The organism is Segatella copri, assembly GCF_026015295.1.
GTDB lineage: Bacteria > Bacteroidota > Bacteroidia > Bacteroidales > Bacteroidaceae > Prevotella > Prevotella copri_C.
The window spans coordinates 3225857-3283527 of record NZ_JAPDUW010000001.1; the positions used below are offsets into that span (position 1 = coordinate 3225857).

A 57671-nucleotide genomic window follows, 5' to 3' on the forward strand; every position below is an offset into this window, starting at 1 on the left:
GAAAGTGACGAAAAGTGGTAAAACTACCACTTTTTGCTAGTAAAGACAGATAACTGGGAGGTCAGGTTTGTTACCTGTCCAATAGCAAGAATGCCCTATAATCTAAGGATAGAGCGGCTAGTGCGCACACCTTTTAAGTATAATAAATCTAAAAATTTTTGGTTAGAACTCTACTTTCGCATATCTTTGCACTTAAAAAAAGTGGCACATGTGCCATAAATTTTAAGTAGAGGCATCTATTCGATCTGTCCTTAGGAAGCAAGTAAGCACTGGGAGGTCAGGTTTGTTACCTGCCCAATAGCAAGAATGCCCTATACAAACAATATATTCATTATCCCATTCCTTGACCTCTGTGTATCGTTTGAGGCATTTTGGAGTACGAAATTGGATATTACTATTGCTATATCTAAATGAAGTCATATCTCCCTGATTGGAGAGTAATGCTTCTGATGAAAGATTCACGTTGTCCATATTCTACCTCCTTATTTTAATGATTCACTTATCCTTCTGTTGCAAAAAAAATCTTTTATTATGCTTGATAATAAATAGTATCTTCTGCATTTGACGGTTTGTACATGCCAGCATCTGCGAATAGTCCTTCAAAGCATAAATCTTCATCTAATTCAGGCCAATGAATACCATATCTGCTCAATACGAAAGCCTTACGCTGGGCAGGTGTGGCGTTAGCAAGACGGCTCCAACGGCTGAACGGATAGTTAGCCTTCCAGCCATTTTGGGTTTCTGCCCAAATATGGGCATCGTCAACCCAAACGCGATTTACTCTATATTGCTCCATAATATCTTATTTTTGATTAAAATACTCTTTCCATCTATCTATAATGACCGCCTCATTCTCAGAAATAATAGATTCTATCAAAGCAATATCATGCTTTTTGAATCCATGGTTATAAATCTGGGTCAGAGGGGATACATTGTATTTTGCTTCATTTCCATCCTTGATAACATGGACATGAATTGGTTCATGATCATTAGAATAAAACATGAATCTGAATCCGAAAAATATAAATATTGTTGGCATCGTTTCTTTTTTCTGCAAAGATACGCTTTTCTTCTGAAAGTTCCAAGGAATTATTGAAAAATGTTTGAGAATGAGGATTATAAAAGGCAAGTCGCTTCCTTGTCTGACCAGTGATGGGGCGGCAAGGATGCAACTTTGACTTTAAAGGTTGGGTTTATCTTTTCCCTAGTATATCAGAATGGAATTATTGATAATACTAGGCGTTTTAACTCCTTTTTAGGGGGCTACGTCTGGTAGCCTTTTGAGATATTCAAAATTGCACCATATAAGGTAATGGATTTTCTTAACTCTGTTAGGTATAACTAGTATCAACACTATACATAACAGCAGCAAAAATCCTTTCAATATACAGATGAATTCAGGATAAGGCATATATGGATATAAGCTTTTGGGCAAAATAAGAAATAATGAAATCGGTATAATCATACTTTGCATAAATGCGACTTGTCCTTCAATAATTGAAACGTCATTATTGTATCCATTCTTGCTTGCGTAATAATAGGCTTCGTAATATAGATTTAAAATTTCGTGATTTTCTTTACTTGGAGCTACCGATGGATCTATTCCCTTAAAACTAAAATATAAGAGAAAGCTAAATGCTGCCAACGAAAGCAATTCCGGAATATAGATGTAAACGTTTTCGACCTTAATGCTGCTAGCTTGTAAAAAGCAAGCAACAACAATAGCTGTTAGCAAATAAATGCAAGGAATGGTAACATGTAACTGCTTCGTGTAAGAATATTCTTTTTGAGGAAGGTATTTATAGTCTTTTATCTCTTTTTTTGTATTCCGTAAAGTCTCAGCTAAAAAGTCATAGCTATTTCTTGTCTTATTCCATATTCGTGATGTTAGTACATGGTTTATAATGCCGATAAGGTAAGCAGCAATAAGCCAAATTGCCCAGATTATAGAATTGTCAACTTCAAAAGTATTTGGCATCCATGACAATTTACACATAGATAATCCCCATAAAAGGATAATGAATTCTGGTACAATCATCGCCAAGATGTCATATAAAGAAAGTTTCGATAGAAAATTCATGGCTTATGGATTTGTAATTATCTAAAAAGGTGTATCTTACATGTCTAGTGATAGACAAGGAAGATACACCTAATTATTGTTTATGTAGTATAACGCTTAGTCTGTTACACCGTCACGAAGCTCTGGATTTTGACCAGGTACAGGTTGAGAACCTTCTGTGTTGTCGATGATACCCAGATTGTTGTCTTTCTCACGAGTAGCAAAACGCATATTCAACCAACCGTCATTGTTCTTGATGTTAAACTTGAATGCATCTGGCACATTAGATTCTTGACCTTCGTGGAAGCGAACGATGTTCTTGCCAAGACGCTTTGCATCTGCAGTGAAGAAACCTTCACCCCAAAGTTCAACACGACGTTGGAACCAAATCTCATCTGCCAAACTGCGACCACCTGCAGTTACACTGTATGATGGGTCACGATATGTCTTGACGAAGTCTTCAAGAACTTTTTTGGCGTCAGCCTCATGGCCACTCTTTGCAAGGCCCTCAGCCTTGATAAGAATCATCTCCTCAACACGCATGAATGGGAAGTCGTTATTGTTCAAAGTGCTACCAACACCAGACTGCTGACCAAACTTGATACTAGTGTAAGCATCGAAAGGAACCTTACCGCCATCGTCTGTAGTCAAATCCGCAATTTCATCACCCTTAGCATCACCCCAAGTCAAGTTTGCCCAGTTTGGTGAGTGCTTGTTGGCATCTAGCCACCAACCCTTACGAACATCGGTAGTAGGGATCTTGTTATAAAGCAAGATGTTGATGCAAGGAACATTCATGGTAGCTGGAGCATAACCATCGCCAGAAAATGCACTGAACCAAGAAGAAGGGTTAGAATAACCAGCATCACCACTTACCATAGCATCGGTCATATCAAATCCCCACATCCAGTTCTTCTCATTGATGTCATCAAATGCAGGCACACTTACGTCAGCAATAGAGGCTGGCGTATAGCCTTGCATAGCCTTGTCTGCATCAGCGGCTGCTTTTGCCCACTCGTCCATTGCAAGGTAAGCACGGGCACGAAGACCATAAGCCACGTTCTGGTCAATCTGAGTCTTGTCTGTGCGCTGGAAACCATCCAACAACTCAATAGCCTTTGTGAGATCGTTGATAATCTGCTCATAAACCTCAGCTACTGTAGCACGTGGGTTGTTAGTAGCATCACCGCTCTTTCCAATAATTGGAACACAAGGTTGATCCTTAGATGTAGCGTAGCCAAACTGGAAGTATGGTGCTAATGCCATATAGTCGAAAGCACGCATAGCATAAGCCTGACCAGCTTGTGCCTTACCCTTTGCATCAGCTGTCTCAAGATTGATTGTAGCGATGATTTGCTCTGCAACACCTATCTGGCGATAAGGCAATGTATAACGAGCGTATGGATTGGCATAGTCAGGATTGCGGCTAGACAACTCGTTGGCTGTAGAGAACCAGTTAAAATTATTGTTTGCCGAGAACATGTCAGCACCCTCCAAGTCTTGGGACAAAGCTGCCGAGATAAGTCCAAAGTCATCTGCACGACCTTGAGTCAAACCAAATACACTACATGGAGTGCCTGCCATGGTGTACATACCATTCAAGTTTGCATCGATACGGCTTGAGATGGCATCTGTCGTTTCTTGAACCTGACCTCCAGTGATGCTACCAGACTCAGGATTCTGTTCGTCTATATCTGAGCATGATGCAAAAGCCATTGCACCAAGCAATAATACTGAAATCTTATTTAGTTTCATATTACTCTTTATTATAAATGTTGTTAGAATGTGAGACTGATACCAGCGGTGATAGAACGCAATGCAGTATAACCACCACTTGCAAGACCAGAGCCACTAGTCATAGAGCCAATACCATAGTTGAAGCGTGGATCGAGACCCTTGCGCTTGGTCAACATAAAGATGTTCTCACCAGCTACATATACACGGAGATTGCTCAACTGAAGTGGGCGAATCAATGACTTAGGGAATGTGTAACCCAATGTCAAGTTGTTCAAGCACAAGTAATCAGAACTTGTCAAGAAACGGTCTTGCGCTGTCTGTGAAGATATACCTGGATCATCAGCGGCAGCTTGACTCAAACGTGGGATATCTGATCCCTTGTTATCTTCGCTCCAAGCATTGAGCAAGTCTTTGTGCATGGCATTTCCCTTGCTGATAGCGTTGTGCATCAAAGCCTGATACTGACCATCATAAATCTTACCACCCAACTGATAAGAGAACTGGGCGCTCAAATCGAAGCCGTAAGCGTTGAAGGTTGTACCGAAACCACCGAAGATGTCAGGGAGGGTAGTACCACAGTCATAAGATGTTGCCTTGGTAATATCCTTGGTCAACTCTTTCGCTGTATGGTCATAACCTTCAGATGTCTTGGAAGCAACTTCCTGACCATCCTTGTTGTAATATACATCACGATACCACTGTGCCTCACCAGTCTCATGGTCTACACCTGCATACTGCTTCATGTATGTCTGATATACAGAACCACCAACCTTCAAAACACGTGAACCAGACTTCAAACCACCTGCATCAATAGAAGGGTCGAGCTTGGTAATCTCATTGTGGTTCATGGTACCATTCCAGTTGATAGACCACTCGATGTCCTTGGTCTTGATAGGTGTACCTTCGAAAGAGAGCTCAACACCACGGTTTACCATCTCACCGATGTTGTCATAGTAAGAAGATACTGCAATACCTGATGACAATGGCAATGTCTTGCTCCACAAGAGATCAATAGTCTTCTGGTTGTAATACTCGATAGTACCTGACAAACGATTCTTGAAGAAAGCGAAGTCAACACCTACGTTCCAATCATTATGAGTCTCCCATGTCAAGTTTTCATTACCCTTCTGGTTCATTGTCAAAGAGAACTGACCTGTTGTTTCATTATAAGATGGAGTATAACGGTCTGCCCAATAGTAATAGTACTCACCAACTTCACTAGCGTATGGAGTGGTATCCAACTGGTCGTTACCTACAGAACCGTAGCTAACTTTCACCTTCAACAAGTCAATCCACTTCACATCCTTCAAGAAAGCCTCCTTGTTCATCTGCCAAGCCAAACCAATGCTGCCAAATGTACCCCAACGGTGACCAGGAGCAAAAGCAGAAGAAGCATCGCGACGAAGAGAAGCGTTTACAAAGTACTTGTCTGCATAGTCATACATGACACGACCAAAGAAACCCTCTGTCATATAGTTGTTAGTGAAAGAGCTAGCGTTCTTCTTGCTTGTACCAAAAGCATTGTCCAACTCGCCAATGAAAGGATTGTAAAGGCGGGTGTTAGAACCATAGAGATACTGATACTTCCACTTATACTGCTCGTAACCAAACAAGATATTGAAATGGTGCTCTGCAATGGTCTTGTCATAGTTGGCTGTATAACGCTGGTTGACTGTGAAGTAACGGTTTGCGCTTACGCTAGCCTGACCATCATCAGCCTGGCCACTAGCAAATGTACTGTACAATTGGTTGCTACGAGTATTGCTAGAGAATGCGTTCAAGTTAGCATCCAAAATTAAGCCATCGATAGGAGTAATCTGTACATCCCACTGACCCTGGAAGAGGTCACGATAGGTATGACTGGTATTGTACTCGTTGTCACGAACAGCATTACCTGTCAAAGCTGGACGTTGGAAGTTTGTTTGGTTACCATCGTAGATAACACGACCATTTTCTGTTTTGATAGTGCCATCTGCATTACGCACATAAAGTGGATAGATGGGACCAACATTGTTGGTGATATAGAACAAGTTACCAGAACTGCCCCAAGTGTTTACATTGAAAGAAGGTGACTGAGAATCTGTGTGAGTAAAACTCAAACCTGTTGACAACTTCAACCACTTCTTAGCCTGATAATCAACTGTTGTACGTGCAGTGTAACGCTTCAACTGAGAGTTGTCAACGATACCACCATCCTGCAAGTAACCACCACTGGCAAAATAGTTCATCTTACCATTAGAGCCTGTTACATTGGCATTGTACTCCTGACGGAATGAGCTGTGAAAAACCTCGTCATACCAGTTGTCTGGAGTATAATAATAAGTACCATCGCTGTAACCCAACTTAGCATTAGGGTTCAACTTGAAGTCCTTACCAATCAATTGCTCGCCCTCTGGAACTGTATATACCTGATATCCCAAACCGCCATTTTTGGCATTGTAAAGGTTGTTGCAAGCGAAAGCATAAGCCTCGTCAGCAGTCTTGCCATGATAGTACTGAGAGTTGTACATCGCCTTGAAGTGAGTCTCGTAGTACTGACCTGGGTCTGTGATAATATCATATTGAGGAACGAAGCGAGAGTTAGAACCCCACTTAGCATCAAAAGAAACACGTGCATCCTGGCCATCACGTGCTTTCTTGGTTGTGATGATGACTACACCATTCGCACCACGAGCACCATAGATGGCACTTGCAGACGCATCTTTCTGTACAGAGATACTCTCTATATCGGCTGGGTTCAAGTTTGAAATACCTGCATCGTAAGGAGCTCCATCCACAATGTAAAGAGGTGAAGAACTTGCACTTACAGAACCGATACCACGAATGCGAATTACTGGAGCTGAACCAGGCTCGCCAGATGTTGAAGTAGCTTGAATACCTGCAACTTTACCTACCAAAGCAGTTGTAGCAGTAGAGCTAACATGGGCAGTAATGTCTTCTGACTTGATTTCTACAGCAGAACCCGTAAAGGCTGATTTTTTAGTCTTACCGTAGGCAATGACCAATACATCATCCAATGCATTGTTGTCTGGGTCAAGAACAATTTTCATGTTCTTGCCAGCCTTTACAGTCTTACCAATCATACCGATGTAAGAAATCTCCAACTTAGCATTTGCAGGAGCATTCAATGAGAAGTTACCATCAACATCGGTAACTGTACCGGTTTGTGTACCTGCAACTTTGATAGAGGCACCAATGACTGGGCTTCCATCCTCTGCAGAGGTAACTTTACCGGAAACTTGAGTTTGCGCCAAAGCCATTCCTAAACTAAGGAAGAGGCAGGCAATAAACGTCATGAGTCTTTTTTCCATAAATCTCTCTCGTTTAATTAATTAATAAATATATAATGTTTTATATTTCCTTCTCGTTTCTCCACCTCTTGCCCCGAGGTGGTGGGGGGATGCTCCGTGTTATACCTTATTATATATTATATATAGGAGCGTCTAAAACTTCGCTAATTTTTAAAAATATTTTTAATCGGCTGCAAAATTAAGCATTATTTTGGATTTCTCCAAACTTTTTTCAAGAAAAATTGCATTTTACCCTACATTTTGTGGAAAATATCCATTTTTTATGCGTTTTCGCTATTAAATGGTAAGAAAAAAGCGGCAGTTATGTTGCAAACTGCCGCTTGGGTATGATTTGTATATTTGCCATCCTCGTTATTCTATAGAAATCGCATTTTCCTAAGAAGTTTTAGACCTAATTCCCACATTTTTCTAAGGAGTTTTCTGTGATTCCTCACATTTTTCGAAGGAGGTTTTGTAGTAACAAATGAAAGTGTTAAAAAACTAACTCATAGTTTTTCGGTCTAGAAAACTATGTTTTCTGGAGGTCTACTCATAGATTTCCTACAATGAAATGATAGCCTCTTACGGGAAATTACGGGAAAAATATATATATGGGACAAATTCAATTTGTCCCATGTTTTATACTTCCGCCACAATTTCCCCTTATAAAGGAAAGAAATGAGGCAAAAGCTTCCTTTATAAAGGAAACTTTTTGCTGATTTTCTTCCTTTATAAAGGAAAAAGTTGTATCTTTGCACCCAGATTGATATAAATAAGGAAGATATGGACAAGAGAATTGCAAAATTGTTGATAGCAGAGAATCAAAGGATGATTCAGGATGTGGAAATGGTGAAAAGAAGTATCGCCTTTGAATCTCATTCTAATTACGTGCTGGTAGGACTGAGAAGAGCAGGTAAGTCTTATCTGCTATATCAGCGTGCACAAGAGTTAATCGCCTCAGGACATAAGCCAGAAGAGATTCTTTACTTCAATTTTGAGGACGACCGACTTGAAAAGCTCCAGCTTTCTGACCTTGACTTGATAAAACAAGCTTACGAAGAAATGTATGAGCACCAGCCTATCTTCATGCTTGATGAAATACAAATCATAGATGGATGGGAGAAGTTTGCTCGTAGATTGGCAGACCAGAAGTATCGTGTCTACATCACTGGTAGCAATGCCAAAATGCTGAGTAGCGAGATTTCTACCACGCTTGGTGGCAGATATATGGTGCAGCCCGTCTTTCCTTTTTCCTTTCAGGAATATTTGACAGCCAAGCATATCTCCCTGCCTCCACAATGGGAATATCTGCAAAACTCAGACATCAAGAGGGCTTTCCTGGAATATTTTCATATTGGCGGTTTGCCAGAATTAGCGATTATAGATAATCAGTTTAAGCGTGAATGGTTGGGGAATTTGTACAACAAAATCTATTTTGGAGATTTGATAACCAGATATTGTATACGAAATCCACTGGCCATGAAAACTTTGATAAGAAAGCTATCCGAGAGTGTTAAGCAGCCACAGTCATATAACAGGCTTGCCAATCTGGTTTCTTCTGTAGCAGGAAAAGTGAAACAAGAGACTATTGTCGATTATCTGGGATATATCAAGGACACTTGTTTGATTTTCTCCTTGGAGAACATTACAGCAAAACTGCAAGACAGAATGTCGAACAAGAAATATTACTTTGTAGATAATGGTTTCTTGAGTCTCTTTCTCTTTGATCCAGAAACATCTCTCTTGGAGAATTTGGTAGCCATCCATCTTCACGAGAAATACGGAGAGGATCTTTTCTATTATTATGGCAATGTAGAAGTAGATTTCTGTCTATTTGAACATCAATATGCTTTCCAGGTATCATATAGTATAAAGGATGCTGCTACCCGAGAGCGAGAATTGGGGGCATTAAAAGCTTACCATAAGAGATATCCGAATAGTAAGCTCTTCGTTATCACAATGGATGAGGAAGAGACTATCATATACGAAGCCGTGGTAATAGAGGTACTGCCAGTATGGAAGTGGTTGCTGATGGAGAAGTAGGATTTTGTTCCTCGCTAGGGCACTTTGGGCCTTAGCGAGAAACTTTTTATACTAACATATTGACAATCTGACAGTTTTTCATTTTTTATTGATGCATATATCACATTTTTCGGGGGAATATTGCTCTTTCCATACACATTTTTCGGGGGAATAGCTTGTTTTTAAATATTTTTATCCATTTCTATAGCCCCAGTTCCGTTATCATCCCCAGATTAGCCTCGGCTAGGTCGGGATCGGCAAGGCTCTTTATATATAATAAGGTGGTGGAAGCCTTGGTATGCCCCAGAGCCTTGCCAATGAGCGAGATGTCGAGGTGGTGCTGATAGGCGATGCTTGCCCAGGAGTGGCGCACCACATAGGAGGAGAGATGGCAGGGATTGGGGAGAAGCTGCTCCAACCGTTGCAAGGAATAGTTGTATTGGCGCAGGCGGCAGCTGTATAGATGATGCTGCCGCCGGGGAGTATCAGCCGTAAGAATCGGAAACACATAGTCTGAATCATTCTCTTGGTATCGCTCGATGATACGGAGCATGCAGGGCAAGAGAGCCACCTGGATGCGCTGTCCCGTCTTATGGCGAGCATAATGGATATAACCATCCTTGAGCTGACCCTTCTTAAGATAAGCTATGTCCACAAAGGGCATGCCCATGGCATAGAAGCTGAAGAGGAAGATGTCTCGCGCCAAGGCTAACTGGGAGCCGTGGGGCAACTCCAGGGCATGGAGCTGCTGGATGTCATCGGGCGAGAGACTGCGCTTTCGGGTCTTCGCTCGCCCTGTAAATACCTGGGCAAAAGGATCATAGTCTGTCTCCATCGCCCGATGATACATCACTCGGAGAGCCCTCATATATGCCGAGATGGTGTTCAGGCAGATGTCTCGTTCAGAGAGCCATCGCTGATAGGCAGTCACTTTATCGACAGTCATCTCGGAGAAAACCCAGTCCTCTCTGCCCAGATATCGAGTCCAGGAGCGGGCAGCCGTCAGGTAATTGCTCGCTGTCTTGTATCTCCCCATCTCTCTTACTCGTTCCACCTCCAGTTTCACCCATTCCCATCCCTTCATCTCATCCGTGTGCAGGGTCTGCTTCTTCTGTTCTTTGCCCCAACTAATTTCTAACTTAAAGTATGCCATAATTGTTTTTTATTAAGAATTAAACCTAAAAATTATACCCAAAGGTATAATACCCTGGGGGATAATTTGTAAACATGAAGCATTTTTCTTAGGAATTTCTTGGTATTTCTCCACCTCGGGGCAAGAGGTGGAGAAACGAGAAGGAAATATAAAACATTATATATTTATTCACTAGTGTCCCGTTAAAACGAGACGATTATTAAATAAGTTATTAATACTCAAAAGTTTACGGACTTTTTATAGTGTATTCGATTTGATTTTGTATCTTTGCACGCATATTTAAAATACGTGTGCGATGAACAAAGGCAAAACTATATTCTCTCAGATTATGTCACTTATACCAGAACGTGATTTCAAAACTTGTGTAGACCGTTATAAGGGAAACTACAGAGCAAGAGACTTCTCTTGCAAAGACCAATTCCTAGTAATGAGCTATGCTCAATTAACAGGTCGTGATAGTCTTCGAGATATAGAAAACTGCCTTACGGCACTCTCCAGCAAACTTTACCATTGTGGTATTAGTTATGCTGTACCACGTAATACTCTAGCAAAAGCTAACGAGAAGCGAGATTGGCATATCTATAAAGATTTTGCAGACGTTCTTTTGAAAAAAGTACGTCCTCTTTATGTCAAAGACAAGTTCAGATTAGACCTAGACAACATGGTATATGCTTTTGATAGCAGTACTATAAGTCTGTGTCTCAAATTATGTCCTTGGGCAAAGTATCACAAAAACAAAGGTGGCATCAAAATGCACACATTAGTCGATTTGCGAGGAAATCTTCCAGTCTCAGTTTATTTGACTTCTGCATCAGTTAATGATGTAAAAGCTCTTGATGATCTCTACATAGAACCTTCTGCTATCTATTTGATGGACAGAGGATATGTAGATTTCAACAGACTCTTCAAGTTGATAACTAAGAAGAATGCATTCTTTGTTACTAGGGCAAAAGATAACATGCTTTTTGAAGTTGTATCAGAAGCCGAAGTTGACAAGAGTACTGGTATCATTTCTGATGAACGTATCAAATTAACAGGACTACATACTGCCAAATGGTATCCTGAAGAACTTAGAATGATAACCTATGAGGACTATGCAACAAGTAAGGTGTATAGGTTTCTCACAAACAACATGGAATATGAAGCGCTTACCATATCTGAATTATATAGGGAAAGATGGAACGTGGAACTTTACTTTAAATGGATTAAGCAACACCTTCACATCAAATCCTTTTATGGAACTTCCGAGAATGCCATATATCTGCAAATCTGGATTGCCATATGCACATACTTGCTTTTAGCTTATGCAAAGAAAGTGATGCACATAGATCAATCGCTACACACTATTTCAAAGAACGTGGGTCTATTCCTTACGGACAAGACTCCTTTAAATGAATTGTTTAACAAAGCTGTTCCAACAGAAGAGACGGAGGATTGGCTATATCCTAGCCTTTTCAGGCCCGATGATTTCTAAACGGGACAGCAGTGATATTTATTAATTAATTAAACGAGAGAGATTTATGGAAAAAAGACTCATGACGTTTATTGCCTGCCTCTTCCTTAGTTTAGGAATGGCGTTGGCGCAAACTCAAGTTTCCGGTAAAGTAACCTCTGCAGAGGATGGTGAGCCAATCATTGGTGCATCTATCAAAGTAGTGGGTACAAAGACCGGTGCGGTTACCGACATTGAAGGTAACTTCTCATTAACCGCTCCAGAAGGAGCAAAACTGGAGATTTCATATATTGGTATGAATTCCCAAACTGTTAAGGCAGGTTCTAACATGAAGATTGTTTTGAATCCTGACAATAAGACTTTGGACGAAGTCGTTGTTGTGGCTTATGGTACTGCAAAGAAGAGTGCCTTTACAGGTTCAGCAGCTGTCATGAAAACAGAAGATATTGCAAAGGTTGCAGACTCAAACCCAGTTCAGGCTTTGACAGGTAAAGTTTCTGGTGTACAGATTAACACGCAAACTGGTCAGCCAGGTGTTGAAAATTTCAAAATCCGTATTCGAGGTATCAGTTCAATCAATGCTGGTAGCACCCCATTGGTTATTGTCGATGGTTCTCCTTGGGATGGAGACATGAATGATATCAACCCTAACGATATTGCTTCTATGACAGTATTGAAGGATGCTGCTTCTGCCGCTCTTTATGGTGCTCGTGGTGCCAATGGTGTAGTCATCATCACAACAAAGACTGGCAAGGAAGGTTCTTCATCAATCACCGTAGATGCAAAGTGGGGTTCAAACTCACGTGCTACACAGGATTACAAATATGTCAAGAGCCCTGCTAAATATTATGAGACTTGGTACAAGGGCCTTTACAATTACGCAAAGGCACAAGGTATGGGCAACGAGTCTGCTGTAGCATGGGCAAACGAGAACCTTTGCTCTGATAACGATTACGGATTGGGTTACAACGTATATACCGTACCAGATGGTCAATATCTGATTGGCTCTAATGGTAGAATCAACCCTAACGCTACACTAGGTCGTGTTTATAACTACCAAGGTCAGGACTTCATGATTACTCCAGATGACTGGACTGATGCCACATATCAGAACAGTTTGCGTCAGGAGTATGCAATCACTGCAACCGGAAGCACAGATAAATCTTCTTTTTATGGTTCTGCCAACTATTTGAGCAATGATGGTATCACAAAAGCTTCTAATTACAAGCGTTTTACTGGTCGTTTGAAGGCAGACTTTCAGTTGCGCCCATGGTTGAAGATGGGTGGTAACTTCAGCTACTCACATGCCAACACCAACTATCTCAGTACAGATGATGATGGAGCAGCAGGTTCATCAGGCAACGTGTTTGCCTTAACAACTGTAGCTCCAATTTATCCTCTGTATGTACGCGATGGCAAAGGTAATATCCTCTACAACTCGGAGGCTAAGCTTAATGTATACGACTATGGAGATGGAGAAGTTAATGGAATGATACGTCCATATATTTCACAGGCAAACCCATTAAGTTCCAACCAACTTGACACTCATAATCAGGAGAGCAACACATTTAATGCTGTAGGTTTCGCAGAGATTCGCTTCTTGAACGATTTCAAGTTCACATCTACAAATAGCGTAATGGACTCTGAGGCTCGTTCAACATTAACAACCAACCCTTATTATGGTCAGTATGCAGCATCAAATGGTCAGGTAACAAAGGCTCATACACGTAGATGGTCTTACAACTATCAGCAGTTGCTGGATTGGCATCATGCATTTGACAAGCATGATGTTGACATCATGTTGGGTCATGAGTATTATCGTACTCGTTATCAGTCTCTCGATGCATACAAAACCAACATGTATTCATTCGATATTCCAGAACTTTCAGCAGCAGTGAATGCCGGTTCTGCAGACTCTTATTCAGATGACTATAATACAGAAGGTTGGTTTGGTCGTGTACAATACAACTATGCAGAAAAGTACTTCGGTTCTGTATCTTACCGTCGTGACGCCTCTTCACGTTTTGCACCAGAGAACCGTTGGGGTAATTTCTGGTCATTCGGTGCAGCATGGTTAATTTCTAAGGAAAAATTCTTCAATGTATCTTGGATAGATGAGTTGAAATTAAAGGCTTCCTATGGTGAGCAGGGTAATGACAACATCCAAGACCCAGACTATGGATGGGATCGCTACCTCTACCAGAATACCTATGATGTTGTGAACTCTAATGGACAGCCATCATTGGTTCCTAAGACTATGGGTAATAGAGATATCACATGGGAAAAGGGTGGCAACTTCAATGCCGGTATCGACTTCAGTTTGTTCAGAAGTCGTTTGACAGGTAGCATTGAGTACTTCTATCGTAAGACTACAGATATGTTATTCTACTTCCCATTACCAACTTCTTTTGGTTATGGTGGTTATTATGCAAACATTGGTGATATGCGCAACTCTGGTTTTGAGTTCACTTTCGATGGAACTATCATCAAGACCAAGGACTTGACATGGGGAATCAACTTGAACCTTACCACTTACGGCAACAAGATTACCCGTTTGCCTGAAGAACGTAAGACTGCAACCGTTGATGGTATTAGAGGTTATGCTTCTGGCAACTATTTTATCGGTGAAGGCAAGGCACTTTACAACTGGTATATGCCAAAGTATGCAGGCGTGGATCCCGAAACAGGTGTAGCTCTTTACTGGAAAGACGTAAAGGATGCTAATGGAAACGTAACAGGCGAAGAAAAAACCGACAAGTACTCTGAAGCTACAGAGCACCTTTGTGGTACTGCCCTTGCTCCAGTATATGGAGGTTTCGGAACAAACTTAACCTGGAAGGGACTTGATGTGTCAGTAAACTTTACCTATCAGATTGGTGGTAAGGTATATGATAGTACATACGCATCAGCTATGAAACTTGACAATGGTCATATTTTCCACGCTGATATGCTGAATGCTTGGAGCGAAGACAATAAAGGCTCTAATATTCCACGTATCCAGTTCAACGACACATACACAGCGTCACAGTCTGATCGTTTCTTGACAAACGCATCATATTTGACACTTCAGGACTTCACTATTGGTTATTCTTTGCCAAAGCAGTTGATTCAGAGTATCGGTCTTACTAAAGTTCGTCTTTACGTACAAGGCAACAATCTCTGGTTGTGGTCAAAGCGTCAGGGTCTTGACCCACGTCAGTCTATCTCAGGTGAAACAACTGCTGCATATTATTCACCAATCCGCACTATCTCTGGTGGTGTATCAGTTTCATTCTAACAAACTAAAAGATAACATAGAATATGAAAAGATTTCATAAATATATATTAGGAGCTAGCCTCTTGTCTATCGCACTTGTAACTACAAGTTGCGAAGACGAGACTGAGCCAACACACTTTGCAACCCAAGATCAAGCAAGTGCGTCAAGTGCTGCCACAAGAGCATTGGTATATGCAATGCCAGCATATTTCAATCATATAGATGAAAGTCTCATAGATGAAAAAAATTGGCATGGAGCATTCGGCTATGGTGCCATGATGATTATCCGTGATTTGCAAACTGGCGACCGTTCTATTGGTACAAAATATAATGGTCACTTTAAAAATTATGCATGCGATCAGTACATGGGCAAGCGTTATATCTACGCAAACTACCCTTGGAGTTATTACTATGGCTTTATCTTGACTACCAACAAGGTTATTGCAGCCATAGACCTTAACAATTGTACAGATGATCAGAAAGGCTACTACGGCATTGCCAGTGCTTTCCGTGCATTCTGTTATCTTGACTTAGCTCGTACTTACGAGTTCCTTGACAACAAGAAAGTTAAGTCGGTAAATGAAAACGGAAAGGATGTTGCTGGTCTTACTGTTCCTATCATAACAGACGCAATTAGCGAGAACGATGCACGCAAAAATCCACGTGCAACACGTGCTGATATGGCAAAGTTCATTGAGGACGATTTGAACAAAGCAGAAGAATACATTAAGTTTTCAACAGAAAAAACAAACATCTTGCCAGACCTCGCGTGTGTTTATGGTTTAAAGGCACGCCTTTATATGTGGCTTGAAGACTATACGAATGCTGCTAAGTATGCAAAACTGGCATTCACTACAACATCTTCAAAGCCAATGACTGAGTCGGACTGTCTTGATGCTCAAAAAGGTTTCAATGACCTATCAAAGTGGATGTGGGGCGCAAAACAGACATCTGAAGATGATGCCGTTAAAACAGGTATCGTAAACTGGACTTCATGGGCATGTAATGAAACAACATTTGGTTATGCCGGTGTTGGTGCATATAACTTAATTGACGCCAATCTCTATAGCCAGATTGATGATAAGGACTTCAGAAAGAAGGAATTTATCGGTCCTAATGGTCCTTCAAAAGACCAGAAGATTTTGACCAAATTGCAACAAGCTTACGCATCAATTAAGTTCCGTCCTAATGAAGGTAATGCAGATTCTTATCAGACTGGTGCAGCATCAGCTTATCCTATCATGCGTATAGAAGAAATGTATTTTATCTGGGCTGAAGCAGAAGCTCATCTTGATGCCGCTAAGGGTAAGGAAGACTTGATTGAAGTTATGACTACCAAATTGAAGCGTAACCCAGATTATGCATTTACCGGAACGACAACAGAAGAAGTTGTAAACGAAATCGTAAAGCAGAAGCGAATCGAGCTATTTGGTGAAGGTCAGACATTCTTCGACATCAAGCGTCTTAACATGTCAGTAGATCGCACATATAATGGAAACAACTGGATTCCATTGGCTCGACTCAAGACAGATGGTCGTCCTGCATGGATGAACTGGGTTATTCCTCAGAATGAGGAGAAGAATAACTCTGCACTGGCAGATTACAATAACCCAGACCCTTCTGATGTATACACAAAGTAATTATAATTCGTAAAACAAGAAATTATGAACAAATTGATGAAATATAGCTGTTTCGCAATCATGGCATTGTCAGCATTGACATTTACTGCTTGTACAGAAGATTATGATTACGATCCATACACTAATGTAGAAAACTCAGGTTTTTACTTTACAGAAGCCAGTGACAGAGCATTGTTCTACCCAGAGGATACCAAGAGTATCACTGTAGAGGTTTGCAGAGCTGAAAGTGAGTCAAAGGAAGCTGCTACAGTTCAGCTTTCAGCGAGTTCAAATCTAGTTACACTTCCTTCTGAAGTATCATTTGCTGCTGGTGAAAGCAAGAAAGAAATAACTATTCCTGTTGCAAACACACCAGGCATACATGACGTAGATATTACCATCGCAAATGAAAAGGACAAGTTTGCATATGGTCCTGTCACATATTCTCAAAGAATCATTGTTTGTGGAGAGAAATTGTCTGGTGTATTTACCTCACAACAATTAAAAACAACAAAAAATGTAGTTGTATACAAACTAGGGAATGACGGATACGACATTAAAGATTGCTATGAGGAAGGTAATGATATCGTTTTCTCTCTAGACAAAGAAAGCAACATTATTGTTGATGAACAGCTAGCTTGGAATCATCAGAAGTATGGACCTGTATACGTAGAAGACTACGAAAGCAGTTTAGGAGTTTATCCAGGCAGTAAAGATTACCAAGGATACAGCGGTTATGACTCTGAGTCTGATACATATTACTTGACTTTGAAACACTATTGTGCTGCTGGTGCTTTCGGTAATTTCAGTGAAACATTGAAAATCTCAAGATAAAAGCATTGTTTCATTAACTATATAATTAAGGTGTATCCTTATTGCTCAACACAATGGGCAAAGGGATACACCTTTTTCTTTTTATTTATCTCCCTCTCTCTCAAACATTTTCAACCATACAGGTCGAATTCTTTCAGTAGCCAAGTCTTGCCAACTTGTCTTGCACCTTCCAGTATGAGTGGCTTCCTTCCGTGACTGTCTTTCCATTTTAACAATTGGGATATAAGTAGTCTTTCCATACGCTAAAAATTATGTTTTGGCAAAGATACTAATAAACAGTGAATTACGCAAGGAAAATCACATTTTCCTAAGGAGTTTTAGGGGTTAAAATCGAGAATTCTGTCGTAATCTCAGAAAAAAAGCAAGATTACGACAACTTTTAAACGAGAAATCTGTCGTAATCTCGATAAAAAAGTGAGATTACGACAGATTTTCATGAATTTTCTTTTTAATTACTTGTCTACGGTAGAAGAAACATTGTTCTTCTCATAGAAAGCTTTGTATTCTTCGCCACCATACTTCAGACCGAGGTCTTCGCCGGCGATACCATCGCAGAAGCCCTTGTAAGCCCACTTGCGCTTGTAGTCCTTGTCGAAGAGGTTTGGCACCTGACCCTTGAGCCAGTATTCGTGTTCAGCCTCGTTGTCTGACAGACTCCAGATGGTGATACCGCTCTGCTGAGCCTCTGGCACATTTGCCTTGTAGCTCTCCATAATCATGCGGTAGGCATCGCTCTGTGCCTTGTACTGGTTGCTGGATGGAGTGCCGGTGCCGAGAGAAAGGTCGAGCTCGGTTACACGAACCAGCTTGCCTGTGGCAGCCATCGTCTGGAACATGGCATCTACCTTTGCCTTCAGCTCCGCAATGCTGGTTGCGTTCTTCTCAGCATCGTCGCTGCAATTGAGGGTGACGTGCATCTGGGTACCGATACCATCTACAATAGGAGAGCCGTTCTTCTCATCTATTTCCTTTGCAAACTTGATGAGCGCTTCGAGCTTCTTAGGAGAGGTCTCCAGGTTGTAGTCGTTGACGAAGAGCTTGGTATCTGCAGGCAGATACTTGCGTGCCAGCTGGAATGCCTTGACAGGGTAATCCTTTACGTAATAGCCCCAATACCAGTGACCTGATTCCCAGTTGAGGCTCAGACCATCTGCTTCTGACTCGGTAGGTTCGCTGTCGCCTTCCATTCCGAATACACCATCATATCCACGGCGACCATAGCTGCCGTCGGCGATAGGTTCGTTGATGACATCGTAGCCGAAAGGCACCACGTTCTTTTCCTTCAAGTGATTAGCTACGCCGCTAACCCATGCATCCATTGCACTTTCGAGGGCAGCCTGCTTCTCGGCAGGAGTCTTCAGTACGTAGTACATCTTGCTGCCGGCACGGGTGGCTTTTCTTGCCTTTCCTTTTCTAGCCAGAACATACTGGATGCCTCTTGTTGCGGTACTCTGATTCTTGGCAAGACCGAACTTGATGTTATCTATATAATAGGTAGCGCCTACCTTGCCGAAGTTGAGGATGATGCGGTTGGCGTCATCGTAAGCCGGGGTAAAGGTGAATTCGCATTTCACCCAATCGGTACCTACGTTGAAGGTATTGTAACCGCCCTGAGAACTGTATGTGGTTCCATTCTGATACTGGAACTGCAATTCACCTGCAGAAGAAGTAGACTTGGCATAGAACTGGATGATATACTTCTTGCCTTCCTGCAGCGCATCGTCGAAGGTATAGGCACACTGGGCTTCCCAGGCATTGCCGTCGCCCTTGTTCTTCAAGGCAAGAGCCTTGCTGTTGTTATAGCCTACGCCTTCTTCTACTTCGGCACTTTCCTTGTTGCTACCCCAAGAGCCCCAATTGCCTGTGGTTCCACCTTCGAAGTCTGATGCATCACCTGCAAGTACATTGTTCATCGGGTCTTCCTGCTTTAAACCAAACTGGATATCGTCGATGGTATAGGTAGCGCCTACCTTACCGAAGTTGAGGATGATGCGGTTCACATCATCATATTTGTCAATGGTGAACTCATACTGGAAGGTTTGCCAGTCGGTACCTACGTTGAAAGTATTATATCCGCCCTGAGAACTGTATGTGGTTCCATTCTGATACTGGAATTGCAATTCACCGGCAGGAGAAGTAGACTTCGCCTTGAACTTGATGACGTATGTCTTGTTCATCTCCAGATAATCATTGAATGTATAGGCACACTGGGCTTCCCATGCGTTGCCGTCGCCCTTGTTTTCAAGGACGAGTGCTGCCGTGCCATCCTGTCCGGCTCCGGCTACCGCTCCTGCTTCATTCTTGTTGCTGCCCCAAGCACTCCAACCGCCAGTGGTACCGCCATTAAAATCGGCAGCATCGCCTGAGAGAACGTTGGCAATATCTCCATCACTTTCTACCACCAGGGTAGGGGCGATGAGCGATTTCAGATAAGTCTGGTTCTGCTGGGTGTGCCAGAAGAAGTTATGACCGTAGAGTTGCATGTTGCCATCTAATGCTGCAAGGAGCTTGTCTACGGTAGCGAAGTTCAGAGAACCGCTGTTGCCCATAATGGCATCATTCTTCATCGCATTGCCCGGTGTAAATACCTGATAGTTGGCATTTGCCAGATCGCCTTCGCCATTCTCGTTGTTCGCATATAAGTCAGCACCCATACCGATACCTATCTTCATGTTCGGTGTGTACTGCTGGGCATAGTCCTTGATATTATCGTAGTTGGCGATGACTTCCTTTACGGCGATAGGAATCTCTGCCTTGGTAACGTCAGCATGATTGGCTGGCTTACCCCACTGCATGATCTGGTCGTCGCAACCAGTGAGTAGCATCGCTGATGCTACTATTGGTATCATTATCTTATTGATTTTCATCATGATTTTCATTTAAGGGTTATTATTCTGTTGCTGTTTCGTCATCATTGAAGTCCTTTACCGTGATAGACTTGGTGCTGACAACGCGGAAGTTGTCTACATAAATCTTCAGGTTGAAGGTACTTGCCTTGTACTTGATGTCGTCAGAGAATTCCAGGTCGCTGTTGGCGAGGAACAGGACGAAGTTCCTGTATGAACCTCCGTTTCTGTCTTCTACAATCTTCTGGAAGGTTACGTCTGGAGCCTTCTCCGGGTCGTAATTGCCAAAAGCAGTCATCGGAATGGTGATGGTCTGCCAGCGTTCGCCTGTGCTCCAGGCTGTATGAGAACCATCCTCTGTGTTCAGCCAAGGAACCCATACGGTAGCTGTGTTGGTGTACTCTGCGCTGTACTTTGTAGGAGCTGATCCCCAACCATAGCCGTTCAGGTTGTTCTGCAGAGAGATTTCGAGCTGACCTGTGAGATCCCATGGCTCCGGACAATAGATGTCGAACTGGATAGCCAGGTCGGAAGCACTTGTCTCGGCAGGGATGGTGGTGTACATGCGGCTCCAGTCGTCGTTTGCATTATCGTTGCCTGCTGTTGCCCAGTATTTGCCGTTACCGCCTGCATCCAGACCACCTGCATCGAGCAGAGACTGTGGAGCGAGCAATGCTACCTTGCCACGACCGGTGTTGAGAGGATCGTCTACGAGATCGTCTGTACCGTAAGTTGCGCTCCATGAACCCAGTTCGCCATTTCCATCGAAATCGGTAATGAAGTTGCCGAAGTCGTTGAAATAGGTTGGTGACTTGGCTGTACCATTGGCACCTTCGCTGGTGATGGAACCCGACTTGGTGAGGTCGGCAGAACTTGGAACGGTAAAGCTGTACCATTTGCCGTCGGCATCATTGCGGATGCCATCAGTAATTTCTGTACCATCAGGAAGTGTAATCTTGGTAGTTTCCTGCAGGTTGGCTCCATAAACGGTTACCGTTTCGCCAGCCTTAGGCAAGGTGTTGTCTACACTTGTAACAGCAGGTGCAGCTGCACGAATGGTAAATTCGTAAACCAGCTTGTTGTTATCGTTCTTGTAGAATACGATGGTATTGCGAACGTCAGCATCTGCCTTGTCTATCGGAGTAGCGGCATTCAGCGTAACCCATACATTATTATCGGTCATCAGGGCGTTGTTGAAGTAAGTTTCGTAACCGTTGACATAGATTTTCTTCAAGCCGCTGAAGCCGGAACCTTCAATTCGGAGCAACTGTCCCAGACGGGCAAACTCCACCGGACGATCCTGATTTACCTCGTCGTCCACATTCTCCAGGTATATCTGGTTAATCTGCATTGCAGCCGAGCTTCCGCCGTTGTCGTCATCGCTGCATGCTGTAAGGGTGAATGCAGCCAATGCGAGGCACAATGTCCAGAGATATTTAATTGTTTTCATAATTCTTTATTTATTAAAGATGAATGATACAGGTTGTGCCTGTTATTTAAACAAATCGGTGTCTTCTACCTCGCGGTTGCCAAACTGGTAAGCTACGGTAGCTATGTTGCCGTTACCATCTGGCTTGAGGAGAGGATTCTTGGTCTGGTCGGTATCAGCGATAGGCAAAGTCAGATTCTTGGCTGTTGCTGTGGCTACGCTAGGACCTGGTGCAGTATAATCCTCGCTCAGAACATATTCGTGAGTAGATGACTTGAAGTAGCTGGCATTGCGGTACTGGTTGTTGATATAGTTCACCATTTCCTGCTGCTGATAGTAGCCGCGGCGGACGATGAAGTACCAGTACAAGCCTTCGAATGCTGTTTCCAGACGGAATTCGTGACGGATGTCTTCGAAGGAAAGACTGTTCTTGGTAGGAACACCTGCACGGGTGCGTAGCTTGTTGAAATACTTGAGTGCCGTAGCATCGGTAGTCGTTGCGTTATTACCCAATACTGCTTCGGCATAGTTGAGGTAAACCTCAGCCAGACGCATCATGTAAGTATTGATACCCGAGTTGTTGTTCATCGCAAATCCGTTTACAGCATTGGTACCGATGACATACTTCTTGATGTTGGCACCCTGTTCGCCTGGCTTCTCGGTTTCACCATATATATATGGCTTCTCCGGATTGGCAGAAAGTTCAGGATAAGTTTCGCCATAAGAAGCCACGCAGTTGTGACGGCGGATGGCATCATCTACCTTTGTGCCGAGGGTAGGGTCTTCATACTCCTTGAACTCTTCCCAGAGATCGTAAGAGCAGAATGTAGAGCCACCCCAAGAGTTGCCCTGGTTAACCTGTGTGCTCCATGCCAGGAAGCGGGTCATTGATTGGGCAAGACCTCCTTCTGCACCTGCCTGGAACTGCAACTGGAAGATGCTCTCACTATTATTATTAAAGGTAGAGGCAGCAAACAGTTCTGCATAGGTATCAGCCAGCTGGTAAGGTCCCTGCTCAATAACAATGGCGGCAGCCTTCTTGGCAGCATCGAGATAATATTCGTTGCGGGTTCCGCGGTTCTTATCTGTAGCCGCATTGGTTCCGTCGTAACGGCCGCTGGTGGTTAAACCTGCCATTGAGAGATAGAAGCGGCTCAGCATGGCATAAGCTGCATACTTGTTGATGCGGCCTGTAGCAGGAGAGGCTGCTGGCAGATGAACGGCTGCGTACTCCATATCGCGGATGGCATATTCAATGCCGTCTATTCCTGGGTTTGGACTAACTACGTAATTGTTAACCAGACTCTGGGTGTCGTTGTAGATGACAGCGCATCCCCAGAGTGAACTGATATACCAGTAGGCGAGACCACGCATAAAACGGGCTTCAGCAATACCCTGCAGTTTAGCCGTCTCGCTTACGTTGGAAGACGAGTGATTGGCTATGTTGTTGATGGTATTGTTTGCCTGAGCTACAACCGAATAGAGTGACCCCCAAGCTTCGGTAAGACCAATGGAAAGACCAGTCTCAGTGAAGTTTGTATATGGGTAAAGGTAGTCTGAGTATTGAGCTGTGATGTTGTTGGCACGACCATCGCCCATTCCATAATAGAACTTATCATTGAAGTCGTACCAAACATAGCTATATAGCGGCATGACTGCCTGTGATACGGCTTCATCGTTGTCGAAGAAGTTATCCTGCGAAATCTGGTAGGTATTCTTCTGCTCCAGGAAGTCGTTGGCACAGCCCGTGAATGAGAGCATTCCCGCCAGCGCCAATGTATATTTTAATATGTTTGTTTTCATGTTCTTGTTACTTTAAGAAGTTGATGATTTAGAACTGCACATTTACACCGAAAGTATAGATGCGTGGTGATGGATAGCGGCTGTAGTCTACACCGTTGAGGAGAGCATTACCGCGCATCGAACCAACTTCTGGGTCGAAGCCATCATACTTGGTGATAGTGAATACATTCTGAATGTTGCAGTAGAGCTTGACGTTGTTCAGGAATGTGTGGCTGAGCCACTTGCGAGGCAAAGTGTAGCTGAGTGCTATGTTCTGGAGACGGATGTATGAACCATCTTCTACATAAGCATCGCTTACACGGTTGTTCTTGTTTACACCACTTTCTGTTGACAGACGAGGCATGATGGAACCGGTGTTAACAACGTAGTAGTTGCGGTAGTCGTCCGGACCGTTTTCATCATACTTAGCCAGACGTGCATAGTCCATCACCTCAGTCAACTGGTTGCTTGTAGAACCGGTGATGTTGAGGAAACGCTTGCCATAGTTCATAATCTTGTTGCCGTAAGAGCCGCTGAACTGGAAGCTCAGGTCGAAGCCCTTATAAGAGAAGGTATTGCCGAAACCGAAGGTGAACTTAGGCTCTGGGTTGCCGATGAAGGTCTGGTCGTTGTTGTCGATGACACCATCGCCATTGATATCCTCATAGATGTAGTCGCCGATGAATACACCACCACTTGTAGGGCTTGTAGCAATCTTGGCACCTTCTGGCAGAGCAACCTGCTTCACGTTGCCGTTGGCATCCTTATACCAGAAATCTTCTGGCTTGTCGAAACGGCCGATAACCTTGTAACCCCAGAACTGACCGATAGGCTGACCTACCCTGGTGTTGGTAACGGTAGCGGTTTCAGAACCGATCTGTACGGTTTGAGGAAGACTACCTGTCTCTGAATCAAGAGATACCACCTTATTACGGTTCAGTGAGAATACGAAGTTAGAGTGCCATGAGAAGTTCTTGTTCTCGATATTGGCGGTGTTGATGGTGAACTCGATACCCTTGTTCTCCAGACTACCTACGTTACCCCAAGGGTTGGAGGCAGTACCATACTTGGAACCTGTACCAGAACCGATGAAGGCTGGCAGGTCGAGCATCATCAGTAGGTCGTTGGTCTTCTTGTAGTACCAGTCGAACACGATGTCGATGCGGCTGTTAAAGAGAGATAAGTCGAAACCTACGTTGGTAGAGTAGGTGGTCTCCCACTTCAGTTCCGGGTTGGCATTGTTGGCATTCATGACGCCCACACCCCATGAAGTGGTATAGTTCTTGAGCATGGCTGCATAGGCCCACTGCTGTACGTTCTGGTTACCGGTAGCACCCCAGCCCAAGCGCAACTTGAGGTTGTTGATGACCTTGTTGTCCTTCAGGAAGTTCTCCTGGCTGGCGCGCCATGCGAAGGCTGCTGATGGGAACCAACCCCAGCGGTGACCCTCGGCAAACTTGTTGGAGCCATCGCAACGGAGTGTTGCTGTTAGGAGATAGCGGTCAGCATAATTATAGAGTGCACGACCGAAGTAAGAGTAGAGCTTGTAGCCGTCCTGGTTACCTTGGGTCAGGTTGATGTTGGCACCTGTTGTTGCACCGGCAATGAGGTCGGTTACTGAGTTTGAAAGATAACCGGAGTTGCTGGCAGCAAAGTTCTCCCAATAGCTCTGGCTCATTTCCTGACCAGCCATTACATTAATATTATGCTTCTCGGCTATTGTACCGTTGTAGGTCAGGATGTTGCGCCAAGACCAGTACTTGGTATCATTCTTGTACCAGGCACCATCGCGCTGTGAACTCTCGCGCACGCCAAACTTATAGTCAGGCTGGTATGTCTTTGTCTTGTTGAGATTATAATCTGTAGAAAGCTCAGTCTTCAAGGTAAGTCCCTTCAGGAGAGTTGCTTCCAGATAAGTATTGATACGGAAGTTGAGTCGCTTGGCATAGTTGGTCTTGATTTCTGCCAAAGCTACTGCGTTGTCTGGCATCCACTGGTCGTCTGGTCCGTCATAACCACCATTTGGATTGCGCACGGCAACAGAAGGCTGAGACTTCAATGCGGTCATGATGATGTCCCAGTTTTTCTCCATTTCCTGCTTTGAATCAGAGAGTGAGAAAGAAATACCGCCCTTGAGCCATTTCTTGAGTTCGGTATCAATGTTACCACGCAAGGTCTGGCGCTTGAAGCCTGTCTTCAGACCGATACCAGCCTGGTTGAGGTAGCCGACAGAAATAGCGTAGGTAGTGCGGCCGTTACCACCAGAAAGAGAAAGACTGTGGTTGGTCATGAAGGCTGTACTGAACAGTTCGTCCTGCCAGTCAGTACCATCGCCGAGAAGTTCAGGGCGCAGCCAGGTGCTGGATGCTGGTTTGATCTTGGCATCAGAGATAGCATTGTAGTGCTCAGCATACTGTTTCAGGTTCATCACGTCAAGTTTCTTAGGCATAGCCTGCCAACCCACATAACCATCGTAGGTTATCTGAGCCTCACCATTCTGACCACGCTTGGTGGTAATCATGATGACACCATTAGATGCGCGTGAACCATAGATAGCGGTAGCCGAAGCATCCTTCAGAATATCCATAGTCAGGATATCGCTAGGGTTGATGCCTGCCAATGGGTTGGAATTTCCATTGTCAGAACCATCTGAGTCGATGATGACACCATCGATAACGAAGATAGGTTGGGAGGTGGCATTCAGAGAGTTCGTACCGCGGATGCGGATGGTACTACTACCACCAGGAGTACCTGTGTTGGCTTGAATCTGCACACCGGCAGCACGACCCTGGAGAACCTGGTCGATACTCGTTGTGACTGATTTCTCAAAAGCTTTGTTGTCTACCTGGGTAACCGCACCGGTCAAATCGGCCTTGCGCATGGTACCATAACCTACTACCACCACCTCGCTAAGAGCCTGGGCGTCGGTTACCAGAGTTACATCAATAGGACCATTGCCAACTTTCACCTCCTTATCTTTATAGCCAAGATAAGAGATCTGTAAAGTTGCACCTTTTGGGGCTTTCAGGGTGAAGTTACCGTCCAGGTCGGTAACGGTTGCCATATTTGGCTGCCCCTTCACACGAACTGTCGCGCCAATGATTGGACCATCGTCTGCGACCACTGTACCTTTTACATTACCGTTTTGAGCCACTGCATTCTGGTATGGGAATGCAACGAACATAAACAATAATGACAGGTACTTTAAAGCATTACCTGCATGTCTCATGATTAATTGGTTTTTGTGATTTAATTGGTTTAAAACTTGTTCGTTGGTTTATATACGAATTTCGTTTTTATTGATTTTCTGCTGCAAAGATATGTCCTTTTTCGTAAAGTACAGTTAAAATTTGTATCTTGCGTGTTTTAAAATGTTTCATGAGCAATAAAATAGACATATTAGAGCAGAAAAAAGGGGATATGCAGCTGCAAATCCCCTTTATACCTTATTATATATAGACGTTTTAGTATTCGTATAGCTTGATGTGGAGTATTTTATTGTCTCCACATGAGATGCGGGCATGGCGCCCCTGGTGGTCCTGATCGCCATTATCACGACGGATAAACTGTAATTTGCCGTTTTTGTCTACTTCAACCTGGTCTACATATCCGATACCGATACGCTTGCCTTTGAAAGTAGCGGTTTGTTTCTTTGTTTCGGTTCCACCGTTGTCTACAAATCCGTCCTCACCAAGTTTCTTTTCTTCAGCTTGCGCTTTTTCTGTCTTGCTTTGGAAGACTACGACGATTCCATTACCAGCTATGATGTATTCGTTCTTGGCTAGTTTCACAATCAAGCCACCGCCTTCAGGCCATTTACTTCCATCTGTAGCACGAGGATCCCATGGTAGCGTGAAGAAATGACGGCAGGTCATGGTAATATCTCCATCTTCAATGATGCGCTCTTTATCTTCCTGGTCGAAGAGCAATCCCCAGTTTTTGCCCTTTCCCTGATGCTGAAGCAGGATAGGAGAGAGTTGGTCGATAACCTTATATGAACGTCTGAGACTGTTCTTCACCTTGTAGTTAGCTTCATCGAGAGCAAACGGACTGAAACTGATAGCATCTGTTTCACCAAAGGTATAGTAAGCCTTTACGCCACTGTTGGCATCGCACTTCACTTCTGGAGTGAAGAAAGGATTGTCGGCACGCTTGTATTTCTCTACCCATCCCTTGTAACCGGTATCATAGATATCTGGTGCAAAGATGTCGATACTTGGTGCACCGCATTTCCAGATATCAATCAGATGGGCAAGTGGTCCGGCAGATGGATATTCGCCTGGTTTTCTGCCACGACTGTTCATTGCTGCATTTACATACATCGGAATATTGTAGATGGCTTTGCCTGCTGAGGCTAGTTGCTCTACATACTTGGCATAGTAATATGCTTGGAATTTCTCGTCAGCATAACGGTCTGTTCCGAAAACTTCTGCCCATGTACCTTTCTTCTTGAGCTTGAGTGCCTTGAGCAATGGAGCAGGAACGGGTTGACTGTAAGCTTTTTCGGCAAGAGGAGAGTGGTCGCGGGCAGATTCGAGCATGCCGATTTCGTTTTCTACCTGCATCATGATAACGGTATTCTCCTGACTGTCTACTGCTTTAATGTGCTTCATCAGTTCGCAGAAAGCTCGTTTGTCTGCTTGAAGCAGGTTATCGCTGAAGGCAGTGCATATCTCCAATGGCTTGCCATTCTCGGTGAGTGAACGAGGGAAACGCTTGGTGTTTTCCTTTACCCATAGTGGTGCATAGCAGCTCATGGAGTTCTTCCAGGCACCAAACCATAGGAAGACAATCTTCAAGTCATGCTTACGGGCAGTTGTGATGACGCTGTCTACGAGTGTAAAATCATATTTGCCCTCATTAGGTTCTACAAATTCCCAATATGCAGGAACGAAGACAGAGTTGACTCCGCTATTCTTCATCTGTTTCAATGCTTTCCTGATGTCGGCAGGACTTGTTGCTGCTGAGTTGCTCAATTCGCCAGCCAGGAGAAGCATCGGCTTGTCATTGACAACAAGCTGGGTTGCAGAGCCTTGCTTCTGCAGTTTCACTCCAGCTTGTATGTTGATGCAGCATAATAATGCAAGAAAAGATAATACGATCTTATTCATAGATCTTCATTTTAGAAAAGGTTTGAAAATACTTGAGACAGGTATTGCGCCATTCCTTTGCATTCTCCAATTGTACATTGAGCAGAGAGTCTGTATGTTGCCATTCCTGCTCATGCCCCTTCATGTACTGCTTGGCTGAGGTATGCCAAAAGTCGCGGTAAACTTCTACCATCGCCACACCCATGTTGTACTTCATGCAGAGTTCCTGCCAGAGGGTGCTGCCTGATTTCATCTTGTAAGTCCAAGGCACATGATGGAACCAGAGGAGATATTCTTCAGGACAGGTCTCGATGTTATCATACAGACTGCGATATGGTTCTGGGTACTGACCGACAGCATCTGTGCCCTTGGATGAACGGTCGAAACCTACACCCTGAGCATCAGCCTTGTGGTAGTAGACCGGACACCATTCCAAAGGATAACTTGCGATGAAACCATCTGGCTCCGGACCGTAGTGGTGGTCGAACTTGAAGATGTGGTGCAAACCCAAAGGCATCATATAGTTGACGCAAGCTTCGCGCGAAGTCATCATCATCATCTCTACCGGCTTGGTGAATTTCTCGTCCTGGTTTTCGTAGGTCTGTACGAGCCATTCGTGAGCAATCTCTTCAGCTGTAAGTGAAGGATTCCATGCCAATCGGCCAAAAGCATACCAGTTAGCCTGAGAGAAAGGATGACCGCACCAGTTGGCATCATCACCGATATTGGCTACACCTGAGATTCCAACCAGTCTGTCTGGATTAACAAAGCCAAAGAATTCCTTCCACATAGGAGCGAGATAGGTGAGGTGCTTAGACTGACCAAGATATTCCTGGGTAATCTGAAGTTCTGCTATCTGTGGAGTCTGTTTGATGTTGTCGAAGATAGGAGCGTATGGTTCACGTGGCTGGAAGTCGAGCGGACCATTCTTTGACTGTAGGATTACGTTGTCACGGAACTTGCCATCCATACCTTTGAATTCGCTGACAGCCTGTTTCACACGGTCTTCTCCCTTATGATTAGCACCATATACAAAGCTTCGCCACATGATGATGCCTCCGTATGGTTTGACGGCATCGGCAAGCATGTTGGCTCCATCGGCATGTGTGCGGTGGTAGTCGCCAGGACCAGGCTGTCCTTCAGAATTGGCTTTTACGAGGAAACCGCCAAAGTCAGGGATGGTAGCATATATCTCTTTTGCCTTCTTCTTCCACCACTGCTGAACCTTCTTATCCAGTGGGTCGGCAGTCTTGGTGTAGCCTAAAGCCATAGGCGAAGCGAAGTTGATGCTGAGGTATACCCGGATACCATAAGGACGCAGGATGTTGGCAATGATCTTCACCTTATTAATATATTCTGCGGTCATCATCTTTGGCGATGCGTTTACATTGTTCAGTACGCTGCCGTTGATGCCCAAAGAGGCGTTGGCACGGGCGTAGGTGATGAGACGGTCGTGAAGACTCTTGCTGATGCTGCCGCCCTTACCGTTCTTTCCGAGTTTGATTTCTTCCCATTTGAAGATGCTCTTTCCGGCATAGCCACGTTCGATGCTGCCATCGAGATTATCCCAATGGTTGAGAATGCGGAGACCCACTTGTGGTTTCTCTGTCTCATCGATAGCTTTACTGAAGTTCTGCTGATTACCGCTACCTGTGTTGTAGGCATCAGTGTTCTGAAGTCGAATTAACTCGTAGGCACCATAGAGCAAACCGATAGGATTGCTGGCGGTGATAGTTGCTTCGTACTGGATGTTGTCGCCTTGCTGGGCAGGACGGGCGTAGATGTTATAGCCCTCGCCCAGGTTGAGACTCTTGTCTATCTTGAGCTCAACATTCTTGCCACGCCAGTTGTTTTCTAACTCCTGCTTGGCAATCTTGGCTGTTGCATCATCAGGCAACTGTGAGATGACTTGGCATGAGTTAGCATACTGCTTTCCGAGCCATAACTGTGAACCATCACTCTGTGCAGAAACATGGAGTGATGTAAGTACCGTAAATAATAAAATGAGGTATTTCTTCATATCTTTGCAGATCGTTAGTTTGTATTGTTATTGTTTCTGCTGCAAAGATACGAAAAAATACCTTTTATATATATAGCGGTCGTTTATTTTTCATTTCTCTTTGTTTCAGCATACTCGCTAGGCGACATGCCATAGTGTTTTTTGAACACGGTAGAGAAGTGGGTCTGGTTGTTGAAACCTACAGAGTAGGCTACCTGTGTGATATTAATCTGCCCCTCTTCGATGAGTCGTGCCGCCTGTTCCAGTCGGAGGTTACGGATAAATTCTCCGGCAGAAACACCAGCAATCTCCTTCAGCTTACGGTGGAGCTGTGCACGGCTGATACCTACCTCCTCGGTAAGTTTCTCTACATTGAGGTCGGGATCGGCAAGGTGGGCGTTGATATATTTCATCACGCGTTCCATCAGGGCATCGTTATTGCCCTTTACCTGAATCTGCTCAATCTTCGCCTTCTGGCCCTGTGCTCCGCTGTATTTGCCGCGGATACGTCGCACATTATCCACCAGGTTGTCGATAAGGATATGCAGCTCTTCCATGTCGAAAGGCTTTGCCAGGAAAGCATCGGCTCCTCTGCGAAGTCCCTCCAACCGGTGTTCCACCTCGCTCTTCGAGGTGAGCAGGATGACAGGAATATCGCTGATGTTGCTGTTGCTCTTGATGTTTTTGAGCATGGTGATTCCATCCATCTCCGGCATCATCACATCGCTTATCACGAGGTCGTACTTGCCGGTGAGCAGCATCTTCAAACCTTCCTTGCCGTTGCAGGCATGCTCAAAGCGGTACCAGTCGCTCAGTTCGGTCTTGATGTATTGGGCAATCTCGCTGTCATCGTCAACTATCAGGATATTGAAGTTGCGGTTGGCCTGTACTTTCTTTTTGGTAATCTCCTGCTCCTTCTTGTCTTCTTCTTCCAGTATCTCGCCTGGCTGCAGATGGCTGTTGCCTAGCGGAATGCTTACTTCGAAGCAGGAACCCTTGATGCCGTCGGTACGGTTGTAGGCCTTGATCTTGCCTCCGTGCATTTCTACAAATGCCTTACAGAGGTTGAGCCCGATACCGGTTCCTTCGATATGGAGACCGCTGCTGTTGTTTCCCTGATAGAAACGTTCGAAGAGGCGGTCGGTCTTCTCTTCCTTCAGTCCGATGCCTGTATCTTCTACCCTGATGGTGGCATTCTTTTCGTCTTTACCTATGATAACAGTAATCTTTCCGCCATCAAAGGTATACTTCATGGCATTGGAGAGCAGGTTGGAGATAACCTTGTCAAAGTTGATGCGGTCTATCCAAACCTTCAGCTTGCCTTTATCGCTGCTGAGGCTTTCGTCTTCTTTGAGCTCAAGGGTGATGTTGCGCTCCTGTGCATTGAAGCGGTAGAGCGATACGATGCCATGTAGGAAATCCTTGAGCGGAGTCTCCTGGCAATGGAGATGCATCTGGTTCTTGTCTATCTTTCGCTCATCAAGTATCTGGTTTACCAGAAGCAGGAGGCGCTGGGCATTGCGGTCGATGGTATCGATATCCTGTTTGCTTTCGGCATCTGTTAATCTTGCTTTCAACTTGTTGAGCGGTCCCATGATCAATGTCAGCGGCGAGCGGATGTCGTGGGTGGCATTAATGAGGAACTGCATCTTGGTCTCTTCCAGGTCTGCCTTGCGGCGGCGCTCGTATGTATAGATGACATACAGGATGACGCTTGCTGTGATCAGGATATAGAGGAGATATGCCTCGGGTGATGCATACCAAGGGTCGCATACCTTGATGTTGATGATGGTAGGATTCTTGGAATATCTGCCATTGCTGGTAGCTCTCACCTCCAGCGTATAGTCGCCCGGTTTCAACTTGTTGAATGCTACGGCATTGGCTCCCTCATTGGTGCTGTTCCATTTGCCGTCGTTGATGCGGTATTGGAAACTGATATTGTCGGTGTTCCTGTAGTTGAGCAGCGAGAACTCCAGAGTGAATGAATTCTGGGAGTAAGGAATGCTGAAGTCTTTGACCATACAGTTGATTGGCTTTCCGTCGATGATGAAGTTGGTGAGGTGTACATCTCCCAATTCCATCTTCTTGGCTCTGACAACGTCAGGATAGAAGGTTGTGATACCATCACTGGTTCCGAAGGCGATAAGATCGCTGGCGGTATGCATGGAAGAGCCCAGCACGTACTCACGGGTAGTAAGTCCGTTGCCGTTGATGTGCCCGATAAACTGTCTGTTCTTCTGTTCGTACTGCCAGATGCCCATGGTTGTACTTACCCACAAGTCACCCTTCTGGTCTTTGATGATGCTGCAGACCTGCTTGCCTTTCAACGCTTCTGCATGAGGGAAGTTCTTCGTCTTGTTGCTCTTTCTGTCAAACAGATAGAGTCCTTCTTCCGTACCGATGATAATATCGCCGTTCTTTCCTTCGCAGATACCATTCGCCTGTCTGTCTTTCAGAATGTTGAGCCATCCGAAATCCTTGAAACTGAGCGTTCGGGTATTGAGACAGGAAACTCCATTAGAGGTTCCTATCCATAAATGGCCTGTATGATCGAGCGCCATGCTTCGCACCCAGTCGTTGCAGAGGAATCCTTTATCGCCTCTTTGCTGCATATTCAGAACGGTAACCTTGCCGCTTTCCACATTATATATATATAAGCCTTTGCTGTATACAGAAATGTAAAGGTTGCCCTGTGCATCGTCGGTCATACAGTAGATGCCGGCACTGGTAAAGGTGAGTTTCTGCTGGTATGTACCTGTATGAGGGTTGTAGCTGTAGAGTGCGCTGCCATTGCTGATCCAGTAATCGCCACGTCGGTCTTTATAGATGATGCAAGTACCGGCAGGTGACTGAGGGTGGGCGATAATCTTGCCTGAAGCATCAAAACAGAATACGCCACTGTTCTGTACCGTACACCATGTTTCACCATTTTCGCCTTGTGCAATAGATGAAACGCTGCTGCCGATGATATAGTTCTGTGCCGAAAAGCTCCAGCTGTTGAAAGCCTGCTGGCGCTGGTTAATCAGGTACAGACCTTTCTTGTAACAGCCTATCCAGAGATTGTTGTCCTTATCTTCGATGATATCGTTGACGAAGGCGGTAGCCAGATTGAAACTGCTGTTGCTGTTCTCCAACTGTTCTACCCTGTTGCTTCCCTTTCTGATCATGAGAACACCATGTTCAGAGGTGCTGATATAGAGGTTGCCTTCGTGGTCGAAGGTAGCATTGTTGATGGTTACATTATTCTGATAACCGCCAAAGTCGTAGCCGGCATCAGCGATGCGGCCTGTCCGGTAATCATAATAGACGATGCCATACATACAGACGATGAGCATGGTCTGCGGGCGATGTTGGATGAAAGCCACAGGTGCTCCGCATGGCGATTTGAAGTCTTTGCGCTGCACCTTGCCTTGTTTTTTGATGAAACGGGTGAAGATAGAAAGGTGGCTACTCTGCCAGAGATAATGATGCTTATCTTCGTAGATATGGGTAAAGAATACATCAGAATCGCGCTCAGCGTATTGCCTTTCCTGTCTGATAGTGAAAAGGTCGTCTGTTCCTTTCTGGGTATTTCTGTCTTTTACAGAATAGAGACCATATCCTGCAGTACCCAGCAGGATATCGCCATTGTGACTTTCTACCATAGAATAGATACGTGGCTTTCTGCCATCAGGAAACTGGAGACGGGCGAAATCGTTCGTCTCATAATTATAGCGCATCAGTCCCTTGGCACTACCTATCCATAGGTTACCTTTCTTATCTACCAGCAGGTCGGAGATAATGTTGTCAGTAATGGAGGTTGTGTCTTCTTCGTTGTGCAGATAGTTGGTAAAACGGTAGCCGTCAAACTTGCTGAGTCCGTATTCGGTTCCCACCCAGATGTATCCGTATTTATCCTGCACAATGCAGTTGATAAGCGAACTTGACAGTTTGCCCGATGTGAAGAGTTCACCACTGTCAGCCCATACCATGAGCGAGATGGTGATAGCGAAGAGTGCCGTTAAGCAATGTCTGATATGCTTCATATTTTCTGTCCGTTTTCTTGTTTAAAATAGGTTGTTACGGCTGCAAAAGTAACAAAAAACAATGAAAGAAACAAATTCTAATGCAACAAAATGTTTCATTTCTTTTTGTTTCTTTATCTTTTTGTGCCCTTTTTGCAGGTATGAAACAAATAGAAAAGTAATGGCAACTATTAAATACCTGTTATTTCATTACTTATTAGTAAATTTGCATCGTCAACAACAATAGAAACATTAAAAGCATCATAATAACAATAAAATGAATAGACAAGCAATCAAAATATTATCGCTGGCGCTCGTATTGGCTACGTCAAGTTCTGTAGCTTTTGCCCAGAAGGTATGGAAAGGATCTTGGGCTACTGCAGTGGAATGGACTGGTAAAGGAGATATGCCTAAGGAAAGCTTGAGCAACCGTTCTTGCCGACAGATAGTTCATGTATCTTTTGGCGGAGAGGAACTCAGAGTGAAGCTCAGCAACGAGCAGAGCAAGGAGCCGGTAGAAATCAAATCGGTGTATATTGCAGATACTGATGTTCCAAGCAATTGGGGAATCAATGCCAAGACAGTGAAGTATCTCAAGTTTAATGGCAAGAAGAATGTAACCATTGCTCCTGGCAAGGCTATCTTCTCAGATGATTTGAAATATGCCTTGAAGAGTGGACAGCGCCTTACGATTACCATCGACTATGGCAAGCAGACTCCGGTGAATGCAACATCCCATCGTGGTTCACGTACTACCTCTTATATAGTAAGTAATGTGAAGGGCAAGGCGGTGAAACCTGCAGATGCAGCTTTCGATAAGCAGGAGAAGGCTGATCACTGGTACAATCTTTCTGCCATTGATGTGAAGACCGATAAGGCTACCCCTGTGGTAGCTATCCTCGGAAACTCTATTACCGATGGCCGTGGAAGTACTACTAACCATCAGAACCGCTGGACCGATTTCCTCTCGGATGCCCTGAATGCAGAGAAGCCATACGGCGTATTGAATCTTGGAATCGGTGGCAACTGCGTGGTGCAAGGTGGATTGAGCGAACCAGCCATGAAACGTTTCGACCGTGATATCCTAGGACAGACAGGTGTAGATAAACTCATCATCTTCGAAGGAACCAACGATATCGGTTGCTGCGGCGGAAATTATGAGCATGTAACAGATACCCTGATTGCCTGCTACAAGGTGCTGATAGCGAAAGCCAAGGCAAAAGGAATCAAGGTGTATGGCGGAACCATCACCCCAACCAAGGGAAACGGATGGTATTCTTTCTGGCACGAGGCGATGCGACAGACCGTGAACGAATGGATCAGAAAAAGTGGTGCCTTCGACGAGGTCATCGATTTCGATGAGCTGACCCGCGATCCGAAAGACCCTCAGCGTCTGAAGGCTGAGTATTCTGACGACTGGCTGCATCTCAATCCGAAGGGATATGAGGCAATGGGCAAGTTTGCCGCAGAGAAATTGAAGTAAATATATTATATGCATCTTTTATGTTATATATATAATAAGGTGTAAACTTAATGACAGAATTAAATATGGAACAGACATCTGTAACACAGGAATCTAAGGGATTCTACAAACTGAATTGGCTACAACGCATCGGATTCGGATCTGGCGACTTGGCGCAAAACCTCATCTACCAGACCATCTGCATGTATCTGTTGTTCTTCTACACCGACATCTATGGACTTAATCCTGGTGTTGCTGCCACCATGTTCTTGGTGGTTCGCTTGGTCGATGTACTTTGGGACCCATTGGTGGGAACTTATGTAGATAAGCATAATCCACGTTGGGGTAAGTATCGTTCATATCTCGTCCTGGCGGGTTTGCCACTCACCGTACTTGCCATCCTCTGTTTTTGGAATGGTATGGAAGGACAGACAGAAACCATCAAACTTATCTATGCCTATGTAACATACGTAGGCTTGTCTATGCTCTATACATTGATCAATGTGCCTTACGGAGCCTTGAACTCTTCGCTGACTCGCGATACAGACGAAATAACCATTCTCACCTCTGTACGTATGTTTATGGCAAATGTGGGTGGACTCTGTGTATCGGCAGGTGTTCCAATCCTGGTAGCGATGCTCGCTGCAGCCAAGGATCTTCCTATTGAGATGGCGCTCTTCATGGGTTTGGGCTCTTTGCCATCTTTCATCTTTATGCCACTGGTTCCTGCCATCAAGAAAAAGGTGGGCAAGAAGAATATGTTCTATATCTTCCTTACTGTGGCTATCGTGGGTATGGCGATGCTTTATATCATCAGCAAGATGGGACCTGTAAAGGATCATATCACGCTGGTTTATATCGCTCAGTTCATCAAATCAACAGGCGTAATCGTAGCTACAGGATATATGTGGGCTCTGATTCCGGAGGTTATCTCTTTTGCAGAATATACCAGTGGCAAGCGTATTGCCGGCATCGTCAATGCCCTGACCGGTATCTTCTATAAGGCAGGTATGGCTCTGGGTGGCGTTATTCCTGGTGCAGTTCTTGCATGGACCGGTTATCAGGCAGCAGCTGCTCAGGAGAGCAACTCTCTTCCTACCGACAGTAATGCTTGGTTTGTTGCCATGCTGATTTTTGCCCTGGTAGGTTTCGCCCTTCTGGTATTCTGCTTTACCCAAACCAAGGAACGTGTGGTAATGGATGAGAAGGAAACCAAGAATGTAAAGGTGAGCGACCTGTGGACAGAATTCTTCCACAACCGTCCTCTCCGTATCGTGGCGCTCTTCTTCATTACAGCCTTCGCCATGATGTCGGTAGGTAATGCTGCCGGTGCTTACTTCATGAACGATTTGGAGCAGCAGACTTCTCTGGCACAGGAGGGTATCCGCTGGCTGGTATGTGTGATTCCTGCCATCTTGCTGGGCTTGGCGATGTTCATCATCTCTAAATATGAGTTGACCGATGAGGTTATCGACGACATCAACAAGAAGATTGAGGCCCGACACAAGGAAGAAAACTAGAGACTATAATTATTAACGAGAAAAATAGATATAAGATATGAAAAAGATCACAACTCTGGCACTGGGGCTGATGCTTGCTTCAACAGCTTTCGCTCAAAAAGCGAACTCAGCAGCTCAAATCCCAACATTCCAGGAAACTATGGGTAAGTACTTTCTGGTAGGTGCTGCCGTTAATACCGATTTGCCTAATGGTCAAGACCCTGCAGGTGAGGAAGTAGTGAAGAAACAGTTTAACCAGGTGGTTGCCGAAAACTGTATGAAGGGTGAGAAGAATCATCCGGAGGTGAATCGCTTTGATTTCACTGATGGCGATAAACTCGCTGACTGGGCAGAGAAAAACGGCAAGACCTTGATCGGGCATTGTCTGGTTTGGCATTCTCAGCCACCTAAGTGGATGTTTACCGATGATAAGGGTAATCTGGTAAGCCGTGAAGTGCTTATCGGCAGAATGTATAACCATATTATGAATGTGGTTACTCATTATAAAGGTAGAGTAAAGGGTTGGGACGTTGTGAACGAGGCTTTCGAGGATGATGGCTCTTACCGCAAGTCTTTATATTACAAGATTATCGGTCCGGAGTTCATAGAACTGGCTTTCCGCTTTGCGCATGAGGCTGATCCAAACGTAGAACTTTACTACAATGATTATTCTACTTCGAAGCCAGCTAAGCGAGAGGCTATCTGCAAGCTGGTTCGCGATTTGAAGGCGAAGGGTCTCCGCATCGATGCAGTAGGTATGCAGAGCCACAATGGTTTTGATTATCCTGACTATGCTGAGTATGAGAAGAGCATCGAGGCTTTTGCTGGTGAAGGCGTGAAGGTGATGCTGACTGAGCTGGATATGAACATGCTTCCTAATCCGGAAGGATTCGGCGGAGCGGAAATCAGCCAGAAGTTTGAACTTCAGAAAAAGTACAATCCATACGTGAAGGGACTTGACAAGAAGGCGCAGAAACTCTTCAACCAGCGTTATCTCGATCTCTTTAAGATTGTAGAGCGCCATAAGAATGTCATCAGTCGTGTTACCTTCTGGGGTGTCAACGATGGTCACTCTTGGTTGAATGGCTGGCCTATCCCTGGCAGAACCAACTATCCACTGCTCATCGATCGTAACAACAATGTGAAGCCAGTGGTGAAGGAAATCGTCAATCTCTTTAAGTAAAATCTCTTTAGATAATATTGTACATCTCTTAAAATAATAAACAACAATGAAAGCAAGATATTTGTTCCCAAAGGATTATATGGCAGATCCATCTGCCAATGTGTTTAACGGTCGCCTGTATGTTTACCCATCTCATGACTGGGATAGCGGCGAAAGCTTCGACGATGATGGCGGTCACTTCCAGATGAAAGACTATCATGTTCTCTCTATGGACGATGTGATGGAAGGTGAGGTAACCGATCATGGTGTGATTCTCGATGTGAAGGATGTGCCATGGGCTGAGAAGCAGATGTGGGACAACGATGTAGTAGAGAAGGATGGTAAGTACTATCTCATCTTCTCTGCCAAGGATTATAATGGCGTGTTCCATCTTGGTGTGGCTGTGGCTGATAAGCCAGAAGGTCCTTTCGTTCCGAATGCCGACCCTATCCGCAAGTCATACAGCATCGACCCTTGCGTGTTCAAGGATGATGATGGCAAGATTTACTGCTACTTCGGTGGTATCTGGGGCGGTCAGCTTCAGTGGTACAAGGACAACAAGGCACTGAAGGATGAGCATCTTCCAGAGGGCAAGGAGAATCCATTGCCATCTCGTGTAGCCATGATGACTGATGATGTGCAGCAGTTTGCTGAAATGCCAAAGCCTGTTGTCATCGTTGACGAAAAGGGTAATGTATTGCCAGCTGATGATCCACATCGCTTCTTCGAGGCCAGCTGGATGCATAAGTATAAGGGCAAGTATTACTTCAGCTACTCTACCGGTGATACTCATTATCTCTGCTATGCTGTAGGTGATAATCCTTATGGTCCGTTCACTTACAAGGGCGTCATCCTGGAACCGGTAGTAGGTTGGACAACCCATCACAGTATCTGTGAGTACAAGGGACAGTGGTATCTCTTCCATCACGACTGTGTGCCATCAAATGATACAACCTGGCTTCGCAGCGTAAAGGTGGCTCCTCTCTTCTATGATGAGGATGATAACATCTTGCCGGTTCAGCCTGAATAAGAGTATTATAAGTATTAGATGACATACGTTAGAGTTGACTTTTAGGTTTATAATAGTTTTGATGAATAGTTGATATATAAGTTAATGTTAGTTTGGAAGAAACGGCATCTTCGTGAGGAGATGCCGTTTTTGCGTATGTTCCTATTCTTTCTTTTCTTCTCTTTCTGTTTTCTCTTACTTTTCATCTAATGTTATTTTTAAGTTATTTCTATCATTTTGTAGGAGATTTCGGATATTTTTGTTTACCTTTGTGCCCGTAAACCATAAAAGAATAATTTATGTTGAGATTACTTTTAAGGCTTTGGTGGTTGCAGCAGCGCCGTAACTTCCACAAGCGAGATGCCTTCGTGGCGTGCTACATCATCTTCCTGTATGTGGTGATGGGTGTGAGCTTCTTTCTCAGCTTCACCGAGAATGGGGGAGAACTTGGGGGCGAAGACATGCCTGCCCTGTTGGGAGCCGGTATCGTTGTCGGTATGCTGATTCCTGACATCATCATGAAGATGGTGATGAAGCGGGATATTACAGCAATGGATGATTACGTGAAGTCGCGCCCTGTGCCGGAGAAAATCTGGAACAAGTTCCTGCTCACAACCAATCTCGTGAGCTTCTGGAACTATGTGCTTCCGGTGCTTATGCTTCCGGTATTTATCTATTTCCTGCCTGTAGGTCAGGTTATTGCCAGCTTCTTTCTGTTTCTGGCATTTTCTTATATTGATGGCATCTACATCACTTGCTACCGCAAGGCAACAGAGTGGATTCTGAAATGGCCTTTGATATTGGGATGGATGGGAATGTTTGCCGTGCTGATAGGGTATATGTTTGTGGCTTCCTTCTTCCCGGTATGGATGGGATGGATAGGTATCTTCTTCCTTGCCGGAGCGGTATTCGCCGGACTTACCATCTATCTCTATCACGAAAAGATTTATAACGAGCAGAAGCAGAAGGTTTCCAGGTTCCGTGGTTTCAGCCATATCAACCTCTTCAGTCTGCAATATATCGGCACATTGAGAGCAAAGCGTGTCCGTACGATGGTGATTATGATTACCGCCATCTTCCTTTTCGATGCCTATCTCTTTGCCTTGCTCCCGGCAGAAGCGGGACAGGAAATGGGGGACAAGGTGGCTATGACTACCCTCTATGTGGCGGGTGCCATCCTGCTGCCATCGGTGGTGTTGTCGCAGTGGACCTTTGGCATTGAGGCAAACTTCTTTCATGGTTTGATGACCAAGCCTGTCAAGGTTAAACAGATGCTGCAGAATTGCTACTATTATTATATGGTGGTGAGTGCTGTCGCTTTGTTGCTTACCCTTCCGTTCCTTTTCTTGCAGGTCGGAATCGGAATCCAGGTGCTTATCAGCGGTTTCTGTCTGGCAGTATTCATCAATCTCTTCAATCTGCCTACGGCACTCTTCTCTTCCCGTCTGGAGATATTCCAGACTTCCATGTTCAGCATGCAGGGAGCGAATCTGAAGATTAATCTTTATGCCATCGCCTTTCTCTTCCCGCTGGCTGGTGTCTGTGCTGTCTATTATTTCTTCGGTGAGACGGCATGGTTTATCACCTGCGTAACGCTGGCAGTCATCAGCATCGCCATCCATAAATGGTTCATCGCCAAGATTGCTGCCATCTTCGAGAAGAACAAGTATAAGCGCATGGAGAAGTTCATGGAAAATTAAGTAAACATTAAACACTACACATTAAACATAAGAACAATGGATATCAAGATTCAGAATCTCAAGAAGATATATAATGGCAATACCGTACTCGATATTGATAATCTGGGTGTTGCAAAGGGCGAGCTGATAGGACTCGTAGGTAATAATGGTGCGGGCAAGACCACCTTGCTCCGTCTGATTCTCGACCTGATTCAGGCTGATGATGGTTTCGTGGAAAGCAATGGACAGAAGGTGAACGAGAGTGAGACCTGGAAGGAATATACCGGCAGTTACATCGACGGCAGATTCCTCATCGACTTCCTCACCCCTGAGGAATACTTCGATTTCATCGCTGATGTTTATCACATTGACGATGAAACCCTGCAGGAGCGATTGGCTCAGTTTGAGGGCTTTATGCACGATGAAATCATGGGAACCAAAAAGTATCTCCGCGATTTTTCTCAGGGCAACCGACAGAAGATTGGCATCATTGGAGCGATGATCATCAATCCGAAGGTTCTTCTCCTAGATGAGCCATTCAACTATCTCGACCCATCTTCTCAGATGACTATCGCCCACATGATTCAGCGCATCTGCAAGGAGCAGGGCACCACGGTCATCATCTCCAGCCATAACCTCAACTTCGTTGCCGACATCTCCTCCCGCATCCTCCTGCTGGAGAAAGGCAAGCTGGTGAAGGATCTTCCTAATGCCGATGGTGCTGCCATCGCTGAACTCAACGAGTACTTCGGTATTCAGGCGGAATAGCAAACATAATTTACACATAGATAAATCTCTCTCTGAATCGCCAGCGAAGCAACAGAATTGCTTCCTGGCGATTCTTTTTTACTGAACTTTCGCATATGGTTTAAGAACGGGCTGAAGGTTGCATCAGCGTAGTGTATGAACGAAGAAAAGTTAAAATAATTAAGTTAAATTATAAACACGGACAAATTGAATTTGTCCGGCTTTTTTGTCCGGGTGTTTGTAAATGGTTAAAAATTCGTGACTTATGGACTGTCGGGCAGTTTGTCCGGACAAATTCAATTTGTCCGTGTTATTTTCTTTGCTTTTATCTCTATGTTTTCCACTTCGGAACTCATAGACTTAGGAGTCATAAAACTATGAGTTGTTTTTGTTAACATTGAAATTTTTCGATGAAAACCTTTGCATATATGCATTTTTCTTCGTAACTTCGCAGCGGAATATAAAAAAAGAAAAGCTATGGAAGAGATTAGAAAATATCCGGTGGGCATACAAACCTTCTCTGAGATACGAGAAGAAAACTATGTGTATGTGGATAAAACTAAGTATATTGTGGATTTCATAAGAAATGGATCCAAATATCTGTTTCTGAGTCGCCCAAGACGATTCGGAAAGTCTCTTTTTGTCTCTACGCTTCAGGCTTATTTTGAAGGAAGAAAGAATCTGTTTGATGGGCTTGCCCTTGGGGATTATGAGAAGGAATGGGTAAAGTATCCGGTTTTTCATTTTGATATGAGTACGGCAAAGCACATGAATCCTGCTGATTTAATCAATGAATTGGAAGGTAAGCTAAGCCAGTTGGAACAAATCTATGGTACGGAAGATTGGGCTATTAAGGCTAATCAGCGTTTGGAATGTCTGGTAAAACGTGCTTATAAGCAGACGGGGCAGAAGGTAGTCATTCTCATTGATGAGTATGATGCTCCATTGCTGGATGTCGTGCATGAGAAGGAAAATCTGGTAGAACTCCGTTTGATCATGAAGAACTTCTATAGTCCTATTAAATACTTGGACCCTTGGTTGCGTTTCGTCTTTATTACTGGTATTACCAAGTTCTCTCAATTAAGTATCTTTAGTGAAATCAACAACCTGGATAATATCAGCATGTTCGACCAGTATTCTGCTATCTGCGGTATTAGTAAGACGGAACTTCTGAATGATATGAAGCCAGATGTGGAGTTGTTGGCAAAGCATTTAGGCAGAACCTTGGAAGAAACAATAGGTGAACTTACGTCATATTATGATGGCTATCATTTCAGTGATAATTCAGAAGATATATTCAATCCTTTCAGTCTTGTAAAGGCCTTGAAGAATAAAAAGGTTTCGGCTTATTGGTTCAGTTCCGGTACCCCAAGTTATCTCATCAAGACTTTGCAGAAGTATCATGTGGGAGTGATGGATATTGAGCAGAAAAGTGTAGGGGTTGATGACTTTGATGTTTCGCCAGAGCAGATGACTTCAGCGCTTCCTTTGCTCTACCAGAGTGGTTATCTTACCATCAAGAGGTATAATCCGCTATTGCAATGCTATCAGCTGGACTATCCTAACAGGGAAGTGCGCATAGGAATGTTGAAATCGCTTGCGCCAAACTATCTGTCTCCAATTCAATTGGATAATAATAGTTTTATCTTTACCTTTCTGGAACAGCTCTATAGCAACAACATGGATGGCGCCTTGCAGAAGATGCAAGCTTATCTTGCTAGTATCTCCAACCGTCTGTCTAATAAAAACGAGAAGGATTTTCAAACGGTGTTCTATCTCATCTTCAACCTCTTGGGTGCTTATATTCTGGTGGAAGAAGATAGTGCAATAGGTAGGGCTGATGCCGTTCTGCACATGCCTGATACTGTGTATGTGATAGAACTGAAATACGATAAGTCGGCAGAAGAGGCTCTGAGGCAGATAGACGATAAGGGATATCTGATACCTTATTCGGCAGATGGAAAGCGATTGGTTAAAGTGGGAATCAATTATGATAGCCAAAAGCGAACGATTGGGGATTGGAAGATTGAAGAAACATAAAAATATAGAAGATTTTGAAGGAAAGCCTCGGCTACTTTGATGTAGTCGGGGCTTTTTGAAACTTACATCATTTTTACATAATAAATTGGGGAAGAAATATTATGTGAGAAATGATGTAAAACGTTTGGTGGTTTGAGCAATTTTCGGTAATTTTGCACCGAGATCATTTTAATTAACTGAACCCACTTAAGACAGACCTTACTTTTTAAAGTGGGCTCAGTAAATGACAAAGGTGACTCTTTAAACTTAAAGGTTATATTAATATGGTTGTTAAGAGATTTATTATAAGTATATCGGTATTATTCTTTTATGCACTTTTATTGCAAGCTAAGAATAACGTGATAGATAGTGGACAATATCTGTGCTCATATTATTATTGTTATTCGAAAGATACGATAAAGAATGATGAGAAAGGAGAGGATTTGCTCTTTCTTTCTATCGGAAAGAATGTTTCAAAATGCTATAGTTATTATACTTACCAGTCTGATTCCTTGCAATCTACAGAAGATGGCAAGGCAAAGTTTCGTGCATTGTTTAAAGAAGCGCTTAAGCGAGAAGGGTATATGACTAATTCTTTTCCACATCGCAGAATGACGGCGTGCGTCTATAAGAATTATCCGCAGAATATGATGACGGTAACGGACGATCTGATGTCTCAGTATTATGAATATAGTGACAGCCTGGGTGTACAGAATTGGGTTGTAGAAGGTGATAGTATTAAAAACATATTAGGCTATAACTGCCAGAAGGCAACCTGCAGATTCCGTGGTCGCTCTTGGACGGCATGGTTTGCCTTGGATGTTCCTATGAGTGATGGCCCTTGGAAATTTTGTGGTCTTCCTGGTTTGATTATGGAAGTGTATGACAAGGGGAGACAGCAATATTTTTGCATCAAGGGATTGCAGAAGGATGCTGGCACGCCTATCGTTTATGATGTTTTCAATAGAAAACGGATAAAGATAGACCGGAAAACTTTTCTGAAGTCTGAATATAATTATTTTCATAATCAAAATAGCATAGACGAGGCTACGTCAGGTATATCCTTAGGTCTGTCAGACGAAAAACGTAACTATGACTTGATAGAAAGAGAATAGAATCAAAGAGTATCTTTATTTTAAACAAGGAAAGGTTATGGCGAGAAAGTGTTTCATATTTCTATTTTTAACTTTTTATCTTATTGGTTTTGCCCAAAATAAAAAGATAGATACGGCTAATATGCTGTGTAGCTATGTATATGAATATCTTACGGATACGCTGTCTGGAGAACAACAGCGCAAGGAAGACTTGCTCTATCTGCAAATCGGAGCGGAGTGTTCTAAATGCTATAGCTATTATACTTATCAGTGTGATTCTCTGATGGCTTCTCCTAATGGCGATAAACTATGGGATAGCTTCTTGGCTGAAGCTGTTGGAAAAGGATTGAAAGGAAAGCAATTACACAATGCCATACCACATCGCAGAATGTCTGCAACCATCTACAAGAATTATCCGCAAGGAAAGATAACTGTTACCGACTTCTTGCTGGGACTATATTACCTTTATGAAGATGCTTTAAACTCACAGGAGTGGAATATAGAAAGTGACAGCATGAAGGTTGTTCTTGGACATGAATGTCAAAAGGCTACTTGTAGTTTCAGGGGAAGAAAATGGACAGCTTGGTTTGCCTTGGATGTTCCTGTAAGTGATGGACCTTTGAAATTCTGTGGTCTCCCTGGGTTAATCATGGAAGTATATGATAGAGGAAAGCAATACTACTTTTGTATTAATGGAATGCAACAGGTTAGTGCAACACCAATCACTTTTGGTATATTAGATAAAGATTTTAAACATTTTCAGAAAACAGATAGAAAAGACTTCTTGTTATCAAAGTATAGATATTTGAGGAATCAAAATAGTATAAATGAGGCTTCTACAGGTATCTCTCTAGGTAGCGTGGATGAAGCTCTAAAATATGATCTGATAGAAAAAGAATAAGTATCAACGTAAAGAGAGAACGGATTGGTTTCTCAAGAAGATAATTTATGAAGCAACTGTTTTTATATCTGTGGTTTATCTGTATGAGCACTTTGACCTATGCCCAGCAAGTCACTTTGTCGGGTAAGGTGGAAGATGCCTATACGGGCAACGGACTGCAGGGGGTGATGGTTACCATCCGACCTGCTGCCGGCAATAGAATCCTGAAGTTTACCAAGACGCAGGCAGATGGAAGTTTCCTGCTGTCGCTCAATGCTATTCCGGATGGTCGTAACGTGCTGCATTTCTCGATGATGGGATATGCTACGAAAGTTATCCCCTTATCAAAGGATACTACCCAATATCATGTGCTCCTGACGGAGCAGGCTACAAAGCTGAAGGATGTTGTGGTGAAGGCTCCAAGCATCCGGCAGCGAGGCGATACCATCTCCTACAATGTGGCAAGCTTTGCCGATGCCAACGACAAGAGTCTGGCTGATGTCTTGAAGAAGATGCCGGGAATGGAGGTGTCGGACAAGGGAGAAATCAAATATAACGGCAAAGCTATCAACAAGTTTTATATCGAAGGACATGATATGCTCGGCGGCCGCTATTCCATCGCCACCAACAATATCCATCAGAAGGATGTCGGTTCGGTAGAGGTGATGACCAATCATCAACCTATCAAGGCTTTGGAAGATATGTCGTTTTCGCAAGACCCTGCCATCAACATCAAACTGAAGGAATCTGCCAAGAGTCGTCTGGTAGGAACGTTGAAGGCAGGTGGCGGTATGGAGCAGAAGAAAGGGGAGAAGTTTGGTAAGCTGAATGTCTGGGAAGGCGAGATGTCGTTGATGCGCTTTGCCAAGAAAGCCCAGTCACTCAATACCTTCAAGAGTAATAATATAGGTACGGATGTAACCGGTGAGGGCAATCTCCTCTTTTCGGATGATGGCACTGGAGTGATGAGAAATTCTTATAATCTGAAAGATTACGTGAATGTTACGCCCGACCAGCTGACGGATATTTCAGACAGCCGTGTGCGTAAGAACCAGACCCATGTTTTCACAACCAATAATCTCTGGGTGTTAGGCAAAAATACAGATTTGTCTTCTCAGATAGTCTATACCCATGACCGTCTTCTTTCTTCCTCATTCAGTAATACCCAGTATTTTCTGAATGATTCAACCATTTATGATGTAGAGGATGAACAGGCTAAACAGAAGCAGAACAGATTGGTTGCCGACTTTACGCTGACTTCGAATGGCGAAAAGGCGTATGTCGCCAATCAGCTTTCCGCCGACCTGGCCTGGAATGATGTCATGATGGATATTGCCGGCTCTTATCCTAATCATCAGCAGGTCAAGATGCCGAAATATAAAGTATCAGACAAGCTGGAACTGTTGCATCGGAGTGGTAAACGAACCTATACCTTTAACACGTATAATGCTTATATGGTGAATCCGCACTCTCTGTCTGTTGATAATTCGCAGCAAACGGCTTATCAAAGCGTTCGTTCGGCAGCATTCTTCAGTCATACCAATACTTCGCTCGGCTTTTTCCTCAAGCCTTTTACCGTAATGATGAAGGTTGGCTTGCAGGTATTGAGCAGAACGATGAAGAGTCATCTGGAGGAAGTGCCCGATTCCCTGGGCAATATGCGCAATCAGATAGGCATGACCTTCTTCCGTGCCTATGCATCGCCGGAGGCAGAGTATAACCAGGGTGGCTGGCATATCCGTTTCCAGATGCCCATCACCTTTACACCTTATTATTATAATGATAAGTTGATGGGAGCGAAAGAGAATACCAGCAAGACACAGGTTGCTCCTCAACTCAGTGTGAGCTATTTCCTCACCGCCCGTTTGCAGGCTACGCTTTCCGGTGGAATCGCTCAGCGGGAAGTGGATGAACAGAATTTCTATCAGGGACTGCTGATGCGTGATTACCGTAATCTTTATACGGGTTTTGTGGATTATACCGCCGACAAGGGCAAGCATGTTTCCTTCAACATCAACTATAAGCGTCCTCTTGCTACCATCTTTGCCAATGCCTACATCCGCAAGAGCTGGTCTGACAGTCATCTTACGGTGGCTCGTGATTTTGTGGGTGATTATATCATCAACTCCTATTTCTCCAACAGCAGCAGTTCTGAAAACCTGATGGCTGGTGGAAAGGTAAGTAAGGGATTGGGATTCATGCATGGACTCGTTAGCGTAGGTTTTGATTATCTGAGGTTTGATGGCTTCCTGCGTCAGAACGATTCTCCTTCAGCCTATTCATCTGATAACTATATGTTGTCGGCAAAATGGAGTGGTCGTCCTGTGGATTGGTTCAATTTCACCTATGAGCTGAACTGGGATAAGGATAAGATGGTATTGAAGAATTTGGGTTTCGATTCTTCCTCTACCAATCTTGCCCAGAATCTCACTTTCAACTTCCAGCCATTGAAGTCATGGTTCATCAAGTTGCATGGAGAGCATTATCGCAATCAGATAGCAGATCATCAGCACAAAAATCTTACTCTTGCCGATGCATCCACCAGTTATGGCTTCAGGAATGGTATGGAGTTGAGCCTGACTGCGCTTAATCTTTTCAATCAGCGCACCTACGGTTATACCGTTTATTCTGGGTTGACCCGTACGAGCAAGGAGTATCAGTTGCGAGGTAGGACAATACTGATGTCTATATTCTTTCATTTTTGATGATGGAGGCAACATTTCTGCCGTTTCTGAAAAGAATTTCCGGTAGATTTGGTTAAATATCAAAAATTATAAATGTAATTGTAATAAGAGTATTTATAATTTTTGTACCTTTGCACCCAAACGAAGAAAAAAAGAATCAATGAGCAAAGGAAAATTAGCAAAGTTTGCGGATATGGAGCGTTTCGAGAACGTGTTCCAGTATCCATATAGTGTTGTAGATGACGTGCCTTTCGATATGAAGGGCAAGTGGCGTGAGATGTATTTCCACAATGATAATCCTATCGTGCTGGAGTTGGGATGCGGCAAGGGTGAATATACCGTGGAACTTGCCAAGCTCTATCCTGAAATGAACTTCATCGGTGTGGATATCAAGGGCGCACGAATGTGGACCGGTGCCAAGAAGGCGATAGAGGAAGGACAGAAGAACGTGGCTTTCCTCCGTACCAACATCGAGATTATCGACCGTTTCTTTGCTGCGGATGAGGTGCAGGAAATCTGGCTCACCTTCTCTGACCCGCAGATGAAGAATCCTCGCAAGCGTCTTACATCTACATACTTCATGAACCGTTATCGCCACTTCCTCGTGGATGGCGGTATCATCCATCTGAAGACGGACTCCAACTTCCTCTTCACCTATACCACTTATATGGTGGATGGCAACCATCTGCCTGTGCTCTTCCGCACCGAGGACCTCTATCATCAGGAGGGTATCGATGAGGAAACCCGTAAGATTCTCTCTATCCAAACCTATTATGAGAGTATGTGGATAGAGCGTGGCTTGAACATCAAGTATCAGAAGTTCGCCTTGCCACGTGAGGGCGAGTTGGTGGAACCTGATATTGAGATTCCGCTGGATGATTATCGCAGTTATCGCCGTGATAAGCGAAGCTCAAAGGATACAGCGAAGTAGATTTCTACAATGATTTGAATAAGCTTCCGCAATGCTTTGAATGTCTTTCCTCAAGTGTTATTGGCGTTTGAAGAATGCGTCATAAGTATCTGAAAGAAGTAACTGAAGTTGTTCGGAGATACAATAGAAGTTGTTGGAACAGTAAGTATCTCGAAGCGCACAACAGTTGATATGCGGTCGCACATCAGCTGTTGTGCGCTTGTCTTTCAGCTGTTGTGCATGCGTAGAACAGCTGTTGTGCGGCTTTTTAATGGCAATACTTATTGATTGTCTTTGTTAATCAAGTTGACGACTACTTTTACCATTACATCTTTTTCCTCAGTTCTGCTTTCTGCAATCATCAGAGTCAGTGCTACGAGTGTGTTGTCGGCAATCCTCTTATGTCCATTTTCTGCATACAGAATGCCATTCTTCTCCATAAACCAAAGAAAAAGCATGGCCGCAATTCTCTTGTTGCCATCGCTGAATGAATGGTTTTTTACGACAAGGTAGAGCAGCATGGCTGCTTTTTCTTCTACCGAAGCATAGAGTTCTTCACCACCGAAGGTTTGGTAAATCTGACCTATGCTGCTCTTGAATGAATCATCCTTCTCATTGGCAAACCATTTACTGCCTCCAAACTTTTCTTTCAAAGCATTGATGGCTTCCATTGCATTTTCGTAGGTGGCATGGAACGGTTCGGCTTGAGTCGTCTTGTCTATGAGTAATGTCTGATAATCATATTTGTCGAGAGTATCCAGGGCATAAACATAGTCGCTGATGACATTGAACAGTCCGTTATATTCGCCCTCGGATACTTGATCTTGCAATGTAATCGCACGTGACATCAAACGAACCACTTCTTTCAGTTCGTTGTAATTGTCTAGGCGCTTCTGGTTGATGGCGTAACCCTTGATAATGTATTGCTTCAAGATAGAGGTTGCCCAACGGCGGAAAGAGGTCGCATTCTTGCTATTCACTCTGTACCCTACCGAAATAATCATGTCAAGATTATAATAAGGAATATCACGAATGATTTGTCTCTTACCCTCAAAACGAACCTGTGCATTTTTTGCACAAGTTGACTTTTCGTCTAGTTCTTGACTCTTGTAAATGTTGCGAATGTGTCGTGTAACAGATGTTCTGTCAACAGCAAACAACTCTGCCATTTGGCTTTGTGTAAGCCAAACGGTATCATTCTCTAATTTTACATTCAGCTCTATGTTGCCCTCTGGGGAACGATAGATTTCGATGGATGAATTCCTCTGCTCCATACCTTTCTTTATTAAAAGTTCTTATTCTAGTACCCATTTTTTGGATAATTCGGCAAAGATACGATAATTGTTTGATTCCTACAAGGTTTTCGAGTATTTTTTCTTCTTTTTGATGAAATTTGCGAAAGATTGAAATGGAAGGAATGTTTTGTTTTTGATTACTTCCAGATTAAATATCAGGACTAGTCTTAGGTTAGGGATATGTATAGTATGTTATGTTCTTCCTATACCTTTTGTTAAATCCGGGAATAATCTTGTTGAATTCAAGAAAAAAAGGTGGAAATGCTTGGCGTTTCCACCTTATTTTATTATATTTGCAGCAAGTTTTTGAAGAAATGCAGTATTCTCAGGGACTGCATGGAACTGACGAAACGACTAAAAGAACAGAAAAGTAATAACTAACTAGATAAACGACAAAATGATGAACTACAAGAAATTGGCTCTTACCGTTGCGGCTGGAGCGATGGCAACTACAGTGATGGCGCAATCTGCACCAAAACTGAATGCCAATAACATCGAAGAAGTAATCAAGGCGATGACCTTGGAAGAGAAAGCCCAACTCTTAGTGGGCGGTGGTAACGATGGATTCGTGGGTAGTGGTGCTATGCTCGGACATCAGAAGAAGTTCGTGCCGGGTGCTGCGGGTACTACTGTAGCCATTCCTCGTCTCGGCATTCCTACTACCGTACAGTGTGATGGCCCTGCCGGAGTTCATATCGATGCTCATCGCGAAGGTGACAGCCGTAGCTACTTTGCCACCGGTTTCCCTATCGGAACCTGTCTGGCTTCTACCTGGAACACCGATCTGGTGCGCAAGGTGGGTGAGGCTATCGGTAACGAAACCCTGGAGTATGGCTGTGATGTTGTGCTCGGACCGGGTATGAACCTGCATCGCAATCCGCTCTGTGGCCGTAACTTTGAGTATTATTCTGAAGACCCAATCGTAACGGGTCTTATCGGAACCGCCTTTGTACAGGGTGTGCAGAGCCAGGGCGTGGGTGTAAGTGCCAAGCACTTTGCCGTGAACTCTCAGGAAACTGACCGTACCAAGGTGGATGAGCGATTGAGCCAGCGTGCTCTCCGTGAGTTGTATCTGAAGGGTTTCGAGATGATGGTTCGCAAGAGCAATCCTTGGACTATCATGTCTGCCTATAATAAGGTAAACGGTGTTTATGCCCAGGGCAACAAGGGACTCTTGACCGATATTCTCCGCAACGACTGGGGATATAAGGGAATCGTGGAGACCGACTGGATTGGTAAGCGTGCCGACCTTCCGCTGGAACAGGAAGTAGAGGCTGGCAACGACCTGATGATGCCGGGTTATCCAGCACAGGTGCAGGATATTGTTGATGCAGTAAAGAATGGCAAGCTGGATATCAAGGATGTGGACCGCAATGTTCGCCGCATGCTCGAGTATATCGTGAAGACTCCTCGATTCAAGGGATATAAATATAGTGGTGAGCCAGACTTGAAGGCTCATGCTGCCATCACCCGTCAGAGTTCTACTGAGGGTATGGTGCTCCTGAAGAATGATGCCGCTCTTCCTATCCAGGGCTTGAAGACCGTGGCACTCTTCGGTGTCAACTCTTACGACTTTATGTCGGGTGGCCTCGGTAGTGGAGCCGTTAATGTAGGCTATTCTGTGGATATGGTTACCGGTTTGAAGAATATCGGCGTGGCAACTACTCCTCAGCTTACGGAAATCTATCAGAATTATGTGAAGTATGCCAAGGCTAAGTTGAAGGCAGACAAGAATCCGATGATGTGGTTCCTGGATCAGGGTCAGCCAAAACTCGATGAAATCGAGATTACTGAGCGTTGTGTAGCTGGCGAGGAGCCAAAGGCAGATGCTGCCATCATCACCATCGGTCGTCAGGCAGGTGAGGGAATGGATCGCCAGGTCAATGGTGAGTTCAACCTCAGTCAGATAGAGCAGGATATGATTTTCCGTGTATCTGATGCTTTTCATGCCAAGGGTAAGAAGGTGATTGTCATCATCAACTCTGGTTCTGTGATGGAGACTGCCAGCTGGAGAGACCGTGTGGATGCTATTCTCGTAGCTTGGCAGCCAGGTATCGAGGGTGGTAACTCTGTAGCTGATATCCTGACCGGTAAGGTGAATCCATCGGGTAAGTTGACCATGACCTGGCCTATCGCTGCTACTGATCATCCTTCTACTGCCAACTTTGCCAAGGATTACGATATGTACACCTACAAGAATCTGCTGGATTGGAGCAAGGGTAATATCAAGGGTTACGATTATAGCAACCATGAGGAGGATATCTACGTAGGTTATCGCTACTTTGATACCTTCAAGAAGAATGTGGCTTATCCTTTCGGTTATGGTTTGAGCTACACTACCTTCGAGTTTGGCAAGCCATCTGTCAAGGCAAAAGGCAATAACATTGAGGTAAGCGTAACTATCAAGAATACCGGTAAGGTTGCCGGCAAGGAAGTTGCTGAGGTTTATGTCACCGCTCCAAAGGGCGCTTACGAGAAGCCAGCCAAGGAACTCAAGACCTTCGGCAAGACCAAGTTGCTGAATCCAGGTGAGAGCCAGACTTTGAAGATGACCCTCGAAAAGCGCGATCTTGCCAGCTTCGATGAGGTCAACAGTCAGTGGAAGGTAGATGCCGGTAACTATCTCTTTAAGGTAGGTAGTGATGTAGAGAACATCAAGGGTACTGCTACATTGAAGGTGGCAGAATATACCGAGAAAACAAGCAATGCTTGCGCTCCTAATGTTCAGTTGAACTATCTGAAGCAGAAGTAGCCTGTGTAAATAATATTCTAGAAAGAGATTATCTAGAAGAAACTCCCGGAAAATGGGGAAAGAAGAGATTGAGAATTTTCCCTTAAGGGAAATAAAATCTTCCCTTAAGAGATATTTTTCACCACATTTGGTCTGTAAAGTTATTTCTTTATAAATTTCGCAGCACCTATTTTCCTATCCTCAAAAGCAAAGAACTCCCGTCTCTTTTCTGAGATGGGAGTTCTTGTTTAGAAGGAATACTGGACGGAAATCATCAGTTCGCGAGGGCGAAGATAATAGCAGTCGGTCAATGTACTGATGCCGCTATAGATGGTTTCCATATAATTCTTCTTATTGAATAGGTTTCGAAGCTCTGCTGAAAGGCGGAGCTTTTTCATTCTCCAAACTGCCGAGGCATCGCCAAGGAGGGTGTTAAGGTGGCTGCCCTCTTGCAGTTCATTGCGATAATGTACGAGCGAGAAGGAGAGGTCCACATGGCTGATGGTAGCGGTGGCAGATACGCTTTGGTGCCAATTAAATAACGATGACTTCGCCATTTTTTGACGTTTCGAGTTGTAAAAAGAGAATTCTCCCTCATAGCTAAAGGCGCACCAGGACGGCGAGAAGTCGATGCTAGGCTTTACAGTATAGTTGTCGGCGGTGTAGCTGATGGCTTTGCCGCTGCTGTATTGCTCCCCCTTGCTGTAGTTGTAACTGCCCTCCAGGCGGGTCTTCAGATGTAGGTCGTAGAAACCCTTCGATATGTAGAGTGATGCCCCTAGGTTGTTGCTCTTGCTGTCCTGTTTATATAATGAGGTATAGTATTTGCCATCCTCGATGCGTAGGTCGGATGCCGTGTTCATCCAGTTTTTGCTGGCATTGACCGATGCGCTGAAGAAGATTTCCTTGATAGGACGCTTGTAGTCGTAACTCAACTTGCCATAAAGAGAGCGAGTTATCGGAATGATGTCGCTCGAAGTGTACCAAGAGCGATAACTTTGACGATATTGCTTCATGGCGTAGTTGGTGGCATTGCCTGTTCCTGTACTGTATCCTGTGTAGATAGTCAACTCTCTTCGGAAATCTAATTTCTTATATAAGTAAAGGTAGGGTGATATGGTAAGTAGAGTTTTCTGTGGATAGGTGAAGCGTTCCCAGATGAAATCGGGAGAGAACGACATACGGAACGTCTCGGTCTTGTATTGCCAGTAAGGGGTGAACTTCCCTGTGATGTTAAGATTGTTTTTGCCGATTTCATCGTGACTGTTTTCGGTGAATCCGTTGTTTTTTCCGATTTCATCGCTTCTTTCCTGATATTTCGCATAGATGTTGTTGAGGTCGATACTCATTCTATATTCCTGTGTCCAGTGGAAGCGATTCCTCATCCACTGTAAGGCGTGGGCAGTATGCCAAAGGTTGGTGCGGATGCGATTCCGCTCGTCGTTAACGTAGAGGTCCGCCACACCATGGTGATAGTCGGCAGTGCTACGCCAAGAGAGTTGACTTTTCTTGAAGACGAAGAGACGGTAGATACTTGCCGAGAGGTCGAGCTTTGGGATGCGGACACGTTGGGTCAGCGTGTTGTTGATGTTTGACAAACCGTCGCTTTGTGCTGCGCTGAGGCTGATGCTCTCGTTGCCATAATGTTCAGCCTTGTTTACCTTGTTCTCCCATTGCAGATTGAAGGCATCGCTGATCATCGTCTTGTGGTTGTGCTCCGTGGTAACTGTGGGAGCTTCGCCGCCGAGGTCGTAGATACTCATGTTCTCTCGCTCTTGTCGGGTTACCGTACGAAGATAGTTGGCTTCTATGCGAGTCTCTGCATCGTCCTTGTTCTTCTTGATATGGTTGATGGAGTATTTTTGCGAGGTGTTGAAGCGCAGGCGTTCTTCGTCGATAGGAGCGTCAAGCGATGGTACTGATATCCATGATGGAAGGGAGGCTGGTGCCAGACGATTGCTGTAAGATGCGAGTTGGTTAAATGCATAGCCGAGATTTTTACCTGTTCTGTCGTATTCTGCATCATACATCATCTGTTTCTTCTTGCCAATTTGCATGATATTGATGCTTCCGCCTACGTGGGATGGATGCCCTACGAGTAAGTAGGGCTTGAGAGTAGGCATCAGTTTGTCGCGGGCACTGTCTTTCAGGGCGATGTTCATCGCTACATTATCTGTAAAGGTTTTGTTCTGGAGTGCCTTGATAGGTTGGTCATGCTCGATGACTTCGGCCTTTTTTACGTCTTTTGCCTTGATGTTCTCCTCTAGTTGGTTATATTTGCCACCGGTCAGGTCGAGACCTTCCACAGTGAATCGGTTGATGGGCTTACCATTGTAGTTGATACGACCATTCTTCTCTATATCCACGCCTGGCAGCTTTTTCAGTACATCTTTCAGTGAGTTATCTCGTTCGTTGGCAAAACGGGTGAGATCGAAAGATATGGTGTCTCGACCCGTGATGCGAGAGCCTTTTACTTGTACTTCCTTCAAGACAAAAGCTGTTGAAGCCATACTGATGATGGTTTCTTTTCCCGATGAAACCGCCGTTTTTTGCTTTTTATAGCCCATATAGGAAGCTTGCAGCATATCGCCAGTTTGCTTTTGTGCTATGGGAATCAGGAATGTTCCGTCTTCCTTGCTGCGTGTAAACTTCAAGGGCTTTCCATTGCGCAGCAGCGTAACCGATACGTTGGTCAGACGGTTGTGTGTAAGTGAATCTTCTACATAACCGCTAATCTTCTCTTGGGCAAACGCATGGCACGCCACGAACAGAATAGTGAAAAGAACTATTATTTTCTTCATCTTTTTTCTCTCTTTTCTATTTTACCTTAGACACTTATCTCGCTAATGTCTTTAAGACGCTTGTCAGGCAAAAATGTAAACTGCTAATTATCTTTCAATCGGATTGTATGGCTCAGCACGCTTGGAATGCTTCAGGATATTTCCTTTTTCATCCTTGATCTTTACAATTGCAGCATACTTGGCATCTTGAAGCAGATAACCGATTGGATCGGCATAGTATTTTTTGTAAATGGAGGTCAATGATTTGCGGTCGATAGGCTCGAAAGTCTTACCTTTATAATAGATAGGTATGGAGCCTTTGTCTGTAGTGAGTCCTACAGCCGTAAATCCATAATCGTTCTCGGAGTCGTGAGCCTTGAGTATCAATCCCGGCAGTCCGCTCAGTTTCCAGGGACCATTGTCAATAGGGATGTCTTCCGTGTACCAAGCTATCCATGTTCTACCCTTAAACTTGGCAATTGCCTGGTGGCACTCGTAACCGCAGATGGAATCGATGCTGTCTGTGAGTTGCCAGTCTGTCGGTTCCATCGGCTCTATGCACACATATCTGTCGGCAGCAAAGAAATCGAGATAGGCAGTTTTGCCCGGTTCTGGATAGTTCTTATATATTTTCCAATTAATCTGTCCGCCATTACCGGAAAAATTGGCAGGTATTCCTTTTGCCATATTCGCAGAGATGGTAGAGTCTCTTTGGAATATCGGATAACTGTAGAATGCGGAATACTTGTTGCCAATCTGCAAGAGCATTTTCTCTTCAATACGGCCAATGATGGTGTCGGTCTTGGTATATTTCTTTTCGTAAATATACTCGGCATCATATACTACCTGATACTTTACCTGATCAATGGAATCTCCCATGCCAATGCTTGATTCATCGAACAGGTTTACTGTTTGCGCTTGGAGCATGCAAGCATATAATGCAAGCCATACCATCAATAATACCTTTTTCATAATCTTCGTCTTTTTATTCATTATTTTATCTGTTTCATTCGTTTTTGTGATGCAAAAGTACTGAGATTATCCGATGAAATCGATGATTTCTGTTACTGAGTTATTACTTTTGCTTCTTTTCGCCTATTATTATTTTATTACTCTTGCCTTTGTTTACGGATTTTTCAGTAACTTT

34 protein-coding genes are annotated in these 57671 nt (G+C 44.1%); 17 read left to right on the plus strand and 17 right to left on the minus strand.

Going from position 1 to position 57671, the window contains the following annotated elements; all coding sequences use genetic code 11:
• Positions 1-222: 222 nt before the first annotated feature.
• The 6 genes from ONT18_RS17415 to ONT18_RS13620 form a co-directional block, all read right to left on the minus strand.
• Positions 223-471, minus strand: coding sequence for a DUF7724 family protein (locus tag ONT18_RS17415; protein ID WP_420377412.1), 249 nt, complete (start codon positions 469-471; stop codon positions 223-225).
• 58 nt (positions 472-529) lie between these two features.
• Positions 530-796 (minus strand): DUF2442 domain-containing protein, encoded by a 267-nt coding sequence (locus tag ONT18_RS13600; RefSeq protein ID WP_118139257.1) that lies wholly within the window; start codon positions 794-796, stop codon positions 530-532.
• A 6-nt stretch (positions 797-802) separates the two neighbouring features.
• Positions 803-1039 carry a DUF4160 domain-containing protein gene (locus ONT18_RS13605; RefSeq protein ID WP_040553191.1) on the minus strand — a complete coding sequence of 79 codons (237 nt, stop codon included), beginning with the start codon at positions 1037-1039 and terminating at the stop codon, positions 803-805.
• A 216-nt stretch (positions 1040-1255) separates the two neighbouring features.
• Positions 1256-2038: a hypothetical protein gene (locus ONT18_RS13610; protein WP_264906144.1), complete on the minus strand. Its 783-nt coding sequence runs from the start codon at positions 2036-2038 to the stop codon at positions 1256-1258.
• 138 nt (positions 2039-2176) lie between these two features.
• Positions 2177-3814: a RagB/SusD family nutrient uptake outer membrane protein gene (locus ONT18_RS13615; protein ID WP_264906146.1), complete on the minus strand. Its 1638-nt coding sequence runs from the start codon at positions 3812-3814 to the stop codon at positions 2177-2179.
• Between the two features lie 23 nt (positions 3815-3837).
• The gene (locus tag ONT18_RS13620) at positions 3838-7107 is read right to left on the minus strand and encodes a SusC/RagA family TonB-linked outer membrane protein (RefSeq protein WP_264906149.1); all 3270 of its coding nucleotides are present in this window, start codon (positions 7105-7107) and stop codon (positions 3838-3840) included.
• A 762-nt stretch (positions 7108-7869) separates the two neighbouring features.
• Between ONT18_RS13620 and ONT18_RS13625 the strand changes: the two genes are divergently transcribed.
• Complete coding sequence (locus ONT18_RS13625) at positions 7870-9129, plus strand: ATP-binding protein (protein WP_264906152.1); 1260 nt, start codon at positions 7870-7872, stop codon at positions 9127-9129.
• 181 nt (positions 9130-9310) lie between these two features.
• Here ONT18_RS13625 and ONT18_RS13630 read toward each other — a convergent pair whose 3' ends face one another.
• Positions 9311-10261 (minus strand): tyrosine-type recombinase/integrase, encoded by a 951-nt coding sequence (locus ONT18_RS13630; protein ID WP_118081823.1) that lies wholly within the window; start codon positions 10259-10261, stop codon positions 9311-9313.
• 295 nt (positions 10262-10556) lie between these two features.
• Between ONT18_RS13630 and ONT18_RS13635 the strand changes: the two genes are divergently transcribed.
• The 4 genes from ONT18_RS13635 to ONT18_RS13650 are packed head-to-tail and all read left to right on the plus strand — an operon-like array spanning position 10557 to position 17423.
• The gene (locus ONT18_RS13635) at positions 10557-11735 is read left to right on the plus strand and encodes an IS4 family transposase (RefSeq protein ID WP_264904630.1); all 1179 of its coding nucleotides are present in this window, start codon (positions 10557-10559) and stop codon (positions 11733-11735) included.
• A 46-nt stretch (positions 11736-11781) separates the two neighbouring features.
• Positions 11782-14991 carry a SusC/RagA family TonB-linked outer membrane protein gene (locus tag ONT18_RS13640; RefSeq protein ID WP_264906157.1) on the plus strand — a complete coding sequence of 1070 codons (3210 nt, stop codon included), beginning with the start codon at positions 11782-11784 and terminating at the stop codon, positions 14989-14991.
• Positions 14992-15014: 23 nt separating this feature from the next.
• On the plus strand, positions 15015-16610 hold the full coding sequence (locus tag ONT18_RS13645) for a RagB/SusD family nutrient uptake outer membrane protein (protein ID WP_264906159.1): 1596 nt from the start codon (positions 15015-15017) through the stop codon (positions 16608-16610).
• A 24-nt stretch (positions 16611-16634) separates the two neighbouring features.
• Positions 16635-17423 carry a hypothetical protein gene (locus ONT18_RS13650; protein ID WP_264906161.1) on the plus strand — a complete coding sequence of 263 codons (789 nt, stop codon included), beginning with the start codon at positions 16635-16637 and terminating at the stop codon, positions 17421-17423.
• Between the two features lie 452 nt (positions 17424-17875).
• Here the strand turns inward: ONT18_RS13650 and ONT18_RS13655 are convergent, their stop codons facing one another.
• The 7 genes from ONT18_RS13655 to ONT18_RS13685 all read right to left on the minus strand — a co-directional run bounded on the left by ONT18_RS13655 (position 17876) and on the right by ONT18_RS13685 (position 34594).
• A complete protein-coding gene (locus tag ONT18_RS13655) occupies positions 17876-20272 on the minus strand; it encodes an endo-1,4-beta-xylanase (RefSeq protein ID WP_264906163.1) in 2397 nt (798 codons plus the stop codon).
• Positions 20273-20312: 40 nt separating this feature from the next.
• On the minus strand, positions 20313-21719 hold the full coding sequence (locus ONT18_RS13660; RefSeq protein WP_118200373.1) for a glycan-binding surface protein: 1407 nt from the start codon (positions 21717-21719) through the stop codon (positions 20313-20315).
• 42 nt (positions 21720-21761) lie between these two features.
• Positions 21762-23501 (minus strand): RagB/SusD family nutrient uptake outer membrane protein, encoded by a 1740-nt coding sequence (locus tag ONT18_RS13665; RefSeq protein WP_264906166.1) that lies wholly within the window; start codon positions 23499-23501, stop codon positions 21762-21764.
• Positions 23502-23529: 28 nt separating this feature from the next.
• Positions 23530-26709 (minus strand): SusC/RagA family TonB-linked outer membrane protein, encoded by a 3180-nt coding sequence (locus tag ONT18_RS13670; protein ID WP_264906168.1) that lies wholly within the window; start codon positions 26707-26709, stop codon positions 23530-23532.
• A gap of 235 nt (positions 26710-26944) precedes the next feature.
• Positions 26945-28591, minus strand: a complete 1647-nt coding sequence (locus ONT18_RS13675; RefSeq protein WP_264906170.1) for a DUF5597 domain-containing protein — start codon at positions 28589-28591, stop codon at positions 26945-26947.
• Positions 28584-30590 carry an alpha-glucuronidase gene (locus ONT18_RS13680; protein WP_233339096.1) on the minus strand — a complete coding sequence of 669 codons (2007 nt, stop codon included), beginning with the start codon at positions 30588-30590 and terminating at the stop codon, positions 28584-28586. The genes ONT18_RS13675 and ONT18_RS13680 overlap by 8 nt, the downstream gene beginning before the upstream one ends.
• 83 nt (positions 30591-30673) lie before the next feature.
• Complete coding sequence (locus ONT18_RS13685) at positions 30674-34594, minus strand: hybrid sensor histidine kinase/response regulator transcription factor (RefSeq protein ID WP_264906173.1); 3921 nt, start codon at positions 34592-34594, stop codon at positions 30674-30676.
• A 256-nt stretch (positions 34595-34850) separates the two neighbouring features.
• On the opposite strand from ONT18_RS13685, the gene ONT18_RS13690 reads away from it, so the two are divergent.
• The 11 genes from ONT18_RS13690 (at position 34851) to trmB (ending at position 49739) form a co-directional block, all read left to right on the plus strand.
• Positions 34851-36056, plus strand: coding sequence for an SGNH/GDSL hydrolase family protein (locus ONT18_RS13690; protein WP_264906175.1), 1206 nt, complete (start codon positions 34851-34853; stop codon positions 36054-36056).
• Positions 36057-36121: 65 nt separating this feature from the next.
• Entirely contained in the window at positions 36122-37555 is a 1434-nt protein-coding gene (locus tag ONT18_RS13695; RefSeq protein WP_203068300.1) for an MFS transporter, read from the plus strand.
• Positions 37556-37592: 37 nt separating this feature from the next.
• Positions 37593-38717, plus strand: coding sequence for an endo-1,4-beta-xylanase (locus ONT18_RS13700; protein WP_264906179.1), 1125 nt, complete (start codon positions 37593-37595; stop codon positions 38715-38717).
• A gap of 46 nt (positions 38718-38763) precedes the next feature.
• Entirely contained in the window at positions 38764-39726 is a 963-nt protein-coding gene (locus tag ONT18_RS13705; RefSeq protein WP_118079666.1) for a glycoside hydrolase family 43 protein, read from the plus strand.
• Between the two features lie 278 nt (positions 39727-40004).
• On the plus strand, positions 40005-41405 hold the full coding sequence (locus ONT18_RS13710) for a DUF5687 family protein (RefSeq protein WP_264906182.1): 1401 nt from the start codon (positions 40005-40007) through the stop codon (positions 41403-41405).
• A 36-nt stretch (positions 41406-41441) separates the two neighbouring features.
• Positions 41442-42152, plus strand: a complete 711-nt coding sequence (locus ONT18_RS13715; RefSeq protein ID WP_117692930.1) for an ABC transporter ATP-binding protein — start codon at positions 41442-41444, stop codon at positions 42150-42152.
• Positions 42153-42608: 456 nt separating this feature from the next.
• Positions 42609-44171, plus strand: coding sequence for an ATP-binding protein (locus ONT18_RS13720; RefSeq protein WP_264906185.1), 1563 nt, complete (start codon positions 42609-42611; stop codon positions 44169-44171).
• 263 nt (positions 44172-44434) lie between these two features.
• Positions 44435-45265 (plus strand): GLPGLI family protein, encoded by an 831-nt coding sequence (locus tag ONT18_RS13725; RefSeq protein WP_264906187.1) that lies wholly within the window; start codon positions 44435-44437, stop codon positions 45263-45265.
• A gap of 37 nt (positions 45266-45302) precedes the next feature.
• Positions 45303-46145, plus strand: coding sequence for a GLPGLI family protein (locus tag ONT18_RS13730; RefSeq protein WP_264906189.1), 843 nt, complete (start codon positions 45303-45305; stop codon positions 46143-46145).
• A 47-nt stretch (positions 46146-46192) separates the two neighbouring features.
• Entirely contained in the window at positions 46193-48829 is a 2637-nt protein-coding gene (locus tag ONT18_RS13735) for a carboxypeptidase-like regulatory domain-containing protein (RefSeq protein WP_264906191.1), read from the plus strand.
• Between the two features lie 139 nt (positions 48830-48968).
• Positions 48969-49739, plus strand: coding sequence for a tRNA (guanosine(46)-N7)-methyltransferase TrmB (trmB, locus tag ONT18_RS13740; RefSeq protein ID WP_040553112.1), 771 nt, complete (start codon positions 48969-48971; stop codon positions 49737-49739).
• A gap of 260 nt (positions 49740-49999) precedes the next feature.
• On the opposite strand, the gene rhuM is transcribed toward trmB, so the two are convergent.
• A complete protein-coding gene (rhuM, locus tag ONT18_RS13745; protein ID WP_117692932.1) occupies positions 50000-50992 on the minus strand; it encodes a virulence protein RhuM/Fic/DOC family protein in 993 nt (330 codons plus the stop codon).
• A gap of 421 nt (positions 50993-51413) precedes the next feature.
• On the opposite strand from rhuM, the gene ONT18_RS13750 reads away from it, so the two are divergent.
• Positions 51414-53765, plus strand: a complete 2352-nt coding sequence (locus tag ONT18_RS13750; RefSeq protein ID WP_264906884.1) for a beta-glucosidase — start codon at positions 51414-51416, stop codon at positions 53763-53765.
• 227 nt (positions 53766-53992) lie between these two features.
• On the opposite strand, the gene ONT18_RS13755 is transcribed toward ONT18_RS13750, so the two are convergent.
• Complete coding sequence (locus ONT18_RS13755; RefSeq protein ID WP_264906195.1) at positions 53993-56545, minus strand: hypothetical protein; 2553 nt, start codon at positions 56543-56545, stop codon at positions 53993-53995.
• Between the two features lie 87 nt (positions 56546-56632).
• Positions 56633-57496 carry a GLPGLI family protein gene (locus ONT18_RS13760; protein WP_264906197.1) on the minus strand — a complete coding sequence of 288 codons (864 nt, stop codon included), beginning with the start codon at positions 57494-57496 and terminating at the stop codon, positions 56633-56635.
• Positions 57497-57671: the final 175 nt, after the last annotated feature.

Coding starts and splice junctions, on each gene's coding strand:
- ONT18_RS13695 (WP_203068300.1), top strand. CDS start 36,122: ATGGAACAGACATCTGTAACACAGGAATCTAAGGGATTCTACAAACTG.
- ONT18_RS13670 (WP_264906168.1), bottom strand. CDS start 26,709: ATGAGACATGCAGGTAATGCTTTAAAGTACCTGTCATTATTGTTTATG.
- ONT18_RS13660 (WP_118200373.1), bottom strand. CDS start 21,719: ATGAAAACAATTAAATATCTCTGGACATTGTGCCTCGCATTGGCTGCA.
- ONT18_RS13600 (WP_118139257.1), bottom strand. CDS start 796: ATGGAGCAATATAGAGTAAATCGCGTTTGGGTTGACGATGCCCATATT.
- ONT18_RS13700 (WP_264906179.1), top strand. CDS start 37,593: ATGAAAAAGATCACAACTCTGGCACTGGGGCTGATGCTTGCTTCAACA.
- rhuM (WP_117692932.1), bottom strand. CDS start 50,992: ATGGAGCAGAGGAATTCATCCATCGAAATCTATCGTTCCCCAGAGGGC.
- ONT18_RS13680 (WP_233339096.1), bottom strand. CDS start 30,590: ATGAAGAAATACCTCATTTTATTATTTACGGTACTTACATCACTCCAT.
- ONT18_RS13610 (WP_264906144.1), bottom strand. CDS start 2,038: ATGATTGTACCAGAATTCATTATCCTTTTATGGGGATTATCTATGTGT.
- ONT18_RS13715 (WP_117692930.1), top strand. CDS start 41,442: ATGGATATCAAGATTCAGAATCTCAAGAAGATATATAATGGCAATACC.
- ONT18_RS13645 (WP_264906159.1), top strand. CDS start 15,015: ATGAAAAGATTTCATAAATATATATTAGGAGCTAGCCTCTTGTCTATC.
- ONT18_RS13625 (WP_264906152.1), top strand. CDS start 7,870: ATGGACAAGAGAATTGCAAAATTGTTGATAGCAGAGAATCAAAGGATG.
- ONT18_RS13735 (WP_264906191.1), top strand. CDS start 46,193: ATGAAGCAACTGTTTTTATATCTGTGGTTTATCTGTATGAGCACTTTG.
- ONT18_RS13650 (WP_264906161.1), top strand. CDS start 16,635: ATGAACAAATTGATGAAATATAGCTGTTTCGCAATCATGGCATTGTCA.
- ONT18_RS13630 (WP_118081823.1), bottom strand. CDS start 10,261: ATGGCATACTTTAAGTTAGAAATTAGTTGGGGCAAAGAACAGAAGAAG.
- ONT18_RS13730 (WP_264906189.1), top strand. CDS start 45,303: ATGGCGAGAAAGTGTTTCATATTTCTATTTTTAACTTTTTATCTTATT.
- ONT18_RS13690 (WP_264906175.1), top strand. CDS start 34,851: ATGAATAGACAAGCAATCAAAATATTATCGCTGGCGCTCGTATTGGCT.
- ONT18_RS13640 (WP_264906157.1), top strand. CDS start 11,782: ATGGAAAAAAGACTCATGACGTTTATTGCCTGCCTCTTCCTTAGTTTA.
- ONT18_RS13620 (WP_264906149.1), bottom strand. CDS start 7,107: ATGGAAAAAAGACTCATGACGTTTATTGCCTGCCTCTTCCTTAGTTTA.
- ONT18_RS13750 (WP_264906884.1), top strand. CDS start 51,414: ATGAACTACAAGAAATTGGCTCTTACCGTTGCGGCTGGAGCGATGGCA.
- ONT18_RS13720 (WP_264906185.1), top strand. CDS start 42,609: ATGGAAGAGATTAGAAAATATCCGGTGGGCATACAAACCTTCTCTGAG.
- ONT18_RS13755 (WP_264906195.1), bottom strand. CDS start 56,545: ATGAAGAAAATAATAGTTCTTTTCACTATTCTGTTCGTGGCGTGCCAT.
- ONT18_RS13635 (WP_264904630.1), top strand. CDS start 10,557: ATGAACAAAGGCAAAACTATATTCTCTCAGATTATGTCACTTATACCA.
- ONT18_RS13605 (WP_040553191.1), bottom strand. CDS start 1,039: ATGCCAACAATATTTATATTTTTCGGATTCAGATTCATGTTTTATTCT.
- ONT18_RS13705 (WP_118079666.1), top strand. CDS start 38,764: ATGAAAGCAAGATATTTGTTCCCAAAGGATTATATGGCAGATCCATCT.
- ONT18_RS13685 (WP_264906173.1), bottom strand. CDS start 34,594: ATGAAGCATATCAGACATTGCTTAACGGCACTCTTCGCTATCACCATC.
- ONT18_RS13760 (WP_264906197.1), bottom strand. CDS start 57,496: ATGAAAAAGGTATTATTGATGGTATGGCTTGCATTATATGCTTGCATG.
- ONT18_RS13655 (WP_264906163.1), bottom strand. CDS start 20,272: ATGATACCAATAGTAGCATCAGCGATGCTACTCACTGGTTGCGACGAC.
- ONT18_RS13710 (WP_264906182.1), top strand. CDS start 40,005: ATGTTGAGATTACTTTTAAGGCTTTGGTGGTTGCAGCAGCGCCGTAAC.
- ONT18_RS13675 (WP_264906170.1), bottom strand. CDS start 28,591: ATGAATAAGATCGTATTATCTTTTCTTGCATTATTATGCTGCATCAAC.
- ONT18_RS13615 (WP_264906146.1), bottom strand. CDS start 3,814: ATGAAACTAAATAAGATTTCAGTATTATTGCTTGGTGCAATGGCTTTT.
- trmB (WP_040553112.1), top strand. CDS start 48,969: ATGAGCAAAGGAAAATTAGCAAAGTTTGCGGATATGGAGCGTTTCGAG.
- ONT18_RS17415 (WP_420377412.1), bottom strand. CDS start 471: ATGGACAACGTGAATCTTTCATCAGAAGCATTACTCTCCAATCAGGGA.
- ONT18_RS13665 (WP_264906166.1), bottom strand. CDS start 23,501: ATGAAAACAAACATATTAAAATATACATTGGCGCTGGCGGGAATGCTC.
- ONT18_RS13725 (WP_264906187.1), top strand. CDS start 44,435: ATGGTTGTTAAGAGATTTATTATAAGTATATCGGTATTATTCTTTTAT.